Raw genomic sequence first — 57,671 nt, 5'->3', positions numbered from 1 at the left:
GAACTCGACCTTCATCATTGAGTACAACATCCATCTCAAAAATTCTTCTTTCAGAACAACTCACTTGATACCATAAACTTGTAACACTACCCGAAGGACTTTCGACTAAAACTTTATAAAGTCCACTATTACCTTGAGGAGATTCTAAATTGATATAAACAGGATCGCCGTCTGATGTTTGTCCCAGTGACATAATGTTTTCTCGGGCTGATACTGTAGAATCAATTCCAAATAAATTGATCAACATTATTGAAGACAGGGCTAAACTCCATGTCAATAGCGGCTTTTATACCTTGGATATTTGTTGATTTTTATTCATGACTATTTATCCTGAATTGATGTGTTTTAAATCCGAAACTAAATCTATAATAAACTGGCGATTGGAGGAAATCAATTCGTATAAACACTGAAAATTAAGCCTATTTTTATAAAGATTTTGTGAAAAACTTGTGAATTTATAAGTAGATCTACGGAGAGTTTTTTTGTGAAGACAAGAATAACTTTACAGTGATGGGTCTGGGAAGAATTATAGCTAATAAAGAATGGGTTAAAATTGATTTTTTCATCCCAGAAACAACATTAATAAACCTGCCCCGTTCGTTTGGGTTAATTACAGAAGCGAATTGATATTGGTTATTAGTGAGAAACATCAATCTTTGCCGAACCTACCCCGACGAAAAAATTAATTTAATCTAAGATCGGGTTCTGGGATATTGAAGGGAACAGAAGAATGCGCTATTCTAGGAAACTTAGCATCTCATCGAGGAGTCCCTATGCGTCAATCATCCTCTCCTAGCACCGCTTGTGATACCCAAACCTCAAGTATTCTCTCTCTCAACATCGCACCAGCCCAAGTGTTGCGGGGAACTCACGCGATCCAACAAGCAGGAGAGGCGATCGCCAAATTGGGAAAACGTCCTCTACTGGTCGGGGGCGATCGCAGTCTCAGCCTTGCCCAAACGACCCTAGAACCCGTCTTAAAACAGCATCACCTTGAATTTGCCTCCGCCACGTATAGCCCCGACTGTAGCGAAGCCAGTTTAGCGAAATTGCGGGAAAAAGCAACCCATCATCAAGCCGACTGTATTATCGGAATTGGCGGCGGAAAGGCCCTCGATACTGCCAAACTTCTCGCCCATCAGTGTCAACTTCCGATCGCTACTATCCCGACATCTGGGGCAACTTGTGCAGCTTGGACAGCCCTTTCTAACGTCTACTCCGACGAAGGGGCATTTTTGTATGACGTACCCCTAGCCAAATGCCCCGATCTACTCATTCTCGACTACAGTTTAATTCAAACCGCCCCCCAACGTACCCTAGTCGCTGGAATTGGAGATGCTTTAGCCAAATGGTACGAAGCCTCGGTTAGTAGCGGACATTCCGAACAAACCCTATTAATCGCCGCAGTTCAACAGGCTAGAGTTCTGCGAGATATCTTACTACAAAAATCCGTCACCGCCCTCCAAGAACCCGGAGGGGAAACTTGGCGGGAAGTTGTAGACGCCACCGTATTACTCGCTGGAGTCATTGGCGGAATTGGGGGGGCGCAATGTCGAACCGTTGCTGCTCATGCCGTTCACAACGGGTTAACTCATGTAGCCGCCAGTCATGGTACACTGCACGGAGAGAAAGTCGCTCTTGGTATATTGGTACAACTTCGCCTGGAAGAAATGTTGCAAGGCAACCAACTCGCAGCAGCAGCCAGACAGCAATTGTTGAAATTCTACAGCGACATTGGTTTACCGCAAACTTTAAACCATTTGGGCTTAGAAAATATCACGTTAACTGAATTAAAACAGGCGGCTGAATTGGCTTGTCATCAAGGTTCTGATATTCATAGATTACCTTTTCATGTCGTTCCTGAACAGTTAATGGCGGCGATGGTTTCGACAACCGTTCCCATTGGGGAAGCCAAAATTAAAGCCTAAATCATAAAAATCAAGGGTTGGGAATGATTAGAAAACAGGCGACAATAAAAAATTAGAAGTTATTTTTTGACCAGTCTTCTTGCTAATACTAAAACCCAAAACCTCATTCACACCTAGTTACTAATTATTAACCGATGACTTTGGATTGGATCAACCCCGCAGATCGGGTTTTGCAACTACCGCCTTATGTGTTTGCGCGTTTGGATGAGTTGAAAGTTCGCGCTAGGGAACAAGGACTAGATTTAATTGATTTGGGGATGGGAAATCCGGGTGGCCCTGCCCCAGAACCTGTGATCGAAGCGGCTAAACACGCCCTACATATTGCTGATAATCACGGTTATCCACCTTTTGAGGGAACAGCGAATTTTCGTAAAGCAATTACGCAATGGTATTTGCGGCGTTATGATGTGAAACTCGATCCTAATAGTGAGGCTTTACCGTTATTGGGTTCTAAAGAAGGATTAACCCATTTAGCCCTCGCTTATGTGAATCCGGGTGATGTTGTATTAGCACCAAATCCGGCTTATCCAGCACATTTTAGAGGCCCGTTAATTGCGGGGGGAAAGATTCATAGTATACTCTTAAAACCGGAGAATGACTGGTTAATTGATTTAGGAACAATTCCTGATTCTGTTGCAGAACAAGCAAAAGTTCTCTTTTTTAATTATCCCAGTAATCCGACGGGAGCAACGGCACCGAGAGAATTTTTTGAAGAAATTGTTGCTTTTGCTCACAAATATCAGATTCTTTTAGTTCACGATTTATGTTATGCTGAACTCGCCTTTGATGGCTATCAACCGACCAGTTTGCTGGAAATTCCGGGCGGGAAAGAAATTGGCGTCGAGTTTCATACCCTGTCAAAAACTTATAATATGGCCGGATGGAGAGTTGGGTTTGTTGTTGGAAATTCAACAATTATTCAAGGGTTGAGAACGTTAAAAACAAACCTGGATTATGGGTTATTTGCGGCATTACAAACGGCGGCGGAAACCGCTTTAAATTTGCCAGATTCTTATATTACCGAAGTTCAAAACCGTTATCAAAAACGGCGAGACTTCCTGATTGATGGATTAGCCGAACTGGGTTGGACGGTTCCAAAACCTTTGGCTACAATGTATCTTTGGGTTGCTTGTCCGCCGGGAATGAGTTCGACGGATTTTGCCTTAACCGTTTTACAACAAACGGGGGTGGTATTAACACCTGGAAATGCTTTCGGAAGCGGTGGAGAGGGTTATGTAAGAGTCAGTTTGATAGCAGATTGCGATCGCTTAGGTGAAGCGTTGCGTCGGTTAAAAGAGGCAAATATTCGGTATCAACCCGATCTGCTTCCAACTGTCTGATTGAAGAAAGGTCACTGTAGAAACCGGATTGGGGATGAGAATATCTTTTCAAGATTGAGTCAAGAAAACATTAAATTTTACTAAAAAAAGGTTGAATACAGGAGTCAAAATTCTTTAGTAATCGTTTATAAAAGTTAACTTCTACCCGGTCTGAAAGTTACGATTTTTGTAGCTTCTACCAAAAACAGAAATGGTATGGTAGTCTCCTATCATACAATCTTTTATAAGGTGCGAAAAGAACGTGTCACTGACTAAACGATGTATAGCAGAGTTCATCGGAACATTCTGGCTCGTCTTTGGAGGATGTGGAAGTGCAATTTTACTGAAAAAACTGATAGATTCAGCCAGAGTTAAGAGGGAAAGTGTGGTTATCTGCTTTATCCCTCTTTTTGCAATTTTCAAAACTAATTCAAAAATTAAAAGATAAAAATTATTAAAATTTAGACAATTTCTATTTTTATAGTGTATTTTGTGTAGGTACACCGTTGTTAAAACCCAAGAGTTATTCTCAGGCTTTAATGCTAAAAAAATAGAGAATACACTCACCATTCAAGTTTAGTCATCGTCTGTAGAAGATGAAAATATTCATCACAATTTGAGATTGAATTTAAAAAATTAGGAGATAGATCAATGGTTGGTTTTTTGATTTCTGTGGTAGTTTTAGCGGTCAGCTTATTAATCATCTCTAAGCTCCCTTTGGGTGTTGAAGTTGATCATCCGACAATTGCTTTAATTGCCGGCGCAGTTATTGGTGCTTTCAATTCAATCTATAGTATTTTTCCAAATTGGTTTAGAACGTTTAATGCAATCGTCAGTATCGGTTTAATTCCTTTAATTGGCAGTATTATTGTTTTTGGTTTAGCGGCTTGGTTAATCGAAGGATTTAGACTGCGGTGGGGAATTGGTAGTGCTATTTTAGGTGCAATTGCTCTAAGTTTAGTCAACTCAATTTTATTTTATATTCTTCGTCAGATAGGAATTGTTGCTTAAGAAGATCTCGAAGATTATCTTCCCAAAAATTAGAGAGCAAATTTTAAGATCAAGTAATTAAAATAATTGCTTGGTCTAGATCATTTTAAAAATATTTATAGTCGTCAAGAGAGTCAGGAGCGGAACTTGGCTAATAACAAGCTGATCAACCCCAGAGATGGACAGGCCCTCGTCATAAAGATTTACACTTTGTTTATACCCTGTTCCACAGTCTCCAGGTTGCAGGTAAAATCTCAAGGTGAGTAGAACAACAAATTTTTGTATAGTAGATACGAGCCAGTTACAAAAGACTGACGATCTGAGGTATTCTCAAGAGTTTAGCAAAATTACCACACTGAGGAACAAACAATATGGAAGGTTGCACAGTTACAGACTTAAAGGTTGATAGCAAGCACAACTGTTTTGTCCTTGATGCAGCGACCATGCAACGCATCCAAGAAGAAACGGGTGTCTCTACCACACTCGAACCCGGAACCTACATCATTAGGATTCGTAACGGTTCATTTAATTATCGCTCAGACGTGGCTCATTCTGGCGAACCTCTGGTGATGCTGTGGATGTACGGTGGCCGATTTATTAATAAAAAAACCAACGTTGAAATAGAAGCAAGCTGGTCAACCTTGAATGGAGATGACGATACACTCACACTCGAAGTTCTACAAACCTGTAATCTTTGTGCTTTCTTTTTCGATACCTACCTCGAAGACAACAACGGAGAAGTAACCATTTCAGTCGTCAAAATTTAACCCTATTTAACCCCCAACTCACAGAGATGATAGCCTCGAAAACGATTACTCAATGTATTAACGAAATTACGCCCGAGTAGAGACTAGAAGCATCAAAAGATTGAGAATCTTGATCGAAATCCACAGTGATTAATATTTTGACGGCTCTAATCTTTAATTCCTTCTAGACTTGAAAATAACTCGTTGTAGTTCTTCCTCTGAAGCTAACTCAGCAGTCAAAGTTTTCGCTCAGAATCGGCTTAAGTCTCAAAGATTTTATTTTGCATTGACAGTTGTTAATCATATAACTCCAAAAAACAATGTCTCGCTCTCGAAAAGCATTACTTCAAATACCAGTGGTGCTACTCGCCTTAGCATCCACTCCTGGACTATTTACTGTTTCTCTGGCATCATTTCTCAATCAAGCCGCTTTTGCCCAATCGTCGGAGGCGGAACCCTCAGAATCAGAAACAGATCGAACCCTAACTCTACCGGAAACATTCGATAATGCCAACCCAACCTTTACCGTTCCAAAATCCTTAGCCGAGGATACCAACATCACGGTGAACGGTTCGAGTAGCATGAGCGAAATTAACAAAGCACTTCAGCAACGCTTTGAAGAAAAATTTCCCAACGCCGAAGTTGAACTCGCCGCCACCGGAACCAATGAAGCCATCGAAGCTTTACAAGCCGGAACACTAGATTTAGCCGCAGTTGGACGTCCGTTAACCGAGGAAGAAAAAGCGGCTGGGTTAGTTGCAGTTGCTGTTGGTCGGGAGAAACTCGCGATTATTGTTAGCCCGAATAATTCCTTTGAAGGCAATCTAACCTTTGAGCAATTTGCCGGAATATTTCGGGGTGAAATTACTAACTGGTTAGAGATTGGGGGTTCGGATGAAGAAATCCGCTTTATTGACCGACCCGATGATAGTGATACCCGCCGCGCACTGAGTACCTATGATGTCTTTGAAAGCGCTCCCTTTGAAAGTGGAGAAAATACAATTCAAGTCTCAGAAGACGGGACTGATACAGTAGTTGCAGAACTGGGTAATAATGGCATTGGTTATGCGATCGCTGATCAAGTATTAAACCGGGATGATCTCAAAATTATCTCGATGCACAACACGCTACCTGATGATCCGCGTTATCCCTATTCTCAGTATCGTAGCTACGTTTACAACGAAAATAACAAAACTCCCAAAGTTCTCGCCTTTCTAGCTTTTGCCACTTCTGAACCCGGTCAAGAAATTATTGATGAAACCGTTACAGAAGAACCCGTTGAGGCGACATTGGCGGCTGTAGTTCCCCTTCCTGTCGTTCCCGCAGAAATAGCCCAAGTTCCTCCAGCCGCAGAAGAAGTTGAAGAAGTTGAAGAAGAAACCGGAGCGTTTCCCTGGTGGATACTATTGCTCCTCGGAATTCCGCTTTTAGGGGGGTTAATTTGGTGGTTACTTCGGGGAGGTCAAGGAGAACCGATTAGCGATGCCGCAGTTCCTCCGACGGGAACGGGAACGGGAACGGGTACCCCAAGACCAACCACTCCCGCGACGGGAATAGGAACAGATACTACAACACCCATAACTCCGGCGACAGGAACAGCAACAGGAACAGGTATCCCAACACCCACAACTCCGGCGACAGGAATGGGAATAAGTACCCCAACACCCACAACTCCGGCGACAGGAATGGGAATAGATACCCCAACACCCACAACTCCGGCGACGGGAACCCCAGGAGGAACCCCAGTCACTCCCACAACTAATCTGACAACCGCTACACCCGTAACCCCTAGCGGCACTTCCGTCGCGGCTGGAAATGGAGGGGCAACACCTTCGGGTTTAGGACTGGGAATACTTGCAGGTGGACTGGGATTAGGGGCTGCATGGTGGGCAGGGCGACAGCCAAATAGTCGTATAACACTAGCCGCCCCCGGTAACGATCAAAATGCCTATGCCTATTGGGTTGTACCCGAGGGAGACCAGGATTTTGCCAAAGAAAATGGAGGACAACGCCTGCAACTGCGAGTGTATGATGTCACTGATATTGATGATCCTGATCAGCAAGCGCCTCATAAGGTTCAGATCTATGATTGTGACGAGTCTACTCAAGAACGATCTGTCCCCAACTTAGAAAGCAACCGGGACTACATCACAGAGATGGGTTATCTCACCAATGATGATCAATGGTTGAGATTGGCTCGTTCTAACCGAGTTCGTACACCCGGAGTTGAGACAACAACCGATACAGTCATACCAGAAGTTACACCAGAAGTTACACCCGATGCTGGGTTAGTCGGTGGAGTGTTGGGTGCAGGCGGTGCTGCGGCTCTGATTCCTTTTTTAACGTCTTTTGGGAGTCATATTACTCTCAAACCCAGAGACAATCACACCATAGATGCGGAATGGGAAGTTCCTGACACTGCTAAAGCTGCTGCAATTGAAAATGGGGGACGATATCCTCAACTGCGAATTTGTGATGTGACTGATATTGATGATCTTGATCGTCAACCACCTCACAGTATTCAGAAATATGATTGGGATGAATCAACTCAACAGCAACAATTTCCGAACTTAGAAAGCGAGCGCACCTATTTAGTCGAAATTGGTTATGCAACCAATGATGATCAATGGTTGAGGTTGGCTCGTTCTAACCGAGTTCGGACACCTGGGGTAGAAACAACACCCGATACAGTCACCCCGGAAGTTACACCCGATGTCGGGTTAGTGGGGGGAATGTTGGGTGCAGGCGGTGCTGCGGCTCTGATTCCTTTTTTAACGACGTTTGGAAGTCATATTACTCTCAAACTTAGAGACAATCACACCGCAGATGCGGAATTCGTTGTTCCTGACACGGCTAAAGCTGCTGCAATTGAAAATGGGGGACGATATCCTCAACTGCGAATTTGTGATGTGACTGATATTGATGATCTTGATCGTCAACCACCTCACAGTGTTCAAAAATATGATTGGGATGAATCAACTCAACAGCAACAATTCCCTAACTTAGAAAGCGATCGCATTTATTTAGTAGAAATTGGTTATGTCACCAGTGATGATCAATGGTTGAGGTTGGCTCGTTCTAACCGAGTTCGTACACCAGGAGTTGAGACGACAACAGATACAGTTACACCTAAAGTCACCCCGGAAGTTACACCCGATGTCGGGTTAGTCGGTGAAGTGTTGGGTGCAGGCGGTGCTGCGGCTCTGATTCCTTTTTTAACGACGTTTGGAAGTCATATAACGCTATGGCTGATTAACGATCACACCGCAGATTCTGAATGGGAAGTTCCCGACTCGGCTAAAGCTGCTGCAATTGAAAATGGGGGACGATATCCCCAACTGCGAATTTGTGATGTGACTGATATTGATGATCTCGATGCTCAACCGCCTCACAGTATTCAAAAATATGATTGGGATGAATCGAGTCAACAGCAACAATTCCCCAACTTAGAAAGCCATCGGATCTATTTAGTAGAAATTGGTTATGCAACCGAAGATGATCAATGGTTGAGATTGGCTCGTTCTAACCGAGTTTGCACACCAGGGGTAGAAACAACAACAGATACCGTCACACCGAAAGTCCAACCTGATGCGGCTATTGTCCCCGGATTAGCTGGTGTTGGAGGTCTAGCAGCCGCTCTAATTCCCTATTTAACGGCTTTTGGAAGTCATATTACACTCAAACATTAGAGACAATCACACCGCAGATGCTGAATGGGAAGTTCCCACAAACGCTAAAAGTGCTGCCATTGAACATGGGGGACAATATCCCCAACTGCGAATTTGTGATGTCACCGATATTGATAATCTTGATCGTCATCCCCCTCACAGTCTGCAAAAATACGATTGGGATGAATTCACTCAACACCAACAATTCCACAACCTAAAAAGTGATCACACCTATTTAGTTGAAATCGGTTATCTGACGGAGGAAAATCAATGGTTGAGGTTGGCTCGTTCTAACCGAGTTCGTATGCCAGGGGTTGAGACAACACCAGATGCAGTCACACCCGAGGCTGGAGTGGTTCTCGGATTGGGTGCAGGCGGTGCGACCCTAATTCCGGTGTTAACAGACTTGGGAAGTCAGATTACACTGACGCTCAGAGATAATCAAACCGCAGATGCTCGTTGGCACATTCCAGATGCTGCTCAAACTGCCGCGCGTGTACGGGGTGGACAGCAAATGCAACTGCGAATTTATGATGTCACTGATGTTGATAATCTCGAGACTCACAGCCCAAACCGTGTCCGCAGGTATGACTGTGAAGAATCAATACAAGAGCGACGAGTGCCGATTATAGACTCTAGCTGTGAGTATCTCGCAGAAATTGGTTACATTAGCGATGAAGGTCAATGGTTCATGCTGGCTCGTTCTAACCGAGTCCGAATCAATACCGGGGCGCAAGGCTTGCATCCTGCGACTGATACCGATACTCCATCCCCGATAGAAGAAGTCGCTACACTGCTGCCTTTATCCTCTTTTCCCAGTCACATGATTTTAATCCCGACGGGTGAGGGAACAGTTGATGTTCGTTGGGATATTTCCGATGAAGCTAAAGATGTCGCCAAACAACGGGGCGGACGACAATTGCAATTACGAGTTTATGATGTCACGAACATCAATGGGGATGAGCCAGGTACTACGATTGTTGAGCAATGTGACTTTGATGAATCTACGTTTGATTGCCAACTTGAACTCGCAGGGGAGCGCGACTATTTAACAGAAGTCGGTTATGTGACCGATGATAGTGAATGGTTAAGCTTGGGTCGTTCTAACTCGGTTCGAGTTCCTGCTGATTCGACTCGAGATGAAGATGCCACCCCGAGAAATTTAGGCTTAATGGGGGCGGGTCTGATGGGTGCTGGAGGGGTTGCCGGGAGCATTCCTCGTCGGGGTTCACAGACAACCAGTTCGGTGACTTTGATTCCCTGTGATAATGAAGCGGCTAATGTGTATTGGGAAGTTCCTGATGCGGCAGCCGAAGATGCTCAACAACGGGGCGGACGTCAGTTTCAACTATATATTTACGATGTGACTGATATTCCGGCTGACTCGGTCGCAACCAACAGCGTTCAACAATTTGATTTTAATGTTTCCCTTCCCCATCCTGAACTCCTACATTTGGAAGGTAATCATGACTATTTTGCTGAAATTGGCTATCTAACCGATGATGGAGAATGGTTAATGTTGGCTCGTTCTTATCAAGTTCGTATTCCCACGGCAACAACCATCACTCCTCTTGAATTCACCGGAAAGCCTAATCTTGACATCTCAATTCCTGATCCGGGAGTCGTTCCGACGCTGGATGTTAACCGTTGTCGAGTTGCACTGATTCCCTGTGATAATCAAGCGGCTAATGTGTATTGGGAAGTTCCTGATGCGGCAGCCGAAGATGCTCAACAACGGGGTGGACGTCAGTTTCAACTGCATTTGTACGATGTTACGGGTGTTCCGGCTGACTCGATGGCAACCAACAGCGTTCAACAATTTGATTTTAATGTTTCCCTTCCCCATCCTGAACTTCTACATTTAGAAGGTAATCATGACTATTTTGCTGAAATTGGCTACCTGACGGCGGAAGTCGAATGGCTCGTTTTGGCTCGTTCTTATCGAGTTCGTATCCCGGCGCTGACAACCCCAGATTTATCGGATGTAGAGTTAATGCCTGGGGTGATGGTTCTGCCGAGTTTGTCTTCTATTCCTTGTCGGATTGTTCTGACTCCGGGTGTTGAAGGAACCCTGGATGTGGAGTGGGAAGTCCCAGATGAGGCGAAAGAGGTAGCCAAACAACACGGCGCCGATCAGTTTCTACTCCGGGCTTATGATGTGACGAATACTTCTGTTGAGGTTCCGGCGAGCGCTTTGATCGAAGAATGTCCTATCGCTGAATCTATTTCGAGTTGGCAATTTGAATTTGAAAGCCAACGGGAATATTTGGTAGAAATTGGTTATCTGACGGAGGAGGGACTGTGGTTGTTGTTGGCTCGTTCTAATCGTCTGTATGTTCCGGTTGAGGAGACAACAGATGAGGAGGAAGTCGGGTCAACGGCTGTGGCTTTTACCGGAGTCGATGCAGCCGAACAACCGCTTTCGGCTTTGAGTTCTACCCTGAGTTATATTACGCTGAGTCTTGGTGAAAATGAATTGGTCGATGCCCGTTGGGAAGTGCCGGAGGGGGCGAAAGCCGAAGCAAAACAACAGGGCGGACAAAAGTTCCAACTGCACGTTTATGAGGTGACTGGGATTGACTTTGATACTCAGTCTGCTCACGGTGTTCAACGGTACAATTGCAATGAGTTGATCAAACAATGGCAAGTTCCAAATCTCAATATTAATTGTGAGTATATTATTGAGATTGGGTATGTGACGGATACGGATGACTGGTTGTTGTTGGCTCGTTCTAACCGGATACGAGTTCCGGCTACTTCGGGTATGATCAGCGATGTGACTGGGGTTTCTCCGCAGGTGGCGATAGCGGCTTGTATTACCTTAACGCTCAGTGATAGCCAGAGTATTGATGCTCATTGGGAGTTGCCCAGGGCGGCGCGTGTAGCGGCACAAGCCCAAGGTGGACAGAAGTTTCAATTGCGGATTTATGAGGTGACTGGGGTTGATTTGGAGACACCATTGCTTCAAAATCTACGACGATACAATTGTCATGAGTTGATTCAACAGTTGCAAATTCCTAATCTAGAGGCTGATTGTGATTATCTCGCCGAAATTGGTTATGTGACTGACGATGAGCAGTGGTTGATGTTGGCTCGTTCTAATTCGGTACGGATTTCGGGGTCGGCTTTGATTGATCAAACGACTCTCGGAACGACGGGAGCGACGATTAGCACGGTTTCGGAATCGGTGCGTCAGGGATCTATTCCGACGGTGATGACGACGCCGCAAGCGGTGAGGACGGGTAATTGTGCGATTCAACATCTGACGGTTCATAGTCGCCACAATTGTCACTTGCTTGATGATCAACGCATGAAACAGCTTCAAGATACGGCGGTTTCTCACCCGCTAGAACCGGGTATTTATGTTGTGCGAATTAAGAGCGGTGCGTTTGGTTATGGTTCTGAGCTTTTTCCGACGGGTGAACCGATGGTGGTTTTCTGGATTTATGGCGGAACAGTGATTAATAAGAAAACTCGGGTTCCTGTTGGTGCAACTTGGTCAACGTTGAATGGCTATCACGATTCGTTAACGTTGGAAGTTCGCGAAACGTCTACTTTATGTGCCTTTTTCTTTGATAGTTATCTGGAGGATAATCAAGGTGAAGTGACGATTTCTGTGGTTCGATTGTACGATGCTGACTAGATTTTAGTCGGAATGAATTGATGATTCTCCCGTTTGGATCGATTGGTCTAAACGGGAGATTATTTGTGAGGGGGAAGTCCAAAAAATTATAGCGGTTCGCGCTAGGGAACAGGGAACAGTGTGAAAGGGTTTTAGGATTTATAAATGTTCTAATGTATTCGCGTAGTGCTATAAAAGATTTTTGCAAGAGGATGTAATCGGATTATACATACTTAAAAGACTTTAAGTCATAGGATTAATTAATCAAAATTAATTAAAATACTAAAGCAAGGTATAAATTAATCAAGTCAAACAATCAATCAATCTAACTTGATATAAAAAATCACCTCAAAATAATTATAAGTCATAGAAAAACGTGATAGAATAATAAATTGAAACTATTTTGTGGAATCAGGCTATGATCACCAATGATGGATAAAAAAGCACTAAACCTCTATCATTTAGATCGATTATAGGATCAAGAGAGCTTCTGCTTTGTAGAAGTTTGGACAGCGTTAAATCACAATAAGCTTAAACAGAGTTATTCACATCTATTCTAAGTTAACAAATCCGAGGCAGAAATCTAATGCGGTTTTTAGTCGTAGAAAATGATGAAGCACAAGCTCGTCAAATTAAAAAAGCACTAAGCGAACAAGGTTATATTGTTGATGTCGTTATAGATGGCGAACAAGGATGGGCTTATGTAGAAGCTTTCACTTATGATTTATTATTAGTTAATGCTCACCTAACTAAACTCAATGGAGTTGATCTCTGTCAGCGCATTCGTGAGCAAGGCTATAGCGTCCCTATTCTACTTTTAACAGTTCAAAATAGTAGAATTGATCGTGTTGCTTGTTTAGAAGCAGGTATCGATGATCACCTGATAAAACCCTTTAGCCTGCGTGAACTTTTTGCTCGGATTCGAGCTTTACTCCGTTCTCCTCGCAAAGCAAATGCTCCCTTGCTGAAATGGAACTCTCTCCATCTTGATCCGATCTCACGGGAAGTCACCTACCAACAACACCCTCTGTCTCTTTCTCCCAAAGAATACAGCTTGCTGGAACTGTTTCTTCGCAACCCAAAGCGAGTCTTAACTCAAACGGCTATTCTCGAACACTTGTGGTCTTTTGAAACTCAGCCGAATGAAGATACAGTGCGAGCGCATATCAAACGGTTGCGACGCAAGTTAAAAACGGTGAATGCCGATCAAATCATTGAAACCGTCTATGGGGTGGGCTACCGTCTCAAACCCCTTCCCCAGAGTCAATCTCAAGCTCCTCTCCCTGTGAGTTCCTCAGCCTTATCAGTTCATTCGGTTCAGCACTCACCGGAGGCGATTGGCTCCAACAGCACGCTGAATTCTTCCTCTGCCATGGATCTAGCGGCTTCCTGGGAACGATTTAAGACGCTAATTTTCAATCGCATCCAGACTTTAGAGGAAACAATCACCACTGATCCGATTCCAAATTTAACACCAGAACTTTGTCAAAATGCAGCAATGCAAGCTCATAAACTGGCAGGTTCGTTAGGAATATTTGGGTTTAAATCGGGATATCGACTTGCTCAACAAATTGAACAATGGTTTATTGAAGCTCATCAAGATCCTAAAAATAAGACTTCTGTTGACACGCTAAAAACATTCATTACTCAACTTCATCAAGAACTACAACAACCTCTGAACTGGTTAGAAGAACAAACCCCCCAATCTGAAGATAAAACCTTCATTTCAAAGCGGCAAATTTCTACTCCTCAAAACACTCAATATCGAGTCTTAGTTGTTGATGATGACCTCGAACTTACCGAACAGTTACAACGAGCGGCTATTAACTGGAATATTCAACTCGATGTTACAACCCAACTCGAAAAAGCTCGTCTAATTTTACAAGAAACGCCTCCAGATTTAGTGTTGCTAGACTTAGTATTTCCCGATCACCAAGACGGAGGTTTTGTGTTACTTGAAGAATTGCAGGATCAATTTTCGGAGTTACCTGTATTAGTATGGACAGTACGGGATGATATGAGTGATCGGGCGGCAGTTGCTCGGTTGGGGGGAAATGCTTTTTTATCAAAATCGGTATCTTGTGATCAAGTTCTGACTGCGATTAAAGATATTCTCCAATCAACTCCTACGGCTTCGACTCAAATTTTAGCGGTAGATGATGATCCAGTTACGCTCAACCGTTTGCTAGAATTGCTCCCTTCTTATGGTTTAGATGTTATCCCCTTAGATGATCCCCGTTTATTCTGGGAAACACTCGAAAAAACCGCACCAGAACTGCTGATTTTAGACTTAGAAATGCCTTTTTTCAACGGGGTAGAACTGTGTCAAACCGTTCGGACAGATCGCAGTTGGAATGCTTTACCGATTTTATTTCTTTCGGCTCGAAAAGAACCTCAAACGATTCAAGATATCTATCAAGCTGGAGCCGATGATTATATTTCTAAACCCTTTGCAGAAGCTGAACTGATTACTCGTATTTTTAATCGCCTGGATCGGATTCATTTATTGCGAAGTTTAGCGGAAACTGATCCGATTACTGGCTTGTCAAACCGTCGGCGTTCTACCCATGATTTGAATCGATATTTGCATTTATCACAACGCCATTGTCAACCGTTTTGCTTGGCGTTAATTGCACTTGATTGTTTCCAATCTATTAATAATCAGTATGGCTATACGGTCGGAGATCAGGTGATCAGACAGTTTAGCCAGATTTTACAGCATCAGTTTCGAGATGAGGATATTGTCGCTCATTGGGGAGGTGAGGAGTTTTTAGTGGGTTTATACGCGAGTAACCGAGTCGATGGTCAAAAACGGATGATTGAACTCCTCAAGTCGGTTGAAAAAACGGTTTTTCCCATCATCAACTATGTAGAGATTCAAATGACTGTGAGTGTAGGAATTAGCACTTATCCGGAGGATGGAACGGATTTATTGAGTCTATATACAGCTTCTAATGCAGCACTCTATCAAGCAAAAGCATCTGGGGGAAATTGCTGTTTGACGACTTCTAGGGTTTCGAGATCAATGTAGATTTAAAATATTGGATGTTTATCCGCTCAACTCTGAGAATGTGACAAACCTGTGAAAAGTTTTCGTTTTTTGATTTCTTGATTTAAGTTGATAATAGAGACTTAAAAAAGCAGTGTTATTGGCAAAAACAACAGAATATGATAAATGAATTGAGTAAAATAAAACGACGAATCCTGTTAATTGATGATGAGGAAGATATTCGGGAACTCCTGCAAATGAGTCTAGAAATGAGTAGTCGTTGGGAAGTTTTGACTGCTGGATCTGGTCTAGAAGGTCTAGAAATGGCTCGTACTTATCAGCCCGATGCGATTATTTTAGATGTGATTATGCCCGATATGGATGGCCCGATGACCTTCGAGCAGTTGCAACAAGATCCTGAAACTCGGAATATTCCGGTTATTCTCCTGACGGCAAAAGCAAAAGCTGATGAACAACCCCGTTATACGAATTTAGGGGTTAAAGCCGTTCTCTCTAAATTAATCAATCCTCTGAGTTTTGCCGAACAACTGTCTAATATTTTAGAATGGCCATCAGGAGGTTAATAGACATTAGTATTGATCTTTTTAATGGATGTATCAATAACAAGTCAATTGCTCGGCGGCGATTAACAAGGTTGCAGCTTGACTATCTACAGGGCGAGAAAATAAATAGCCTTGAAGATAAGGACATCCCAACTGCTGGAGTTGAACCCAATCTTGTTCGGTTTCTACCCCTTCTGCAATCACTTCTACATTTAAACTCTGAGCTAACATCAAAATTGCTTGGATCATATTCCATTTTCCAGTTCTCACAAAAGAGTTATCAATCTTCAATACATCAATAGGCCAGTCTTGGAGACGAGAAAGACTAGAGTATCCTGTTCCAAAATCGTCGATATGGAGGTAAACTCCTTGCTGTTTTAAATTCTGTAAATTGGCGATGGCGATGGGGGAGTTTTCTAAAAAGGCTGTTTCTGTAATCTCAAGTTGTAGACTTTTGGGGTTGAGATGAGTTTGTTGAACAATTTGTTGGACTCGTAAACTTAATTGAGGATCAGACAGTTGTAGGGTTGACAAGTTAACACTCATTTTTAGGGATGAATCTAAAGGAAATTGTTCTTGCCAAATCTCTAGCTGCTGACAGGCTTGGCGCAAAACCCAATCTCCAATGAGTTGAATCAGTCCTGTTTCTTCGGCTAGGGGAATAAATTCTATCGGAGTCACCCAACCGCGTCGAGGATGTTGCCAGCGAATTAAGGCTTCAAATCCGACAATTTTTGCATTTTGGGTACAAACAATCGGTTGATAAAAGAGGACAAATTCATCTTGTTTTAAGGCTTGGTGGAGTTCTTTTTCGAGACGAAACTTTTCAATCACCTCCAAAGGAGCTAAGGATGGGAGAGACGGTTGATTTTCCAGGATTTGACTCAGACGGATTAAGCGCTCAGTATTGTTGAGGGCAATCTCTAATAAACGCTGACTTTTTGAGGATAATGTGCCGATTTGTTCAAGTTTTAATAGTTTTAATGCGGCTTGAATTGAGGTAATAGGTGTGCGAAGTTCGTGACTCACTAATTGATTGATTTCTGCTAATGATTGTACTGGAGTTTCTTCTGAGTTATAGTCAGCTAGAGAATCGCTGAAAGAGGTAATTTTCATAAAACTGATGATGACTTTCTAGATTTTTAAGGATTTTTTTGTTCAATTCGAGACTCAAGACTGATCAAATCTTGGATAGGAGACTCGATCAGCTTTTTTTGAATATTTTTCAGCACCCATTTTTTCATCATAGCTTGAAAGTATGCGGCTACAAATCAGTAGTTTTCCGGAAAAGTAAATATTTTTTTATACCTCTAATAAAAATTTTATCCTCTGACTCTTTGTTAATTTATATTAAGACCTTGAGTGTTCTTTTATTGATTTTATATAAAAAAAAAGATAAATTAAATTATAAGATAAATTTATGAAAGGGAGATTATTTGAAATATCAACTTAGGGTAAAGTAGAAAGTAGCTCCTTTTCCTTGAGTAGACTTAGCCCAAATTTTTCCTTGATGGCGATGAATAATACGCTGAACGGTTGCTAAACCAATTCCTGTTCCTGGAAACTCTCCTGATGAATGTAATCTCTGGAAAGGGGTAAAAAGTTTATCTGCTTGATACATATCAAAACCCACACCATTATCTCTAACAAAATAAATTGGGGTTGGCAGGATGGGGGAAAGATCTATCTCTGAGTTTAACTGGTTTTGTTCGATTTCTAAATGGCTATCTATATTCTGTTCACTGGTGGATAAGACTCCAAATTCAATTGTAGCAACTTCTTCTTGAGCGGTATATTTCCAAGCATTTGAGATTAAATTTTCTAAGGCAATTTTTAAAAGTTGTTTATTTCCTTGAACGGTAATATTAGGGGCGATCTTAAATTCTACTTTTCGCTGTGTATCTTGCTGTTTTAACTCTTTAAAAATGGTTTTTACAATCTCACTTAAGTTGACTTCGGTAATACACATTTCAATTTGCTGAACCCGAGAAAGTTCTAATAGATTGATAATCAGTTTATCCATCCGACTTACTGCTTGTCTAATTCGTTTTAAATAAGATTTTCCTTGAGTATTGAGTTGTTCACTAAATTCTTTTTCTAGAAAAAAACTAAAGCCATCAATACTTAATAAAGGAGAACGTAAATCATGAGAAACAGTATAACTAAATGTTTCTAACTCATCGTTTAATATTTCTAATTGTTTTGTCCGCTTTTGGAGTTCTGCATTGGTTGTTTCTAGTTGAATTTTTTGTTGCTTAAGTTGTTCTTGAGTCCGTTTTCGTTCGATAGCATAACACAATGAATAAATTAGCACTTCTCCCATAGCTAGCTCTTTTTTTAGATAATCTTGAGCGCCCAGTCGTACCGCTTGAATTGCCATTTCTTCGTCATTAAGTCCAGTTAAAACAACAATGGGTAAGTGGTTAGCTTTGAGTGAAATTTCTGTAAATGTATTTAGTCCTTGACTATCTAAAAGAAATAAATCAAGCAAAACTAGATCAAACTGATCAGACTCCAAACAAGAAAAAGCATCTTTTAAGCGTTCAACCTGAGTCACTTTAAATTGAGTTTTACGACGCTTTTTAAGGCTTTCTTGAATGAGAAAAGCATCACCGGGATTATCTTCAACTAATAAAACTTTAATCAATTCCTGAGACATCAAAATTCTCCGATGAAGTCAATACTGAGTTGATTTTAGGTAGGTTAGGGAGAGTAAAATAAAAAGTTGAGCCTTGTTGAGTTTGAGAATTAATCCAGATACATCCCTGATGCAACTCAACAATTTTTTTGGCGATCGCCAGTCCCATACCAATACCAGGGTAATCTTGTCGAGAGTGCAAACGCCTAAAAATCTCAAAAATAGCCTGATGATATTTCTGATCAATACCGATACCATTATCTCTGACTGAAAACAGCCAAAAATCAGCTTGAGATTGAACCGCAATTTCAATTTTAGGAGGATGATCTCGGCAATACTGAATGGCATTTTCAATTAAAATAGAAAATAACTGAGTGAGTTGGGGATGATTTGCCATCACAATTGGTAAAGGAGTTGTGCTGATTTGAGTTTCTGTTTTAATGATTAGTGATTGTAATTCCATTATCGCTTGTTTGAGAGAAACTTGAGCGTCAATTGGTTGGGGAGGTTGATATCGGGTTTTTAGGCGAGAATAGACAAGCAATCCATCAATCATCTGTTGCATTCGTCGGGCGCCATCAACTGCAAAGTGAATCATCTGATTTCCCGTCGAGTCGAGTTTTCCGGAATAACGTTGGGCGATTAACTCATTAAAGTTAACCACCATCCGCAAGGGTTCTCGTAGATCGTGAGAAATCCGATTAATTAATTGTTCGAGTTCACTCTGTTTTGTGACTAATGGGGTAGAAGTGTGATCATGCCTACTCACGGTTAGGGGATTGTGTAGGGTTAATAACGCATAATTTCCTTCGCCTGCGATCGTAGAAAGAGGAGTGAGTGTGACGGGTTCGAGTGAAGACACTTTTTGAGAGTGAGTGGGAGAATTTTTCCCAACATTCAATGAGACTGAAAAATGAACTTCCTCTTGATTTTGAAAAATTTGATACCCGTAAGATGCAAACTGTGTGGGGTTGAGTTGGTTAAAATGAACAAATAATGAAGTGCCAACAATCTCCGATGAAGCAACTTTTGTATACTGTTCTAGGTAGCGATTCCAAAATAGAACGATCCAGTCTGAGCGTAGTATACATAAACCAATGGCAATGGCATCCAAGACTTTATACTGCAAGGCAACATTTTCAATTTCATCATACATTAGAATTACACAGATGACTCAATATTAACTTAATGAACAAGTGGAGAGGATTGTATCTCTTTTTGGAAGTCAACCGAAAGGTCAGGTAATTTATTTTACATTAGATGACAAGTTTGATCGTCATCAGGGTCACTTCGATCTATATTAGATTTACACAACCGACTCAAGTCATAAATTGTAGGAATTATAACGTGAATAATCGATCTACGCCATCTACTCTTGAAATTCTTCTCATCGAAGACAATCCGGGTGATATTTTCCTGACTCAAGAAACACTTAAAAATTTAAAAATTCCGAACCAGATACACATTGTTCGAGATGGGGAAGAAGCACTAGCATTTCTGCATCAACAAGGTGAATATCAAACTGCACCACGCCCTGATCTAATTTTACTCGATTTGAATCTTCCTAAAAAAAATGGTCGAGAGGTCTTAGAAAATATCAAAGCCAGTTTAAGTCTCAATCAAATTCCCGTGATTGTACTGACGACTTCCCGAACTGATGAGGAGATTCTCAAAAATCAAAATCTCTCTGCTAACTGTTATATTCCTAAACCTGATGATTTGAGTCAATTTGATAAAATTATTCATGCTATCGAAAGCTTGAGGTGAGCAACCTCTATCATCTTTTAAGTTAAATACTCTGGTTAAATCTAATCTAAAATGAAGTTTTTTAGCGATTTTTTTACTGAAATTTTTCCATACTTTATAGCCCATAATTCTTTAATAGAATTACCTTTTGATCTCAAACTAACTCCCGTTTCAGACCTATTGATTGCAATTGCCTTTTACTCATTGCCTCTCGTTGTCTTTTATTGGATGCGCCGACGAAAAGACGTACCCTTTAAGCGAGCTTTACTGCTATTAAGTATTCTCGCAATTTGTCTCGCCACGACTCACATTATGGCTGTATTTATGTGGTTGTATCCACTCAATAAAGGGTTGAGAGTAGTCAAAATCACAACAGCAGTTATCTCTTGTTGGGTAGCATTAAAAATCATCTTTCATATTCCTAAAATTTTAACGATTCCGAGTCCCCACCAGTTAGAAGAAGCCAACCTCGCCTTACAACGAGAAATCATAGAACGTCAACAAGCAGAAGCTGCTTTACGGAACTCGGAAGAACTCTTGCGAGCTATTTTTGAACAGGCGGCTATTGGTATTGCTCGGGTTGGATTTCAAGGTGAATGGTTACAAGTTAATCAAACGCTTTGTGATCTATTTGGATACACTCGGGATGAACTTCTACAACTAAAATGTCAGGATCTCACGGGTTCAGATCACTTACATTATAACACAAGTTTTATCGAACATCTTTTATCAAAAGATATTTCTACTTGTTCTCTAGAAAAATGCTTATTTCGCAAAGAAGGAACTCTCATCTGGGTTAATTTATCCGTTTCATTGGTGTGCGATCATGATAAAAAACCTATTTATTTTATTGCTGTCGTTGAAGATATTACTCAACGAAAACAAAGCGAAGGCGAAATTAAAAAACTCAATCAAAAACTTGAACAGCGAGTTCAGGAACGCACGGCTCAATTACAACAAATTAATAATAATCTAGCAGCAGAAATTAACAAATGTACTCTGATTGAACAGCAATTAAATATCACTCAAGAACGACTTCAGTTTTTACTGAGTTCTAGCCCCGGTGCGATTTATACTAGCATACCGACGGGAGATTATGGCGCGACTTACATGAGTCAGACGATTCACTCCATTACAGGTTATCAAGCTTGGGAGTTTGTAGAAAAGTCTCAATTTTGGGCGGAGCGGGTACATCCTGATGATATAGAGAAAGCTTTTAATCAGTTATCACAGATTTTAGAAACCGAAACAGAGATCCTTGAATATCGATTTTTACACAAAGATAATACTTATCGCTGGATACGGGATGAACTGAAGTTAATTCATAATTATATTAATCAATCTACAGAAATTATTGGCTATATGATTGATATTACCGAACGCAAACAAGCTGAAGTTGCGCTGCGAGAAAGTGAGGAACGTTTTCGGTTAATGGCGAATAGTGCGCCTGTATTGATTTGGATGGCTAATGCTGAAGGTGAGTGTACTTTTTTTAATCAAGTGTGGCTAGATTTTACTGGAAGAACTCAAGAACAAGAATTAAATCAAGGTTGGTTGGCAAATGTACATCCAGATGATGTTAAATCTGTGCTGAAAAATTGCCCATTAAAATTTCATAAACGAAAGTCTTTTATCATGGAATTTCGCCTGAGACGTTGGGATGGAGAATATCGCTGGATTTTAGACAAAGGGGTTCCTCGCATCACTACGGATGGTAATTTTTCAGGGTATATTGGCTCTTGTATTGATATTACTGAACGGAAACAAGCCGAAGAATTATTATTTACTCTCAACCGAGAGTTACTACAGTCAAACCGGGAGCTAGAACAGTTTGCTTATATCGCCTCTCACGACTTACAAGAACCTTTACGAATCGTGAGTTTATTTTCACAGTTGTTAGCTCAAAAATATCAAGATAATCTCGACGAAGACACTCAAACTTATATTCATTATATCGTTGATGCAGCCACACGAATGCAACAATTGATCAAAGATTTATTAGCTTACTCCCAAGTGGGAACCAGCATGAGTAAAGCGAATTTTAAACAGGTAGACTGTAATCAAGTTTTACAACAAGCATTGCAAAATATCCAAGTCACAATCACTGAACGGGATGCTATTATTAACTCGAATCGATTACCCACTGTAATTGCTGATCCACAACAGTTAGTAATTTTATGGCAAAATCTGATCGGAAATGCGATTAAATATTGTCATCCTGAAATTTCACCCTATATTGAAATCGGAGTTAAACCTAATCTCGTTGATGAAAGTCCAACTCAAGAATGGTGTTTTAGTATAAGGGATAATGGAATTGGAATTAACTCAGAATATTTTGAGCAAATATTCAAAATCTTTCAACGTTTACATCACGATCAAGAATATCCCGGAACCGGAATTGGTTTAGCTATTTGTCAAAAAATTGTTGAACGTCATGGTGGACGAATTTGGGTTGAATCTGAAGTTGATCAAGGTTCGATCTTTTATTTTACCCTACCAATGTAAGTCTTGATTGTAACTGTAAACCAGTAATCATTGATAAGTTTTTGCAATCAACTATGTTTGTAAAGCGTGTAAAATTGCAAATAAACCTTGATTTTTTAATAACTTTTCGTGACTTCCGACTTCTATAATTTTACCCTGTTCTAACACAACAATTCGATCCGCTTTGCGAACCGTTGAAAGACGATGGGCGACAATAAAAGTGGTTCGATTTTGAACTAACCGATCTAAGGCTTCTTGAATTAAAGACTCGGAAACGGTATCTAAAGAAGAAGTCGCCTCATCTAAGATTAACACACGCGGATCACGAATTAAAGCCCGGGCAATGGCGATTCGTTGTCGTTGTCCTCCAGAGAGTTTAACGCCATTTTCACCGATTTGAGTTTGAAGTCCATGAGGGAGATTTTGAATAAATTCATCTGCATTTGATTCTTGAACAACTTGTTTTAACCGTTGTTCACTCACCGTATTTTTCCCATATAAAATATTTTCTCTGACTGTTCCTTCAAATAAGATTGTTTCTTGGGAAACCACCGATAAAAACTGGCGGTAAGTTCTTAAATCTAGGTCATTCATATCCTGTCTATCCAGTTTAATCTTACCCGAAGTTGGACGCAAAAATCCAATAATCAAGTTTAACAAAGTTGATTTTCCCGCCCCCGATGGCCCCACAATTGCGATTGTTTCTCCGGGTTTAACCTGTAGAGAAAAATCAATAATTGCAATTTGTTGTTGACTTTCGGGATAAACATAACAAACAGACTCAAAACTAAACTCACCTTTGAGGTGTTGAACGGGTGTTTTTCCGTGATTATGTTCAACATCAGGACATTCTAAAACTTCCCCAATACTTGACAACGCCTCAAACCCTTTTCCAATTTGAGGAAGTACCCCTAAAATCTGCACTACTGAACCTGTAATTGAATCAAAATATCCTGTTAATAAAACGACATCTCCGACACTAATTCCCCATTTTCCAGTATAGGCTAACCAAGCAGATGTTAATAAGCAAATCAGGTTAAAAGATCGCAAACTTACCCAAGATGCAGAATTAGCTAAAGCGTTGATTAAATCGAGTTTTATACTGGCTTCTTTGAGTGTTTGTAAACGTTGTTCTGTGCGATGAATTTCCGCTTCTTCGACCCCGTGGGCGCGAGTAATAGGAATGAGTTTCAGCATCTCAATTAAATAGGCTGAAGTGCTTTCCATCTGTTGACGAAAGACTGAGTTTCGAGAACGAATTGGAACCCGAAAATATCGAATTAACGTTACTGCTACGGGAATTGTTCCTAAGAAAAACATTAAAAATTCAGGGGCGCGAAAGGCGGTAATAATAATTGCAATTACAATCGTTAGAATGGATGAAGGAAGATACTGAAAAAGTTGATTTGTTAACAAGGCGACGGCTTCCACATCTCGCAGTAATTTGTTTTGAATCGCTCCTGAATTGCGGTGTTGATGAAAGCCAATCGACAGGTATTGAAGTTGACGAGTAATTGCTGATCTGAGGTTATATTCCATTGAATGAGTAGCGGTACTCAAGAAGCGAATATGAAGATAATGGGTAGGAGTATTTTGAATAATCGAAAAGGCTAAAAAAGCTCCATTGAACCATAATTCTGATAAACTGTGAGTGTTTGGACTGGAAATAATATCAATAATATTGGCAATAATTAAGGGACGAATCCATTCCGGGCTGTGCTTAATGATGTAAAAGAACATCGATAGCCCAATATATTTTTTGTCTTTTTGATAGAGATTGAGTAACGTTCTGAAAGGACGATCACTTCGATAGTTTGAAAAAAACTGATCCGGTAAAGCGTGAGAAGATGTTGTAGAATGACTCATCAGAATTTAAGTTAAGTCTGAACAGCGATTATTGATTATTGTGACATTTTTTAAAAATTATTTCGCCTGACAGTCCCGCAACCATAACCGAATCGCTTGGGCGAACGCACTTTCGCTGGTTTCACCGGGGAGAGAATAAAACCCATATCGAGGATAAGAACTCGACTTAGAAAACATCTTTTCTAATTCCCAACCCGACCCACTTTTTCGCAAGAATAACCAATGATATCGTTGAAATCGAATGAGTTTATTGGTATAATATTGTCGTTCCCAAGTTTTGAGATAAACAAGGTAAGTTTCATCTGGAGAATCTAGATTTACATTAAAGGGTAAAGGTTCAAGTTCGTCTAATTGTCCAGCAATTAAAACAGAGGTATCTCGTTCAAATTCCCGACTGTTACTCCGACGTTCAATCACACGATTGGTATAACTGGGTAAATCTGGTAACATTTGATCAACTAAAGTTTGTAACTCTACCGGACACGTTTGTTGATTGACAGCATTTGGACGAATAATCGTTCTAGCAACCGTTAAAGTATTGACTGGAACAGGGCTAACAAGATTAATCAGAACAGGAAAAATAATAACACTCAGAAAAAATAGATTTGGAATTGTCCTAATTTTAAGATCCTTAAAAAAATCTTGTGTTTTTCTCAAAATTCCAATCCTCTAGCTAACAAAATGATAAAATTTCAAGTCAATTGATGACATCAGCTTATCTGTTTATCATACTCGGTGAGTTAGTTGTCACCTGAAACCTGAAATCTGAAACCACCTCACCAGTTAGTCGGAGGCGGGTATAACCAAAAAAATTGCGGAAATCCCCCCATCAGTAGGTTCAAGAGAGTACCCGAGAAGCGTTACAGTATTAGGTGAAGTCGGTTATCCGCTCTCGGTTAACCTGAAGTTAAAATTGAAAACTCTATGAAGAACGAAAAACAACAATCTCGAATTAAATCAATTTTGAAATCCTTAGTTGCTTTTGGGATAGTTTTTACACTCATCTTCTCACAAGCTGATTTTGCACTCGCCGCCCGCAGTGGTGGACGTATTGGTGGAGGTTCCTTTAGAACACCTCGAACCTATTCTCCTGGCCCAAGTAGAGCGCCCGGTGGCGGTTATGGTAGAGGCTTTGGTGGTGGATTTGGCTTTCCCTTCTTGATTCCCTTCTTTGGGTTTGGGGGCGGCTTTGGTGGATTATTTGGCATCTTCATCTTCATTGCGATCGCCAATTTCCTCGTTAGAAGCTTCCAGTCCGCTACAGCAGGAGACGAAGAAACAGGCGGTTACGGACGCTTAGGCGTGTCTGTCGGGCGTGTTCAGGTGGGTTTATTGGCTGAGGGTCGTAGTTTACAAGACGACTTAGATCGCATCGCTGAAGCGGCGGATACAGGGTCGGCTGAAGGTCGCGCCCAAGTGTTACAAGAAGCCACTTTAGCCCTGTTGCGTCATCCCGAATATTGGGCCTATGGTGCCGCTGAAACAACCCAAACCGGAATGGAATCTGCCGAGGCTCAATTTAATCAGTGGGCGATCGCAGAACGCAGTAAGTTCACTGAAGAAACCCTCTCTAATTATAATAACCAACTTTCCGGTACAAGCGCTCCGGCAATCAAATCGGGTGAGACAGGTAACGGTGAAATTGTTCCCCAAGAAGGTCAAGCACCCGGAGAATATATTGTCGTTACGTTGGTTGTGGGAACGGTTGGCAAGTTAGAATTACCGAAAGTTAATAGCGCTCAAGAATTACGTCAAGCCGTGAGTCGTTTGGGTTCTGTTGGTGCCGAACAACTGTTAGCAATAGAAGTATTATGGACTCCGCAAGCCAAAGGAGACACAATCTCGACTGATGATATGTTGGCAAATTATCCCAATTTAGCACTTGTTTAATTACTGGTTTAATTAACGGTAAATTGGGTAAAGCTTAATTTAAGCGACTTCTGAAAAAATCATCATTAATTGTAAGCTGGGTTAGTGCAGAATTAACCCGGCTTTGATTATGTTTTAACTTCTGGTACTGAAAATATGCTGTTTGCAAATGTTGGGGAATTTGCGGTTAACTTTTATTTATTATTATTGGGGCGCAAAATCTGCACCCCGACAAGATTTTATTCAGCTTTCGGTTGTTCTGTTTTCTCAGCGTTCATCCGCCAACCCGGTTTGACAACTTGACGTTCACGAGCGATCACTAAACTATCATCAGGAACATCTTCTGTTACCGTTGAACCCGCCGCAACCGTAACATCTTCCCCCAAAGTAAGGGGCGCTACCAAAACACTATTTGAACCCGTTTTTGTGCGATCGCCAATATTGGTTTTATGCTTGTTTACCCCATCATAATTAGCGGTAATTGTTCCCGCACCAATATTAACTTTATTGCCAACTGTTGCATCTCCCAAGTAAGATAAATGAGAGACATTTGTGCGATCGCCGAGTTGAGTTTTCTTGAGTTCCACAAAATTACCAATGCGGCAATTTTCCCCAACTTCTGCATGACCTCGCAAATGAGCATAAGGGCCGATCCGAGTTCCATCTGCCACAATACTATCAGAAACAACCGAAAACAAAACCGTCACATTTTTGCCAATTTGACTATTTTCAATTAAACTCCCCGGCCCAATTCTACTCCCCGTTTTAACCGTCGTATTTCCCCGCAGATGAGTTTGAGGTTCAATCACAACATCCGGCTCTAACTGTACAGTATCATCAATCGTAATACTCGCCGGATCGAGTAAAGTTACCCCCTCCGCCATCCATTCATCTTTCACCCATTCTTGCAACACCTGATAAGCCGTTGTCAGATGTTTGCGGTTATTAATTCCGATAATTTCTCGAAAATCTTCTACATCGACAGCCATCACTGGGTTCAGGAAAAAAACAGCATCCGTCAGATAATATTCCTGTTGATCATTCTCCGCTTTCAGTTGGGGAAGAATCTTTTCTAGTTGCGGCCAATTAAAACAATAAATCCCCGCATTAATGCGAGAATTCTGGCGTTGAGCATTGGTACAGTCTCGTTCCTCAACAATTTGACTAACGATATTTTTACTGTCACAAAATACTCGTCCATAACCTTTCGGGTTGGGTAAATGAGCAGTTAAAATTGTCGCAGCATTACCCTGTTGTTGGTGAATTTTAACCAATTCTTCCAACGTATGAGGACGCAATAACGGAACATCCCCATTTAACACCAATAAATCACCCGAAAACCCTTTTAAATGCGGAAGTAATTGTTGAACAGCATGACCCGTTCCCAATTGTTCCGTTTGTTCGATAAACTCAAGAGGAGAATCTGTTGCCTGATCTTCACTATTTTGACTTTTGAGTAAAGACTCTTGGACTAAATCACCACGATAACCCACAATAACCAGTCGTCGGTTCGGTTGAACTCGCACACAACTATCGATAACTCGTTGGACAAGTGTGCGATCGCCCAGTTGGTGGAGAACTTTGGGGAGATCAGATTTCATGCGGGTTCCCCGTCCGGCCGCTAAAATTGCTACTGCTACCATTAAAAAAAATTTCGGTTTCAGTTGTTTAAGTGATTGACTTGATTGTTCAAGCCTGTAATTATGATTTCATAAGATCAGCGCATTGATCAGAGATTAAAATCCCGGTTTGAAATTTGTAATGCGCTTTTTCCATTGAGAGGTCGGTTCTAAAGTCGAAGACTGTTGTTCTTGGTAGCGACGTTGTATAATACTTTCAGCGTTATCGTTTAAGCTCGGATCTCGATAGGGAACAGCAGCGCGAGTTTGTAAGTGTTCGAGTTCGGATGTTGATAAAGGCGGTAACGCAGCAGACGAAAAACCCGCAATGGTTCCCGGTGTGCGTCGTCCGACGGGAGAAGTTGAACCAATGGTTAATCCTGCGGCAATTAATGCGCTTCTAACCGTTGCTGAACAGGAATAAGTCGCTAAATTTCCATCCGGTTTCAGACATTGGGCGACAAGGCTTAAAAACTCCACCGTCCACAGTTGCGGACAAACGGTCGGCGAAAACGGATCGAGAAAAATAGCGTCGGCTTTGAACCCAGAAGATCGAACCTGTTGCAGTGTGTTCCGAGCATCTCCGAGTAACAGTTTAGCTTGCAGGCAATCGCTTTTCAAAGAATGAGTTGTTGAAAATTGCGCTAATAGTTCTACAATTTCCGCCGGATAACTCTCTAGAACCTGATGAGCGATCGCACTTTTCGGCACCGTTTCATCGAGTTCTAAAGCAATTAATTCGATTTTACAATCCGGGTTAGTTTCCCAAATTGCTGTTAATGCCGCAGCACTATTATAACCCAAACCGTAGCAAATATCAAGAATAAATAATCGGGAATGTTCGGCGTGTTGACGAAGGTTTAACGGTTCAACAAACTTTAATTCTGCTTCTTGTTTCGCCCCAAACTGACTGTGAAAAGACTCACCAAATTCTGTCGAGTAGAACGTGTAAGAACCATCTCCGGTGTGTTGCGGTGTGAATTGTTCTTGTTTCTCCATTCAGGCATCCAGCTAAGGATTAAAATCCTCATCTAAAAACAAAAGTCCTCATTTAAGTTGTAAAAAGTTAATCTTAGCCCCCAGAATTGGCAGGGCTGTTTCATTCTAAGTCATCCGTTCACCGCATCTGAATTGGTGCGGAATGCACTGCCGCTTGCGGATGACTCGCTTCCCGAGTTAAAAATTGCCGGGGTTGATGGGGTTCCGGGGGTGATGGGGAGAGGATTTTTTTCCGATGAAAAATAACTTTTTATTAATAAAAATCCTCCCTACCTCCCTACCTCCCTACCTCCCCACCCCCCCACAAATCAAGTTTTAGGGCCTTAACGCGCACGGCCATGCCCAGAACGGGGGGTTTGGGGGCGATTTTAACCAATTAATACAGGTTCTTTTTGTTCTTCCAAATCTTGGAACATCGGCGTGCTGAGATACCGTTCGCCGAAACTCGGTTGAATCATCACAATCAGTTTACCTTCATTTTCAGAACGTTGAGCCACTTTAATCGCTGCACCCAAAGCCGCACCCGTCGAAATACCTGATAAAATCCCTTCTTCACGGGCTAGACGGCGACCATAATTCATCGCTTCGTCATCGGTAATTTGAACGACTTCATCAATTAAATCAACGTTTAAAACTTCAGGAATAAAACCAGCGCCAATTCCTTGAATTTTGTGAGGGCCAGGATTTCCACCCGATAAAATCGGGCTATTTGTCGGTTCAACCGCGATCACTTTAAACTGAGGTTTATATTGCTTAATCACATCAGCAATCCCTGTAATCGTACCACCCGTTCCGACACCTGCGATTAAAAAATCAATCCGTCCGTCTGTATCTTCCCAAATTTCTTTTGCAGTGGTTTGGCGGTGAATTTCGGGGTTTGCAGGGTTGCTAAACTGTTGGAGCATATAGGCATTGTCAATCGTTTCCGTCAACTCCTGCGCCTTTTGAATGGCACCTTTCATCCCTTGTGAACCGGGAGTCAACTCCAACTGTGCGCCATAAGCCCGCAACATCGAACGACGCTCTAGACTCATGGTATCTGGCATGGTTAAAATGAGGCGATATCCTTTCGCAGCCGCCGCCATAGCCAGAGCAATTCCGGTATTTCCAGAAGTCGGTTCAACTAATATCGTGTGACCGGGAATAATCAAACCTTCTCGTTCTGCGGCGTTAATCATATTCACGCCAATCCGATCTTTAACAGAAGCGGCGGGATTCATCCCTTCTAATTTTACCAGGATTTGAGCCACACAGCCTTGAGATTGGGGAATAGAATTAAGTTGAACGAGGGGAGTTCGACCCACCAATTCGGTGATATTATGAGCGACACGCATCGTTATAACTCCAGGTGCTAAAAGTTAACAGTCTGCACAATAAAAATCAATATTGTATGCAGAAAACAGTGAACGGTGATAAACTCTATTTTTACCATTATTACTCAACCGCCCACTGTTCACAAATAACTGTTAGAGAATTGTATTGCTACGTCTTAAACGGCAACCGTAGCGTGAGTATAACATTTTTTCGGACAAATCCGTGAGCAAGCCTGACAGCCTACGCAATTTTCAGGATTGTCAATATTCATTACTTTGCGTTCGACTTCATCTTCATCTTCATCGACAACTTCGCCATCTTCATTAAGAGCAATCAAGCCCAAAACGTTGAAACCGCAGACTTTGAAGCATCGACCACAACCCAAACAATTTTCTTGATCGAGGGACTCCACAAATTTGGGTTCCCAAGTTTTACCACTTTTAGTTACGCTCGTTAATGTTGCAACCATGATCTGTGTTCTCCTAAACAAAGGTCGTCAGTCAGATATCCTTAAAGGAAGTGTTCTCAGCAAACCAATTGCCAATTTGTTCTAGGCGCTTGCACCCGCCAAAACCCGATCTTCAATCGGAAAATGGGGACGCAGTATTTCAATCCAGCGATTAAGACGTTCATCCGTCTTTTCGCTTTCGTTAATTTCATCGAGAGGTAATCCGACAAATAAACCATCCCGAATGGCTGTTGAATGCTCAAAGGTATAGTCATCCGTCGGAACCGCCCCAACAACCGTTGCACCCAGTTTGGTAAAGATGTCATACATCACGCCCAAAGCACCGACAAAGTGCATTCCGTGGCTGACATAATCTCCGGGGCCAAATAGAGCGATGGTTTTACCGGAAAAGTCCGGTTTTTCCACTTCCATTTCAAACAATGGATCTCGCCAATCATTCTGCACTTCGCCTGCTCCCCAAGTAGAACAGCCGAGGAGCAAATAATCATACTCCAGCAAATCACTAAATTCGTCGAAATCGTCTTCCATGCTGAAAAGATCGCAAAGATCTTTACCCAACTTTTCCTGCAATGCGGTTGCGATTTCTTCAGTTACACCGGATGTAGAACCGTAGAAAATACCAATCTTAGCCATAATACAATTCTCCTAACAGTATTGGTTTTTGGACTAAATTGCCCCGACCCAACAGACTTAGAAATTCATCGGGCAAACAATCAATCTCGATTGACAGAAAGTTAATCCACTCGGAAATCCTTTGGAGTTCCCTGGTTAGAGGGAGAACAGACATGAACTTTACCAATTGCAAACGCTTTCAACGCCCCGGCATAACGCATCACTTTCTCGAAAACGATTAAGTTAGAGTTTAAATCCGGACATTGAATCGCCAATGTATTGATGTCTGCATCAGTGTTAACATTCCACTCACATTGAGCGAATAATGTTGCCACTAAACTATTTTCCTCGGATAGAACGGTGCTGTTTTCTCGTAAATTTGATTGACGCACAGAAGCAGCATAAATCTGTTGACGACAGGCGTTTTCCAATTGCTGATGGGCTAACCCTTCAGATTTGGAATGGTCGGAAGTTGGTCGAGAATTCAGATCAACGCTAAAGTAACTCATGGGGTCTCAGTTTTAGGAATATTAAGGACAGTTCATAAGGGAAGCTTTAGAACTCATCGAGAATAGAAAAAGAGAGTGATAAGCAAATAAACGAAGAAATGAATTGATGCACCCACTAAACCGTTAATTCACTCTCTCTCGCCAAAGTCTTGACCCCCTTATGGGTTCCACATTCCTAAACCCAAGTTCTTTAGCCGATGTTCACGAAAACAGCAGTGCCATTGCTGGCGAAAAGCTGATTATTAGGAACGTGCAGCACTTCTGGAGGTTAATCACAGAATTGTTGAAAAGGCGACATCGGTTGTCATAATGTTAGAGACTTTTGGCATTACTCCAACTCGTTGAAAACTCAATCAGAAATTAAAATCTACATGAGTTTCCCGCCTTCTTTTGATGACAGCCCCGCATAACATCCTTAGAATAATTCAGTTATGGGATTTTTCCCTGATACCCAAAGAATGATCTTCTCTAAGCAGGGATTCTGAAGTCTTCTAAACCCGGAGGTTTTTCATCAACCTTCAGCAACACTTGTACAACGTTTAAATTACACAAATGGAGCCTGTCAAACGCTCAAATATTTAGGCAGAAGTCAATCAGAAGTTAGAAGTTCAAAATTGCCTCTTGATCTTCTATTACAGTTTTTTTGCTTCTGCTGTGAGTGGTAAATCAAAGGGTTCTTCTAATTTCGGAAATGTTAATTCCCAACCATTAGCCAGGACAAAAATCTTGCCTTCTTCACCCATTTTTTCTTCAACTACGTCTTCTTCTAAATCTTTTTTAGGAACGTAAGCTGATAGTTGTCCTGCTGCATTTTTGCGTAACATTACTTTCACAGTAAAACCTCCTTTTTTAGGGTGTTATCGTAGGTGACAGTCTTCCTAAACTGATCTGAAATTCAGATCAGTTTAGTCATTTCAACCGACAACCTACAAACTGAAATCGAAGATTGTGAAATCAAAATCGTAGAGCCGACCCAATCTTCAATCAAAACTTTAATCGACAGGATCTAATTCTTTTGCCCGACATCCAACTATAACATTTTTATCAAGAAAATGTACAGCATAGATGTAATAAGCTTGCAAATAAGTGCCGATACTAATCACATAACCTTCATCGCCTTTTTTGACTAGATTTTCTCCGATTTCTTTACCCGGAAAAGTGCCATCATTGCGAATCATTTTACGAACTCTAACCTTTTGTTCAAGATTGTATTTCGGCTGATCATTAATTTCGACAGCATCAACTCTAGCTAATCCCATGAGCTATTCTCCTTTGAGGTACTAAATTTAACAATTCTTCCACAGTCAAACTGCGCTTAAACTGTACAGAAAGATTTCGCACCGCTTCTAAAACCGTCGCGATTTCTTCTGTCGTTAATGTAATGCCATTTTGCTGGAGTACAGTCGAAACCAAATGTCGTCCCGAATGTTTACCCACAACTAAACGACGTTCCCAGCCCACCTCCTCGGGGGCAAACGGTTCATAAGTGTTCGGATTCTTTAAAATCCCGTGAGCATGAATCCCCGCTTCGTGAGCAAAGGCATTTTCACCCACAATCGCCTTCCAAGGCGGAACCGGACAGCCCGACGCTTGAGCAACAAAGCCAGATAGTTCCCGCAAACGCCGAGTATTAATACCCAGATCCAAGCTATACATTTGCTTAAGAACCATCACGACTTCTTCGAGAGCCGCATTTCCAGCCCGTTCTCCCAAGCCATTAACCGTCGTATTCACCGAAGTCGCACCCGCCTGCAAACCTGCCAAGGCATTCGCCGTCGCTAGCCCAAAATCATTGTGAGTGTGCATCTCCACCGGAATAGACAATTGACTCACTAAATGGGCAACTTTTTGGCTAGTTTTCATCGGGTCAAGAATACCCACCGTATCGCAAAAGCGAAAACGACTTGCTCCCCAGCTTTCAATCGACAACGCTACATCGGTGAGAAACGATTCATCAGCGCGAGAGGAATCTTCTCCCCCAACCGCGACATACAACCCTTGGTCAACTGCAAATTCCACAGCCTCTCGAAGTCGTTGTAAAACCGCCTGATAATTTCCCTGAAATTTAGCTGCAATCTGAATCTCAGAAACCGGGATAGAAATGTGAACCCGTTTAAGACCACAAGCGATAGAGGCTTCGATGTCAGAACGTACCGCTCGGTTCCAGCCAATGAGTGAAGTCCGCAAGTCAAGATTGGCAATCGCGGAAATAGCTCGGGCTTCTTCACTGCCCATTGCTGGGATACCAACCTCTAATTCATGAATCCCAATGGCATCCATGAAAGACGCCAAAGCGACTTTTTCATCGACAGTGAACGCAACTCCGGCGGCTTGTTCACCATCTCGTAAGGTTGTATCATTGATTTGAATTTCATTCATGGCTAGACTTCCCCACAATTGAGAAACAGATTTGGTAAAATGCACACGCATACACGGTGACAATCGGCAGCTATTTCAATCAGTACCCTGGCTTTTAGGAGTAGATTTCAGGTTTAATTTGACTATCTCTCCAAAATAAGGGACTATTGACACAGGGATAGAGGAGTTCGGGATTGAGGATAGACAGTCAGCGCGAATCTGTTAGTTTTAGGCATAGCGTTTAGTTAAGGCCTCGTTGTCTGTTTATTTCCGAGTTACCTTGTCCCTTTCTTGATGAACGTTCCTTGCGGTTTTCTACTGTTGCGGATTTGTTCATGAGAAATCAAACTGGGGCTTGTTTTTGAGCCAATCAAAGATCGTTTGCAGTTGAGTGATAGAAATAAATCCATATTGCCAAAGCAACATCGGTAGGGGATCAGTTGAATGCTTTCTGCGTTGGATGGCGACTTTTAACTCATCGTGAGAAATTGCCAGTTCATCTTGCAAAAATCGACAGAATTCCGTGAAATTAGAATTGTATTCCATGACAGCACTTCAGGTGAGGTTTGATGTGGTGATTTTGGGAATCAAGAAAAATCGAATAATCCTACAGAATTAAGTCTTGAGGTAACTTGTTCTGGTGAATTTTCTTTTCTTCCCTGCTGAATCACGCTGACTCAGTTATGACCAAAACCAGGCTATCTGAAGGCTTGAGATTATCAAGATGAAACTTGCTCTTGGGGATGGTGTGGTGAAGGTCAATCAGATCGAGATAGATGTTCCAGCAACTAAATGAATTGAGAATTAAATTTTTTCTTTTCCCCACCATTCTGTTTAAGAATAGATGTAGAGAAGTTAATTCTACTGTACCTTCTAACTTCAGAGATTAGTTTTGATTGAGAAGATCAAAACCCAGAAGTTGAACAAGAGCAATATATTCAATCCTTCGCCCAAGGATACGATGAGATTTCGTGAGCAACCACTGCGTAGGTGATTGATTCCTTGACTCGGGAATATAAAGATAGCCTGTCTAATACTTGTGACTTGTCCTCTAAGCGTGAAACCCTTGAGGAATGAGGGTAGAAGAATTGATCCGAAGAATTGAATTCAGACTGTTGAGAATGGATGGGGCTACAAGTGTAGCGGGTTGCTCTAAACTCATGACTCTCTAGACGTTGACAAGCTGAGTTGAGAGCGAGACAAGATAGAGTTTCCTAGAGACTGAAGCAGTATTCGATCATTGAAAAAGAGGGAAATCAGACTAGGGACTCTAGGTTCAAATTGAAGTCTCAAACAGCGAATAATTATTTATAATGAATAATTAAGCATTGTTAATTCAACTGATCCTCTTTTTCAAGTTTCGGTCTTAACGTTCCAATTCTCCATGAAACTCGTAATTTTGAACTCCTTGGGGAGAAATATCCGTTTCCCAACAGCGTTCTAACCAATCTACTAATTGTGGCCGAGACGCCATAAACTGTTGGATGACACTTCGTAGTAGAATAGCGTGATTACTGTGCTGAATTTCAACCCATAGCAGTCCATCTTCCGGACACCAACAGGGAATCATCAACTCTTGTAAGCGACGATAAACAATCCAGCGATCACCCTGTAAAACAGTAACCGGACTAATGACAGCACCAGAAGAAGAAAGTTTAAACATGGTGTGAGGCTCATTCAGAAAAGGTCAGGATGCAAAAGCTTATCTTGGAGACAAGATGAATTAATTGCGAATTCCAACTTCGTAGTTGCGAATTTGTTGGACTTGTTGTTCCAATTGCTCAATGCGATCAACTAAGGTCCGAATCAGCTTGGCTTCCACATCCGGAAGTTTGCCATGTTCAAGGGGACAACCGCGACCTGAACGAGAAATAACACGACCAGGGATACCGACTACAGTGCAATCATCCGGGACATCATTGAGAACGATTGAACCCGCTCCCACACGGACATGATTGCCAATGGTGATATTGCCTAATACTTTTGCTCCAGCACCCACCACAACATTATTACCTAAAGTCGGATGGCGTTTACCGCTTTCTTTTCCAGTACCTCCCAGGGTTGCATTTTGATAGATTAAACAATAATCACCGATGATTGCTGTCTCACCGACTACAACTCCCATGCCATGATCAATAAAGACTCCTTTACCAATCGTTGCACCCGGATGAATTTCAATTCCAGTGAAAAACCGTCCGAGGTGAGACATAAACCGAGGGAGGAAAGGTAGATGACGATGATACATCCAGTGAGAGATCCGGTGTATCGCCAAAGCGTGTAAACCCGGATAGCAGCAAAGCACCTCTAACCAATTGCGAGCCGCCGGATCTCGCTCAAAAACAATCTGGAAATCATTCCAAAGTGCTTTTAATCCCTCAACTAGAGTTACAGAAGTACAAGATTGTGAACCTTTAACTTCTGAGACTGGCGGGGTAGGGGGACAAAAACCCACAGGAGGACTTGATGAAGTCTTCTCTGGCTGGTTCGTCTCCCGTCTTCGACGTTCTCTGAGAGTGATGGGCTGTAGCATCAGATTCCGTGAGTCAATTAGAACAGGTCTCGTTTCTACTGCTTATACCAAGTGGCTCACTCTCTCCCAGTATGCACTAAGCCAGTTAGATTTATTTGATTAGTTAAAGGTGTACTCAGATTATTGAAAAGCAGAATACATGGGGCTTTTAACTCTCTAAAAAATTCTTTTTGGGGTGGGGGACTGATATTTTTGCAGAGGGGTTTGGGTATTTATGGGTAGGGGAACCAGTATTTTCAGCCTCACCCTTAAGTATATACTAAATCAGTGTTTGCAGGGAATTTTGAGGGTAAGTTTTGACCCGATCAAAGGTGAACTCAAATATTTTTGATATACTTGCAGATGAAGCCGTTGATAGGTCTAGCTTTCCAGTGTTTTAAGAGGTAAAATTTTGAGGGCATAGACACATATATCAAACCCCCTAATTCAAAAAATGTTAACTTAGATACAGAATTGAATTCCGTGACAGCACTGGGGGAGCTTGAGAGGCTGACTCCAGTTTTTTTTAGGGGAATGAGTACAAAATAAACAGGGGTATATTTAAAGGAAATAATAGCATCAAGTCCTGATGAATCAAAGCATAGAGGGTGAGTACAAAAATACCCTGCACTAGGGTGAAAAAGACTAGAACCCAACCTAAAAAAGACTAGAACCCCACCCGAGAAGAAAAATTTAACCCTGACTCTCTCTAGGTTTGAGAAGATGAGTACATCTTTAACTAATCCAATAAACCTGAACCGGATGCCTAACTTCAAGCGCATTTGCAGGGGGATGGTATAAAGTTGCTAACGCTGAAAAACGAGTACAACCTAATTCGGAGTTAGGAAATGGAATTGCCCACAGCGCGGGATGAGTTCGGAAACCTCAAGTGAGGAGCATTAGGAAAAATGAATTACCCACTTCACAAGCAAATTGCAACTGAAGAGTTATTTATTCTTTCCTCGTTTCTTGTTCCGTTACTTCTTTCCCATTTAGGAAAGAACGACTTATCCTCATCATGCAAAATGATGAATTCCAAAGAAACAGATACAGAATACGGACGCAGAATCCGAAAAAAACTTAGATGAGTGACTCGCAGTGGCTTCTCTACCCAGTTCGAGATTCACCTCTCTAAATAATATTTTCGATTCCTCTGTTCCTTTTTATCTCAAAAACCTTCTCACTTATTTACGGAATTCAATGTTACATCCTAAAGGCACTCTGACACTCGAAACTCAGACCGATAACCCTTCTCCGGTTTCCAACAAAAAATCTGGAAACTGTGGCTGTGATTCTTCTACTCAGAAAGTCACAGACGAGAAACTGTTAGAACGTATTGAGAAGCACCCCTGTTACAGTGAACAAGCGCATCATCACTACGCCCGGATGCACGTCGCCGTTGCGCCCGCTTGTAACATCCAGTGCAACTACTGTAATCGCAAATATGACTGTGCAAACGAAAGCCGCCCCGGAGTTGTTAGTGAACTCCTCTCCCCAGAAGAAGCGGCGCACAAAGTCTTAGTGGTTGCGGGCAAAATACCTCAAATGACGGTATTGGGAATTGCCGGCCCTGGTGATCCCTTAGCTAACCCCGAAAAAACCTTCCGTACCTTTGAACTCATTGCAGACAAAGCACCTGATATTAAATTGTGCTTGTCCACCAACGGATTGATGCTTCCCGATTATATTGATCGCATCAAAGCCTTAAATATCGATCACGTCACCATCACCATCAACATGGTAGACCCCGAGATCGGTGAAAAGATTTATCCTTGGGTTCACTATCGTCGTCGTCGCTATCGCGGCATTGAAGGAGTCAGAATCCTCCACGAACGTCAGATGGAAGGATTAGATGCCCTCAGAGAAGCAGATATTCTCTGTAAAGTCAACTCCGTGATGATTCCGGGAGTCAATGACGAACACTTACAAGAAGTCCATGAAGTGGTTCGCTCAAAAGGCGCATTCCTCCACAACATTATGCCCTTGATTTCCGCCCCTGAACATGGAACTCACTACGGCTTAACCGGACAACGCGGACCCACACCTAAAGAACTCAAATCACTGCAAGATAACTGTTCAGATGGTTTGAAACTGATGCGTCACTGTCGTCAATGTCGCGCAGATGCAGTCGGACTCTTGGGAGAAGATCGCAGCCAAGAATTTACAAAAGATAAATTCATGGAAATGCCCCAGGAATATGATTTTGAACAACGTCAGGAAGTTCACGCCGGAATTGAGACATTCCGTGAACAACTCGCCACCGCTAAAGCGCAACACCCCGCCAAGCCGCAACCGACTAAAGATCAACCTAAGATTTTGGTTGCAGTTGCCACAAAAGGCAGTGGGTTAGTGAACCAACACTTCGGCCATGCCAAAGAGTTCCAAATCTACGAAGTTGATGGTTCAGAAGTCTCTTTCGTTGGACACCGCAAAATTGATCATTTTTGTCAAGGTGGATACGGCGAAGAGGCAACGCTAGACAATATCATTAAAACTATCACTGACTGTAAAGGTGTATTAGTTTCCAAAATTGGTGATTGTCCGAAAAAAGAGTTGCAGACCGCTGGAATTGAAGTCTTTGAAGGTTACGACACTATCGATAAAGTTGCTCTAGATTTCTACGAGCAGTACATCCAAAAAGCAGAAACAGAAAATAACTGATCACTGAAGGGACTGGAGAAGTGAACTCGAAAAAAATACCCAACTTTCTTGTTGACTCTCTCTATCGCGATCTTCAATCATTTCACTAAATCACGCCGCAACGTCTCGTTATCAGGAAGTTGAACTTACTCAATCAACTTCAACCCCATTCACTCCAGATGTGGTCACTGTCACAACAAACACCATTGAGACAGATATGACCCCGACTCACCGATAACGAACGGCAACTGATAACGAGATGAAAAATTACGGCTAACTGTCACCACGGAGAGGGCAATGAAAGACTGTATTTATCTTGACAATAACGCCACAACTCAAGTCGATCCAGCGGTCATCGAGGCCATGTTACCTTACCTGACGACCTACTTCGGAAATCCCTCTAGTATGCACAGCTTCGGAGGACAAGTCGGACAAGCGGTTAAACAAGGCAGACTTCAAATTGCATCCCTTTTGGGTGCAGAGGCTTCTGAAATTGTCTTTACCAGTTGTGGAACCGAAGGAGATAATGCAGCGATTCGCGCCGCACTTTCCGCTCAACCCAACAAACGGCACATCATCACTACTGTCGTTGAGCATCCCGCAGTCTTGAACTTGTGCAAGCGCTTAGAGAAAGAAGGTTATACCGTCACTTATCTTTCCGTTGACGATCAAGGTTTACTCGACTTACACGAACTCGAAGCTGCCCTGACTGGCAACACCGCTCTAGTGAGCGTCATGTATGCCAACAACGAAACTGGCGTGATTTTCCCCATCGAGGAAATTGGACAGATCGTTAAAGAAAAAGGCGCCCTATTCCATGTCGATGCAGTCCAAGCCGTGGGCAAAGTTCCCCTGGATATGAAGACTAGCACGATCGATATGCTGACCTTATCCGGTCACAAAATCCATGCACCGAAAGGGATTGGCGCTCTCTATGTTCGTCGAGGGGTCAGATTCCGTCCGTTTATGATTGGCGGACATCAAGAACGGGGTCGTCGTGGTGGTACCGAAAATGTTGCGGGGATTGTGGCTTTAGGCAAGGCGGCTGAACTGGCTCAACAGCACTTACTAGAAGTCGAGACAGAAAAGCGCCTCCGCGATCGCTTAGAACAAGGTATCCTCAGCGCGATTCCGAATACGGTTGTGAACGGTCATTCGACCAAACGCCTACCCAACACCACTAATATTGGCTTCAAGTATATCGAGGGAGAAGCGATACTCTTATCACTGAACCAGTTTGGCATCTGTGCCTCCTCCGGTTCGGCCTGCACTTCGGGTTCTCTAGAACCATCTCACGTTTTGCGAGCCTTAGGACTTCCTTATAGTGTCCTCCACGGATCAATTCGCTTTTCACTCTCTCGCTACACCACTGATGCTGAAATTGATCGGGTGTTAGAGGTTATGCCACAAGTCGTTGAACGTCTGCGAGCGATGTCTCCTTTTAATAGTGATGATGCTGAATGGTTGCAAGAGCAAGAAAAGGCTGTACTCGCTCATTAAAGAACTTGTTACAGGGAACAGAGGACAGGGAACCTGGAATATTCAGAAACTGGAAAAACAGCTTTTCTGCATCACTGATCACTGTCAACACGGGTTACTGATCACTACATAACTGATAACTGTAAAAGAGGTTGCCATGTGGGACTACACCGACAAAGTAATGGAATATTTCCAAAATCCTCACAATCAGGGAACCATTACTGATCTTGAAGAAGGCGAAAAGGTTGTTACCGGAGAAGTGGGTAGTATTGCCTGCGGGGATGCTCTCCGTCTTCATCTCAAAATTGATGAAGCAACACAAACGATTAAGGATGCCCGGTTTCAAACGTTTGGTTGCGCAAGTGCGATTGCTTCTTCTGAGGCTTTAACTGAATTACTCATCGGTAAGAAGGTTGAAGACGCGATGCAGTTGACCAATCGCCAAATCGCGGACTACTTGGGTGGCTTGCCGGAAGAAAAAATGCACTGTTCTGTGATGGGACAGGAAGCGTTAGAAGCGGCTATTCATACCTACAAAGGGATTCCGATTGAAGTTCACGAAGAAGATGACGGTCGCCTCGTTTGTTCTTGTTTTGGAATTAGTGAGCCTCGGATTCGACGGATTATTCTAGAAAATGATCTCGAAACGGCTGAACAAGTGACCAACTACGTTAAAGCTGGCGGTGGCTGTGGGTCTTGTCTGACGGATATCGATGATATTTTGATTGAAGTTTCCGAAGCGAGAATTACCGGAATTTCATCGGTGCCTGCTCCTCAAACGGCTTCAGCGACAGCCACAGCGACTTTGGCTCCACCGAAGGTTCTCACCAATCTGCAAAAGATTACGCTGATTCAGCAGGTGTTGACTGAGCAAATCAAACCGGTTTTAGCCAAAGATGGCGGCAATGTTGAACTGTTTGATGTTGAAGGTGATCGCGTTAAGGTAATTTTGCAAGGTGCTTGTAGTAGTTGTGCCAGCAGTACAGAAACCCTCAAAATTGCGATCGAAGGCACATTACGCGCCACAGTGTCACCCGATCTGATTGTTGAAGCAGTTTGATCTTCTAATTGAGAAGTTAAGTTGAATAAATTTAACTTTAACTTAAGACTTTCTCCAATTGATTTGATTTTCTAATTGAAGGATTAAGTTGAAGAAATTTAACTTTAACTTAAGACTTTCTCAAAACCTCTCATTCCTAAATTATCCAAAATGTATCTACTTCCTAAAAATGAAAGGCGAGAGCGTTCGCCGCCCGAAGCGTCGCTTTCTCAGCCAGGGGTTTGATGTTGATTATGAGTCCCGGTTAAGCTTAAGGATTTCGTAAGGAATGCAGTTTCTTGAAGTTCATAGAAATTCATAAATTCCCCACCCAATCCTTACGTCCTAGCCAGACTCCCCCTTTCAACCCCTCGATCGGTTTTCAACCGATTACTCAACTCAAGACTGCGTGTGAAAACCCACACATCTCTAAAAAGATTTTGTCTCATTTCTAACAGAAACCGAATTTTTATTGGAATAATATTCCTAATAGATGAACGAGAACTCTCGGATCGGTTCTGAAAGAATTGTGTTCTGAAGTCTACCTGTCAAAACAAAATAAACCCGGCTGAAACTTTGAATCAATGGACATGACTGATGTCAAGTCAGGTTAATGTTTCACTGATTACAGAATTTCCCAGTTTATTTGTTTTCCATCCTGTCAAACTTAAGTCGAGTTAAAGCGAGAAACACCATGCGACAAATTGCATTTTACGGTAAAGGCGGTATCGGTAAATCCACCACTTCTCAAAACACCCTGGCTGGAATGGCACAAAACGGCAATCGCATCATGATTGTTGGTTGTGACCCGAAAGCTGACTCCACTCGTTTGATCCTCAACACCAAAGCTCAGGTTACAGTTCTAGCGTTGGCTGCAGAACGGGGTTCTGTTGAAGATATAGAACTCGAAGATGTACTGCTCGAAGGATTTGAAGGCATCAAGTGCGTAGAATCTGGTGGTCCTGAGCCTGGAGTTGGATGTGCAGGTCGTGGAATTATCACCTCCATCAACTTCCTCGAAGAAGAAGGCGCTTACGAAGATCTAGACTTCGTATCCTATGACGTACTAGGTGACGTTGTTTGCGGTGGTTTCGCCATGCCTATCCGTGAAGGAAAAGCACAAGAAATCTACATCGTAACTTCCGGGGAAATGATGGCGATGTATGCGGCGAACAACATTGCCCGAGGCGTTCTGAAATATGCTCATACAGGCGGAGTTCGCTTAGGTGGCTTAATCTGTAACAGCCGTAACGTTAACCGTGAAGTTAACTTGATTGAAGAATTGGCAGAACGGTTAAACACTCAAATGATTCACTTCGTTCCTCGCTCCAAGCAGGTACAAGAAGCTGAATTACGCCGGATGACTTGTATCCAATATTCTCCCGACCACGAACAATCGGCAGAATATCGCACATTAGCTAAGAAGATCGAAGAAAACACCAAGCTGACCATCCCGACACCGATTGACAACGACACCCTCGAAGAACTGTTAATCAACTACGGTCTGTTGGGTTCTGAAGAAGAGTACGCGAAAGTACGAGAAGCTGACGAAAAAGAGCAAGAGCTTCTCAAAGCAACTAACGTCAAGAAAGCTTAAGTTTTCACTTCGAGCCAGAATCAGGGTTAATCGTTAACAAGATTTCAGATTTAATCCCGGCCTTGTTAACGGTTAACACTCTTCGCCCGCACACGGCGCCGGGCAATCGCTAATCACCAACAACAGAGGAACACCATGTCAACTGTAGATGAAAACAAACAGTTAATTCAGGACGTTCTAGAAGCTTACCCCGAAAAAGCCAAGAAAAAACGGGAAAAGCATCTAAACGTCCATGAAGAAGGCAAGACAGACTGCGGAGTAAAATCCAACGTCAAATCACTTCCCGGTGTAATGACCGCTCGTGGTTGTGCTTATGCAGGTTCTAAAGGGGTGGTTTGGGGTCCGATCAAGGACATGGTTCACATCTCTCATGGTCCTGTCGGTTGCGGTTATTATTCCTGGTCAGGTCGTCGCAACTACTACATCGGTACTACCGGAGTTGATACCTTCGGGACGATGAACTTCACCTCCGATTTCCAAGAACGCGACATCGTGTTCGGTGGTGACAAAAAACTCGGCAAAATCATCGAAGAAATCGAAGAACTGTTCCCCCTTAACGGCGGTGTCAGTATTCAGTCAGAATGTCCGGTTGGTTTAATCGGAGACGACATTGAAAGTGTTGCACGTGAAGCAACCAAAAAAACAGGTAAAACTGTTGCTCCCGTTCGTTGCGAAGGCTTCCGGGGTGTTTCCCAGTCCTTAGGACACCACATCGCTAACGACATCATTCGTGACTGGGTATTCCCCCAAGCAGACGAAGAAAACAAAGACTCAGACTTTGAATCCACAGACTATGATGTAGCCATCATCGGAGACTACAACATCGGTGGAGATGCCTGGGCAAGCCGTATCCTGCTCGAAGAAATGGGATTACGGATTGTGGCTCAGTGGTCCGGAGATGGTACTCTCCATGAGATGAAGATGACTCCTAAAGTCAAATTGAACCTCATCCACTGCTATCGGTCGATGAACTACATCAGCCGTCACATGGAAGAGAAGTATGGTATTCCCTGGTTTGAATACAACTTCTTCGGTCCGACCAAAATTGCTGAATCTTTACGGGCGATCGCCGCACAGTTCGATGACAAAATCAAAGAAGGTGCAGAGCGCGTTATCGCTAAATACCAAAAGCAAGCCGACGATGTAATTGCTAAATATCGTCCGAAGCTCGAAGGTGAAAAAGTGATGCTGATGGTTGGTGGTCTGCGTCCTCGCCACGTTGTTCCCGCTTTCCAAGATTTAGGAATGGAAATCGTCGGTACTGGCTATGAATTTGGCCACAACGACGACTACAAGCGGACAGCCGAATACGTCAAAGATTCAACAGTTATCTATGATGACGTAACGGGATATGAGTTCGAGAAGTTTGCTGAAGGCCTCAAGCCTGATTTGGTTGCGGCTGGAGTCAAAGAGAAGTATGTATTCCAGAAAATGGGCTTACCCTTCCGTCAAATGCACTCTTGGGATTACTCTGGTCCCTACCACGGTTATGACGGGTTTGCAATCTTTGCCCGTGACATGGACTTAGCACTGAAAAGTCCGACCTGGGGCTTAATTGGCGCTCCCTGGAAGAAATAAGAGTAAGGAATATCGGCACAGGGAACAGGGAACAGAGAAGCATAACAAATTTCACGCGCTTCCTGTCACCTGTCACCCTTACTATTTACCCCCGACCTTGACAAATCGAGTAATCCCCAGCAGATACGGAGAGTAACATCATGTCTCAGAACGTCGAGAATATTAAAGATCACGTTGAGTTATTTCATCAGCCTGAGTACCAAGAGCTATTTGATCGCAAGCGTGAAGCTGAAGGAATGCCTGCTTCTGAGGAAGTTGAAAAAGTTGCAGAATGGACTAAATCCTGGGAATACCGCGAGAAGAACTTTAATCGTGAGTCCTTAACCATCAACCCTGCAAAAGCTTGCCAACCTTTAGGTGCAATTTTAGCCGCTGTTGGTTTTGAAGGTACATTGCCTTTTGTTCATGGTTCTCAAGGATGTGTGGCTTACTTCCGGACCCACTTCACTCGTCACTTCAAAGAACCGTTCAGCGCCGTTTCTAGCTCCATGACTGAAGATGCAGCGGTCTTCGGCGGCCTGAAGAACATGATCGACGGTTTGCAAAACTCCTACGCGCTTTACAAGCCAAAAATGATTGCGGTTTGTACAACTTGTATGGCAGAAGTAATCGGAGATGACTTGGGTTCCTTCATCGGAAACGCTAAGAACGATGAAGTTATCCCGGCTGACCTACCCGTTCCTTTCGCTCATACTCCGAGCTTTGTGGGTTCTCACGTGACTGGTTATGACAATATGCTCAAGAGCATTCTGTCAAACCTCACCGAAGGCAAGAAAGCCGAAAAGACTAACGGCAAAATCAACATCATCCCTGGCTTTGAAACCTACATGGGCAACCTGCGGGAACTGAAGCATATCCTCAAAGCGATGGATATTGATGCCACAATCTTAGCCGACAACGAACTCTATTTGGATTCTCCTAATACTGGTGAATTCAAGATGTACCAAGGCGGTACAACTTTAGAGGATGGCGCAGATTCGATCAACGCCGAACATACTTTTGCGTTGCAAGCCTATCCCACTGTTCAAACTCGTAAGATGATCGAGAAGAAGTGGAAGCAAGGCACAACTGTTGCTCGTCCTTGGGGTGTTCGCGGAACAGATGAGTTCTTGATGAAGTTATCTGAAGTCACTGGAAAAGCGATTCCTGAAGAACTCGAAATCGAGCGGGGTCGTGCAGTTGACGCCATGACTGATACTCAAGCTTGGGTACACGGCAAGCGTGCAGCGATCTACGGTGATCCGGATTTAGTGATAGGAATGTTGCAGTTCATGCTGGAAATGGGTATTGAACCGGTTCACATTCTGGTCACAAACAGCAACAATAAATTTGAAGCAGAAGCGAAAGAACTTCTAGCTTCTAGCCCTCATGGTCAGCAAGCGACTGTTTGGGGTGGTAAAGACCTCTGGCATTTACGCTCCTTGCTGTTTACTGAACCCGTTGATTTCTTCATTGGAAATTCCTACGGTAAGTACCTGTGGCGTGATACCAAGACTCCGTTAGTTCGGATTGGTTACCCGATCTTTGATCGTCATCACCTACACCGCTACTCTACTATCGGTTATTCCGGTGCAATCAACTTGCTCAACTGGATTGTGAATACTCTGTTTGAAGAGTTAGATCGCAACACCAATACCCCCTCGAAGACAGACATCTCCTTCGACCTCGTTCGTTAAGCGAGCGTTAGAGGCCCGCCAATGCGGGTCTCTCAATCACAAATCGGGAGGTTGCTATGGCAATCACTCATTACCAAAATTCCGATTCCACGCACTGCACTGGCATTCAACTCCAATTTGATCTTTTGGCTCCTTTGCATCGTTGGGTAGATCACATTGAAGTCAAAAGTGCAAGATTTGCTCACATCATCTGCCGACTGATTCCTAGTGATTGTCCCTTTGATCGTGATATTACTCTTGCAGGGCGCAAACTGTTTCATATTCCGCCGTTGTGTGAATTGAATCCTCTCTATAACGAGTTTGTTGGTTTGCGTTTTCGGGCTTTGAGCTACCTTGCTGATCAGTGTGGCGAAGACATCTCCCCATACATTTGTTGATCAACAATCAACACTCGGGGCTGATCGCAACGGATTCGCGCACGCCGGACTCTATACCGTCTCTACACCTGACCACCGACTCCACATCTGAGCTATGAAACTCACCCGAGGCAAAATCACCGAACTGGTTAACGAGCCAGGTTGTGAACATAATTCTAAGGAAGGACAAAGCAACAAAAAGGCGTGCAAACAACAAGCACAACCTGGAGCGGCTCAAGGGGGTTGCGCTTTTGACGGAGCTTCTATTGCACTCGTACCGATTACTGATGCGGCTCACCTAGTTCATGGCCCTATTGCTTGTTCAGGAAATTCCTGGGGAAGTCGAGGCAGTCTTTCTTCGGGTCCCGTGACCTACAAAACTGGGTTTACTACTGACTTATCGGAAAACGATATCATTTTTGGCGGTGAAAAGCGACTCTATAAAGCGATCGCTCAAATCGTTAAAAACCATCAACCCGCCGCAGTGTTTGTGTATTCAACCTGTGTGACGGCTTTGATTGGAGATGATCTCGATGCCGTCTGTCAGGCGGCCGCTAAAAAATACGGTACTCCTATTATTCCTGTTCATGCCGCAGGTTTTGTCGGAAGCAAAAATCTGGGGAACCGACTCGCGGGCGAAGCGTTACTCGATCATGTGGTGGGTACTGCTGAACCTGAGTATACCACACCTTTTGATATTAATCTCATCGGTGAGTACAATATCGCTGGGGAAATGTGGAATGTTCTCCCGTTGTTTGAAAAAGTGGGCATTCGCGTGTTGGCTAAAATCACCGGAGATGCTCGCTACCAAGAAGTCTGTCAAGCCCACCGTGCCAAGCTGAATGTAATGATCTGCTCGAAAGCGTTGATCAACATGGCGCGGAAGATGGAGGAACAATACGACATTCCTTTCATCGAAGAATCGTTCTACGGCATTGATGACATGAACCGCTGTCTGAGAAATATTGCCGAGAAATTTGGCGATGCAGAGTTGAAACAACGGGTAGAAAAACTAATTGCTTCGGAAAATGCAGCCCTCGATCAAAAGCTTGCGCCTTATCGCGCTCGACTCGGAGGTAAACGGGTTGTGTTGTATACCGGAGGAGTTAAGAGTTGGTCGATTATTTCTGCCGCGAAGGATTTGGGAATTGATGTGGTTGCCACCAGCACCAAGAAAAGTACCGAGGAAGATAAAGCTCGGATCAAGAAGTTGCTGGGTAAAGATGGGATCACGATTGAAAAGGGAAGCCCGCAAGAATTGCTAAAAGTGATTGAGCAAACAGGCGCGGATCTGTTAATTGCCGGGGGTCGTAACCAATATACGGCTTTAAAGGCTCGCATTCCCTTCCTCGATATCAACCAAGAACGTCATCACGCCTATGCGGGTTATGAAGGCATGATCGAGATGGCTAAAGAACTTGAAGAAGCTCTTTATTCTCCCATTTGGCAACAGGTGCGTTGTTCCGCTCCTTGGGAAGTGGGAATTGGTGAACCAATAGCAGGGAACAGGGAACAGGGAACAGGGAACAGTGACCAAGAGATAGCCAACAGTGAAAAAGAACTGATTGGCACGGTAGTGCCAGTGGCAGAGCCAATCGCGGAAATTGGGGGTGTTTAAGATGACAACGATTACTCAACCTAAAAAAGCGGCGGCGGTTAATCCTTTAAAGTTAAGTTCTCCTTTGGGTGCATCTTTGGCTTTTCTAGGGCTGAAGGGGATGATTCCGCTCTTTCATGGTTCTCAAGGTTGTACTGCTTTTGCCAAAGTGATTTTGGTTCGTCACTTCCGAGAAGCGATTCCTTTGTCTACAACGGCAATGACTGAAGTGAGTTCGATCTTGGGTGGAGAGGATAATGTTTCCACGGCAATTTTAACCCTGGCTGAAAAAGCCAAACCGGATGTACTGGGTTTGTTAACAACGGGGTTAACGGAAACACGAGGGGATGATATGCAGCGCATCCTCAAAACGTTCCGCAATCAGCATCCTGAACTCGACTGGCTCCCGATTATTTCGGTTTCGACTCCCGACTACAAAGGGGCGATGGAAGATGGTTATGCCGCAACTGTTGAGCAGATTGTAACTACCGATTACGGGACGTTAGCTGAATCTGAGGACAGTATACCGAGTTTGTCTAGCGATCGCAAGGCAAGAGTTACCATTTTAGCCGGTTCTCTCCTGGGACCTGGTGATGTCGAAGAAGTGAAGGCGATTGTCGAAGCCTTTGGGTTAACGGCGGTGATGGTACCGGATTTGTCGGGATCGATGGATGGGCATCTCGATGATGGGTTCAACAGTGTAACGACTGGAGGAACAACCTTAGATGATTTACGACGTTTAGGGGAATCTTCTTTCACGATTGCGATCGGCGAAAGTATGCGGAAGTCGGCGGTGGCGTTGAAGCAAAAGTTCGGCACGAATTATGAGGTGTTTCCTCGCTTAAATGGTTTACAGGCGATGGATCGGCTGGTGTTGCGATTGTCAAAGATTGTTCACTCCCGTCAAGATGCTCATTTTGTACAACCCTATGAGGTGCCGGAGACGTTCAATCGTCAGCGACGTCAGTTGCAGGATGCCATGTTGGATACGCATTTCTATTTTGGTCGCAAGCGGATTTCGCTGGCTCTAGAACCGGATTTGTTGTATCAAACCAGTTGGTTGTTGCATGAAATGGGTGCTGAAATTCATGCGGCGGTGACCACAACGAAGTCTCCCCTATTGGAAAATTTACCCATTGAAACCGTAACGATTGGCGATTTAGAAGATTTTGAGAATTTGGCGGTTGGGTCAGACTTGTTGATTGCAAATTCTCACGGGAGAGCAATCGCTCAACGACAAAATATTCCTCTCTATCGCATGGGTTATCCAATTTTTGACCGTTTTGGAAATGGTCACAGATGCCTAACGGGTTATCGAGGAACTGTTCAGTTTCTCATGGATTTAGGTAATCTTTTTATCGAGGTAGAAGAATCCCAAATTAATCATTAAAAGTTGAACGATACAGCTTTTAATTCGATAAAATTTGAATCCTAAATCTCCAACTGTATTGACTGAATTAAGTCTATATTCTCTCCAATGTTTCTGACAAGAATTACGAATCATTCACCTCCTACACTGAATCGGAAGACCTAGAACTATGATTCACCAGATCGCCATTTCTCACTCTAATGTTTCTCTGCACAACTCCTCTTTTCTCAGAGAGATCATTAAACAAGTTCGTGTTCAAGATACGACGGTCGCTTATCAAGATTTATCCGATGAATTGTTGCTCAAATCTTTAATTGGTGATTCGACTTTAGAGGGAGATAACGATATCCCAAGCCTACAAAAGATTTCGGCTTTTTATCGGGCTATTGCGTCTCGTCTTGAGCAAGAAACGGGTCAAATGGCGGAGGTTTTTCTCAATCTGGGTCAAGATGATATTGGCTGGATTTTGGTTTTTTGTGGTCGCTTGTTGGTGATTTCTCAGTTCTTACGAGATGCGGATAGTTTCGGTTTTGAATCTGTAGAACACTTAGCAGATTTTGGTGAAAGAATGATTCAAAATTCTTTAGAACGGGCAAGAGAATATTTTGACTTTCCTGTGCAGGGAATTTCTGTCCCCTTAAAAAGAGCAAGCTAAAGGAGGTTATGCGATGAAAGTTGCTTTCACAACCAGTGACAAAGTTCACATCAATGCTCATTTTGGTTCGGCGCGAATGATTGATGTTTATGATGTCACAAAACAGGGTTATAATTTTGTAAATACTCTGGAATTTGATGATAATCTAAAAGAAGATGGGAATGAGGATAAACTGGTTCCCAAAATCGAAGCCTTATCGGATTGTACTCTAGTCTACGTCTTGGCAATTGGAGGGAGTGCAGCAGCGCGTTTAATTCGGAAAAAAATAACGCCTCTTAAAGCCCAATCTGAAGAAGAAGAAGTTTTGGCAATTCTCGATAAATTAGTCAAAACTCTCAATGGGAATCCTCCGCCCTGGCTTCGGAAAGTGATCCAGCAAGAAGAAGAAAAATTATCTTATGCTGGATTTGAAGACGAAGACGAGTAAATCCCTTCATCTCAGTCTTCAATTTCCCAAAAGTTTGTAATGATGTGTTGATGCCACGTCTTTACAAAACCGACATTCTAATTGGATGTCTCTGATTCTCGCCTAATATAGTAACAACGAACAAACAACCATGAGTTCAACACAAACTGCTAGCCTAGAAACAGGCACTAATATTGTTGAATCTAATCTATTTCTCCAGGCTTTAGTTCAACAAATTCGCGCTCAAGATCACTACGGTGTTTATCGCAGTTGGTCTGATGAATTGGTTCTTTCTCCTTTCATTGTCACCAAAAACAAAAAACGTGCAATTTCTGTTGAAGGAGAAGTTGACCCGGCGACTCGACTCCGAATTTTATGTTTCTATCGAGCAATTGCGACTTGTGTAGAAACAGAAACCGGAAGCTTATGCCAAGTTGTGATTGATTTAAGTCACGAAGGATTTGGTTGGGCGCTGGTTTGGACGGGTCGCCTGATTGTGGTTAACCGCACGCTACGGGACGCTCAACGCTATGGTTTTGACTCCTTGGAAAAATTAGCCACTCAAGGAGAAAAAATGGTCAAATCAGGGATAGATAACATTCAACGTTATTCTGATGCGGCAAAAGCCTAAACAACAGCATCAAAACGACGAACACTTTCCTGTTTTAACCCTCGACGTAACTGACTCATTAGGAGTGGATTGAATGACTCAAACCACAGAAGTTCCAACTCCCGAAGCTGTTGAGGAATTGAAAACCAAAATCAAACGCCTCAATAGCAAAGCAGGTCAAAGCAAAATGGACTTGCATGATCTGGCAGAAGGTTTACCCACCGATTTTGAAAAATTGCCAGAAGAAGCAGCTAAAACTTACGAAATTTTTCGGGAGTTATCAGAACTCAGAAAACAACTCAAAACCTGGGAGGCTCAACTTAAATGACGACTACAAGTAAAAGCTTTGCTGAATTCAAGAAGCTCAGAGATGCCGAAGAATTTTTTATCTTCTTTGAGTTGCCTTACGATCAGACCTTTGTTAATGTCAATCGTCTTCACATTTTAAAACAGTTCTCGCTGTTAATTACAGAAATTGACAAAGCATTTCCGGATCTCAGCGAAGCGGAAAAACTAGACAAATACAAGCTCGCTTTAGAGGAAGCTTATCAAGTCTTTGTGACTTCTAGCCCGCTAGAAACCAAACTCTTTAAAGTCTTCAAAGACGCACCCAAAAACGTGGTATTAACCAAAGATATCGGTACTGAGTCATAAATTATCATGGGCGGATTAGAACTGACACCAACAGAACTTGAACGTTATCGGCGACAAATGCAACTTCCGGATTTCGGAGGATCTGGACAAGCCAAACTGAAAGCCTCAACTGCTCTGGTTTCAGGCGTGGGTGGATTGGGGGGAACAGTCGCACTTTACCTCGCGGTTGCTGGGATTGGTAAATTAATCCTAGTCCGAGGAGGAGACTTGCGCCTCGATGACATGAACCGTCAAATCTTGATGACCCATGATTGGGTGGGTCAACCGAGGGTGCTAAAGGCGAAGGAAACCCTATCTCAAATCAATCCTGATGTCGAAATTGAGGCGATTCCGGAATTTATTACCTCCGATAACGTCGATGGGTTGGTTAAACGCTCTGATCTCGCCCTAAGTTGCGCTCACAACTTTGACGAACGGGATTTACTCAACGCTGCTTGTGTATTGTGGGATAAACCGATGATTGAAGCGGCGATGAGTGGAATGGAGGCTTACCTCAGTACGATTATCCCTCGTCAAACCCCTTGTCTGTCGTGCATCTTTCCGGAAAAACCCAATTGGGATCGTTGGGGATTTGGGGTCTTGGGGGCGGTTTCTGGAACCCTGGCTTGTTTGACGGCTCTAGAAGCGGTGAAGCTGATTACCGGGTTAGGAGAAACGCTCAAGGGACAACTTCTCACCATGGATTTAGGGAGCGCTAAATTTAACAAGCTTCGCGCTTACCATGATCCCAATTGTCAGATTTGTGGTCAAGGCAAATCAAATCACGTCACAAAGGCTAGCGAGCTTTTGTATCCTTCTTTAGAGAGGCTAGCTAGCTAACCTCCACGAACGACCCTTCATTATTGTTCAGGAGATTGGGATGACTGTTAAATTTACAGAAAAAGCGGCTTTTCGGCTTCGGAGTTTCGTTCGAGATAGCGCGAGTAGCGCTGAAACTCAAAAAGGTATTCGTCTGGGTGTGATTGATGGCGGTTGCAATGGTTACGAATATTCAATGGATATTACCAGCGCCGTCAAACCAGATGATCTCGTGTTCGAGCAGGACAAAGTTCATATTTATGTCGATCCTAAAAGTGCGCCACTTTTGGATGGGATTGTTATCGACTTTGTTGAAAGCTTGACGCAAGGGGGATTTATTTTTCAAAACCCCAATGCGACTGGAACCTGTAGCTGTGGTAAATCCTTTGCTGCGGGTGAATGTACCCCTTCTGCTACTCCATGTAGCTAACAAAAGTTTCTAATCACCGTTCTTAAATGGAGGAGAACACACATGACTGCTACTTACAAAGTTCGTCTCATGAAAGTTGCTAAAAGAAAAAATAAAGAGACGGGCAAGAAAGAAGAGATCGCAGAAGTGGATGTCACCATTGATGTTCCAGAAGATACTTATATCTTAGATGCGGCAGAAGAACAAGACATTGAGTTACCCTCCTCTTGTCGTTCTGGTGCTTGTTCTAGCTGTGTAGGTCGCATGGTAGAAGGTGAAATTGATCAAGAAGATCAAAGTTTCCTTGATGATGAACAAATTGAGAATGGATGGGTGCTTCTTTGCGTTGCTTATCCTCGCTCTAATTGCACAATCAAGACTCATCAAGAAGCTTATCTCTAACATTAGCGACTAAAAGACGAACAAGCAGTTGTAAGTTATAGTGATTACCCACGACTATAACTTCCAACGGTTATCTAGTCTCTGAATCTAGTTCAGATTACGTTCAAAATGAAGTTCAAATTGAGTAAATTTCGCTCTCACTTCACCCTAGAATGTCGATTCAGCTTCAACTTCTCTGAAATCACATGAAGGCTAATTGAATCAGGGGATCAGTCAGCCGAGTGAAGGGGATCGGATCTTGTAATGAGAAGGTTAGGGCTAATGGAAATTCGATGGAAAAAGTTCTTCATCAAGGCTGGCTTTTGGGTCACAACTGAACTTTGGCTGAATATCTTAGGCCTTGATAACTTGGCTGACTATAGTGAGTTTCTCGTTGATCAAGAGTTAGAGGAAGAACTCGCACTCAAGAATCATCGTACCATCAAAATCTCTAATTCTCCGCCACAATATTGTAAAGAAATTCAGGAGTTTTGTCCAGTCAGTACGGTGAAAACTCCTGATGACGCTTCCAAACAAGAGGATTATCAGCATCTATTTAATACATTTGAAAACAAATGTAAGAAGCTGAAAACTCCTTGCACTAAAGTTTGGTGTTTACCCTATGTAAGACCAAGTTGGCTTACTTATCAACGCCTATGATGATTAGTCGAGACTATCTCGTTCAAGAGTTTGTTCATCTTGTCGAGAGTTACTATCCTGAAGCCGGAAAGGTTTTAGATTTCTGTTATGTGAAAGTCCTTGAATGCTATCTCGAACGTTCAGGCCGACAATTCTACTATCTGGGGATTTACTATCCTCAAGAAAGAAGACGAGAATTTCAAGCCCAACAACACGCTTTCAAGGACATTTCTGAAAATATGGGATTGATTGAAGTGGTTTCTATTAATGCAACCCGCCTGATTCGTGATCCCATGTCTAAACTTAAAAAGGACAATCCTAAATTTTGGCTAGAGTTGTATTGGATCGCAACTCAACATCATTTTATCGCTAACTAACCTTAAAATCTGAAGGGAGGTTATCTGTTGTGATTGTTCTTTATTTGTGTTTATCAATCTCTTTGGTTGCCGCGATCTTGATGAAGTTTATTGTTCCTGACGAAATTCATCAAATTTTGGTTGTTTTATCAGGATGTATGATTCTAGCTTGGGTGTTTTTATTAACTCCATTCTCGATGAAACTTCTGATTTCTCTAGCTCTATTTGCAATTTGTCAGCGAATTTACGAGATCACGCTTAAACTTTAACTTCTCTTTTGGTATTTTCCATACCGTAGACTCCGTGTTTAATAAATTTAGACACGGAGTTCTATTCTATTAATTGTATGTTTTGACTTTATCTGAATCTCTGTAAAACAGAGTACCTCAATCAACCCAGTAACTTCAGTAGTCTAATTAACAGTTTTCTCTATCAAAAGGTTAATTTTTCCAAAAAAACATCCCAAAACCGATCCCCCTAATTAGGGTTGTGATTGACCTTGCTTTTGTTCCACCAACTCGATACTTTCACGAGTAGCCTTTTCCCCTTCTGTATCTCCGGCAGCTTTCAGCAACACTAACGCTTCCTGGAAACTTTCTAGTGCTTGAGAATACTCACCTAACCCCTCATAAGCCTCTCCAATCTTATTGAGAGTTGCTCCAGTTTTCGCTTGATTTTCGAGCTGCTTATACAACGATAATGCTTGTTGATAGGTTTGTAAAGCCTGTTGATATTCACCTTGCTGATAGTAGACATAACCCAACTGATCTAAAGCTTCAGAGAGTCTACTACGATCTTCAGCTTTTTGCGCTAATTCGACTGCTTTTTGATAGGCTGTTAGCGCTTTAGTTTGTTGTTCCTGGGCTTCATAAATTGTACCCATTAAACCATAAACCCGAGCCGCATTATCTTGATCTTTTATTCTTTCCAACAAACCCACCGCTTGCTCAAAATACACTAACGCTTGAGAATTATCACCCAATTTCTGATAAATATACCCCATATTACTCAGCAACCGCCCTACACCTGCTTGATCTCCAATTTGACGGCGTAACGCCAATGCTTGTTGATAAATTCCAATCGCTTTTTCAGTATCTCCACGACTAAAATAGAGCGCGCCTAAATTATTCAACGTGCGACTTTCATCTCGTAAATCTCCCACTTGTTCACGGTAAATTCTCGCTTGTTCATAATATTCAAGGGCTTGTTCAAACTGACCTTGACGAGTGTACACCGAAGCAATATTATGTAAAGACTCACCAATATTTTCAGAATCTTGAACCGATTGAGCAATTGTCAATGCTTCCTGGTGTAACTTCAAAGCCTCAGCATTTTTATCGGTATTACTATAGACAAATCCCAACAAATTTAAACTACGACTCACCCCACTTTTTGCTTCTTGACTATTAGCTTCCTGCTGACGATAAATCGTTAAAGCTTTTTGGATCGCTTTTTCAGCTTCGGTATTTTCCCCCATATTCGCGTAAACATCACCCAAATAATTCAGCGTCGCCGCGACTTCTAATGAATTTTTCTGCTGTTCTTGACGAAGTTCTAAAACCTGTTGAAAAGTGTCTAAAGCCTCAGTAAATAACCCTTGTCGAAATTGTTCAATTCCCGTTTCATATAATTGTTCGGGATCAGCTTGAGAATCAGATTGAGAGTCATTGCGATCGCCAGGTTCTTCTCTGGGGTTAGAATCATCTCCAGGTTGAGAAGGATTTGGAAGCAGAGGATTATTGCGATCGCCAGGTTCTTCTCTGGGGTTAGAATCATCTCCAGGTTGAGAAGGATTTGGAAGCAGAGGATTATTGCGATCGCCAGGTTTCTCTGTCGGGGTAGAATTGTCTTCAGGTTGGGGCTGACTCTCAAACAGAATATCATTGCGATCGCCCGATTCTTCTTCTGTAGTCTGAGGACTTTCTATCATCGGTTCTTCAGTAGGAGAGTTCTCCTGAGTTGGCGAATATTCCTGAACGAGAGAAGGGGAAGTTTGGGCGAGAACGACAGAACTTAAACCCTTAGAAAAATCCCAAGGAAGCAGCAAACTCAATCCCAAACTTAGACTCGAAACCGGAATTAAAAACCTCAAAACCTTAGAGATAAAAACCCGAGAAAAATGGTTAGTCGATTGAGAATGAGAATGTTTAATCAACATAGACTTAAAAAGATTAAAAAGCGAGTGTATATTTAAAGTTTAAAATCGAAACTCAAAATCGAACCCAAAAATCATTATCATAATTGATAGCAAGGGCGAGTCGAGAAAAACCGTTCACACTGGATGTCAGAATGAACCTTTTCTCCAAACCAGCCAGATATCATGCAACATTCCACAAAAGCGGGCTTTCTCATGTTCACTCAAACCATAGATACTATTTTAAACCGTGCTGATGCCCAAGAGGATATTTCAGCAGCAGAAGCAGTTGTCTTACTCCAACAAACCGATCCGGCAATCATCACAATTATCCGGGATATCAGCGACAAACTACGCCATCAACAAGCCGGAGATACCGTCACCTACGTGATTAACCGCAATATCAATTTTACAAATATTTGTGAACAGCATTGTAATTTTTGTGCATTTCGACGAGACGAAGGAGAAGACGGTGCATTTT

General features: G+C 42.5%; 52 protein-coding genes (2 of these 52 cut by a window edge). 33 read left to right on the top strand and 19 right to left on the bottom strand.

The genetic code is table 11. The annotated features are described in order from the left end of the window. Positions 1-193, bottom strand: partial view of a hypothetical protein gene (locus M595_RS06735; protein WP_023065362.1) — the 5' portion only. It extends 104 nt beyond the left edge of the window; 193 of the gene's 297 nt are visible here — the first part of the coding sequence; the start codon lies at positions 191-193; its stop codon lies beyond the left edge, outside the window. A 580-nt stretch (positions 194-773) separates the two neighbouring features. Between M595_RS06735 and M595_RS06730 the strand changes: the two genes are divergently transcribed. The 9 genes from M595_RS06730 (at position 774) to M595_RS06690 (ending at position 15,846) form a co-directional block, all read left to right on the top strand. Beyond that, positions 774-1,928 carry an iron-containing alcohol dehydrogenase family protein gene (locus M595_RS06730; RefSeq protein ID WP_023065323.1) on the top strand — a complete coding sequence of 385 codons (1,155 nt, stop codon included), beginning with the start codon at positions 774-776 and terminating at the stop codon, positions 1,926-1,928. Between the two features lie 134 nt (positions 1,929-2,062). Then, positions 2,063-3,268, top strand: coding sequence for an aspartate aminotransferase (locus M595_RS06725; protein ID WP_023065292.1), 1,206 nt, complete (start codon positions 2,063-2,065; stop codon positions 3,266-3,268). Positions 3,269-3,509: 241 nt separating this feature from the next. Then, entirely contained in the window at positions 3,510-3,695 is a 186-nt protein-coding gene (locus M595_RS32670; RefSeq protein WP_071809885.1) for an aquaporin, read from the top strand. 203 nt (positions 3,696-3,898) lie between these two features. After that, the gene (locus M595_RS06715) at positions 3,899-4,258 is read left to right on the top strand and encodes a phage holin family protein (RefSeq protein ID WP_040483689.1); all 360 of its coding nucleotides are present in this window, start codon (positions 3,899-3,901) and stop codon (positions 4,256-4,258) included. A 350-nt stretch (positions 4,259-4,608) separates the two neighbouring features. Continuing rightward, positions 4,609-5,004, top strand: coding sequence for a hypothetical protein (locus M595_RS06710; RefSeq protein WP_023065314.1), 396 nt, complete (start codon positions 4,609-4,611; stop codon positions 5,002-5,004). 299 nt (positions 5,005-5,303) lie between these two features. Beyond that, the gene (locus M595_RS06705) at positions 5,304-8,672 is read left to right on the top strand and encodes a DUF4912 domain-containing protein (RefSeq protein WP_052001709.1); all 3,369 of its coding nucleotides are present in this window, start codon (positions 5,304-5,306) and stop codon (positions 8,670-8,672) included. Further along, complete coding sequence (locus tag M595_RS30060; protein ID WP_023065326.1) at positions 8,644-12,294, top strand: DUF4912 domain-containing protein; 3,651 nt, start codon at positions 8,644-8,646, stop codon at positions 12,292-12,294. The genes M595_RS06705 and M595_RS30060 overlap by 29 nt, the downstream gene beginning before the upstream one ends. Positions 12,295-12,859: 565 nt before the next feature. Beyond that, the gene (locus tag M595_RS06695) at positions 12,860-15,304 is read left to right on the top strand and encodes a response regulator (protein WP_023065277.1); all 2,445 of its coding nucleotides are present in this window, start codon (positions 12,860-12,862) and stop codon (positions 15,302-15,304) included. A gap of 149 nt (positions 15,305-15,453) precedes the next feature. After that, entirely contained in the window at positions 15,454-15,846 is a 393-nt protein-coding gene (locus M595_RS06690) for a response regulator (protein WP_375339237.1), read from the top strand. Between the two features lie 33 nt (positions 15,847-15,879). Here M595_RS06690 and M595_RS06685 read toward each other — a convergent pair whose 3' ends face one another. From M595_RS06685 to M595_RS06675, 3 genes are all read right to left on the bottom strand, one after another. Next, positions 15,880-16,941: a putative bifunctional diguanylate cyclase/phosphodiesterase gene (locus M595_RS06685; protein WP_023065324.1), complete on the bottom strand. Its 1,062-nt coding sequence runs from the start codon at positions 16,939-16,941 to the stop codon at positions 15,880-15,882. Positions 16,942-17,269: 328 nt separating this feature from the next. Then, on the bottom strand, positions 17,270-18,484 hold the full coding sequence (locus M595_RS06680) for a hybrid sensor histidine kinase/response regulator (RefSeq protein ID WP_023065296.1): 1,215 nt from the start codon (positions 18,482-18,484) through the stop codon (positions 17,270-17,272). After that, the gene (locus tag M595_RS06675; protein ID WP_023065275.1) at positions 18,465-19,619 is read right to left on the bottom strand and encodes a sensor histidine kinase; all 1,155 of its coding nucleotides are present in this window, start codon (positions 19,617-19,619) and stop codon (positions 18,465-18,467) included. The genes M595_RS06680 and M595_RS06675 overlap by 20 nt, the downstream gene beginning before the upstream one ends. A 191-nt stretch (positions 19,620-19,810) precedes the next feature. Here M595_RS06675 and M595_RS06670 point away from each other — a divergent pair, with 191 nt between their 5' ends. Both M595_RS06670 and M595_RS06665 read left to right on the top strand, forming a co-directional pair. Continuing rightward, positions 19,811-20,230: a response regulator gene (locus M595_RS06670; RefSeq protein ID WP_023065328.1), complete on the top strand. Its 420-nt coding sequence runs from the start codon at positions 19,811-19,813 to the stop codon at positions 20,228-20,230. A gap of 51 nt (positions 20,231-20,281) precedes the next feature. Beyond that, on the top strand, positions 20,282-22,714 hold the full coding sequence (locus M595_RS06665) for a PAS domain S-box protein (RefSeq protein WP_023065278.1): 2,433 nt from the start codon (positions 20,282-20,284) through the stop codon (positions 22,712-22,714). A 51-nt stretch (positions 22,715-22,765) separates the two neighbouring features. On the opposite strand, the gene M595_RS06660 is transcribed toward M595_RS06665, so the two are convergent. Both M595_RS06660 and M595_RS06655 read right to left on the bottom strand, forming a co-directional pair. Continuing rightward, positions 22,766-24,559, bottom strand: a complete 1,794-nt coding sequence (locus tag M595_RS06660; RefSeq protein ID WP_023065337.1) for an ABC transporter ATP-binding protein — start codon at positions 24,557-24,559, stop codon at positions 22,766-22,768. Between the two features lie 57 nt (positions 24,560-24,616). Beyond that, positions 24,617-25,216: a hypothetical protein gene (locus tag M595_RS06655; protein WP_023065336.1), complete on the bottom strand. Its 600-nt coding sequence runs from the start codon at positions 25,214-25,216 to the stop codon at positions 24,617-24,619. Between the two features lie 267 nt (positions 25,217-25,483). On the opposite strand from M595_RS06655, the gene M595_RS06650 reads away from it, so the two are divergent. After that, positions 25,484-26,449, top strand: a complete 966-nt coding sequence (locus M595_RS06650; RefSeq protein WP_023065357.1) for a DUF1517 domain-containing protein — start codon at positions 25,484-25,486, stop codon at positions 26,447-26,449. 218 nt (positions 26,450-26,667) lie between these two features. Here M595_RS06650 and glmU read toward each other — a convergent pair whose 3' ends face one another. The 12 genes from glmU to cysE form a co-directional block, all read right to left on the bottom strand. Next, the gene (glmU, locus tag M595_RS06645; protein WP_023065347.1) at positions 26,668-28,071 is read right to left on the bottom strand and encodes a bifunctional UDP-N-acetylglucosamine diphosphorylase/glucosamine-1-phosphate N-acetyltransferase GlmU; all 1,404 of its coding nucleotides are present in this window, start codon (positions 28,069-28,071) and stop codon (positions 26,668-26,670) included. 93 nt (positions 28,072-28,164) lie between these two features. Next, a complete protein-coding gene (locus M595_RS06640; RefSeq protein WP_023065345.1) occupies positions 28,165-29,046 on the bottom strand; it encodes a tRNA (5-methylaminomethyl-2-thiouridine)(34)-methyltransferase MnmD in 882 nt (293 codons plus the stop codon). A 368-nt stretch (positions 29,047-29,414) separates the two neighbouring features. Next, the gene (gene cysK, locus M595_RS06635) at positions 29,415-30,380 is read right to left on the bottom strand and encodes a cysteine synthase A (RefSeq protein ID WP_023065371.1); all 966 of its coding nucleotides are present in this window, start codon (positions 30,378-30,380) and stop codon (positions 29,415-29,417) included. A 155-nt stretch (positions 30,381-30,535) separates the two neighbouring features. Continuing rightward, positions 30,536-30,829: a ferredoxin III, nif-specific gene (gene fdxB, locus M595_RS06630; RefSeq protein ID WP_023065318.1), complete on the bottom strand. Its 294-nt coding sequence runs from the start codon at positions 30,827-30,829 to the stop codon at positions 30,536-30,538. Positions 30,830-30,910: 81 nt separating this feature from the next. After that, complete coding sequence (locus M595_RS06625; protein WP_023065364.1) at positions 30,911-31,462, bottom strand: flavodoxin; 552 nt, start codon at positions 31,460-31,462, stop codon at positions 30,911-30,913. Positions 31,463-31,563: 101 nt separating this feature from the next. Next, positions 31,564-31,950 carry a hypothetical protein gene (locus M595_RS06620; protein WP_023065295.1) on the bottom strand — a complete coding sequence of 129 codons (387 nt, stop codon included), beginning with the start codon at positions 31,948-31,950 and terminating at the stop codon, positions 31,564-31,566. A 632-nt stretch (positions 31,951-32,582) separates the two neighbouring features. Beyond that, a complete protein-coding gene (gene nifT / locus M595_RS06615; protein WP_238987033.1) occupies positions 32,583-32,774 on the bottom strand; it encodes a putative nitrogen fixation protein NifT in 192 nt (63 codons plus the stop codon). A 168-nt stretch (positions 32,775-32,942) separates the two neighbouring features. Then, positions 32,943-33,209 (bottom strand): nitrogen fixation protein NifZ, encoded by a 267-nt coding sequence (locus M595_RS06610; RefSeq protein WP_023065356.1) that lies wholly within the window; start codon positions 33,207-33,209, stop codon positions 32,943-32,945. Then, the gene (gene nifV, locus M595_RS06605) at positions 33,196-34,329 is read right to left on the bottom strand and encodes a homocitrate synthase (RefSeq protein WP_023065333.1); all 1,134 of its coding nucleotides are present in this window, start codon (positions 34,327-34,329) and stop codon (positions 33,196-33,198) included. The genes M595_RS06610 and nifV overlap by 14 nt, the downstream gene beginning before the upstream one ends. Positions 34,330-34,641: 312 nt before the next feature. Continuing rightward, on the bottom strand, positions 34,642-34,854 hold the full coding sequence (locus M595_RS06600) for a DUF2949 domain-containing protein (protein ID WP_023065335.1): 213 nt from the start codon (positions 34,852-34,854) through the stop codon (positions 34,642-34,644). A gap of 820 nt (positions 34,855-35,674) precedes the next feature. Beyond that, complete coding sequence (locus tag M595_RS06595) at positions 35,675-35,971, bottom strand: Asr1405/Asl0597 family protein (protein ID WP_023065331.1); 297 nt, start codon at positions 35,969-35,971, stop codon at positions 35,675-35,677. 60 nt (positions 35,972-36,031) lie between these two features. Further along, complete coding sequence (gene cysE, locus M595_RS06590) at positions 36,032-36,652, bottom strand: serine O-acetyltransferase (RefSeq protein WP_232228460.1); 621 nt, start codon at positions 36,650-36,652, stop codon at positions 36,032-36,034. A 1,365-nt stretch (positions 36,653-38,017) separates the two neighbouring features. On the opposite strand from cysE, the gene nifB reads away from it, so the two are divergent. The 20 genes from nifB (at position 38,018) to M595_RS06490 (ending at position 55,325) form a co-directional block, all read left to right on the top strand. Next, complete coding sequence (gene nifB / locus M595_RS06585) at positions 38,018-39,478, top strand: nitrogenase cofactor biosynthesis protein NifB (protein ID WP_023065310.1); 1,461 nt, start codon at positions 38,018-38,020, stop codon at positions 39,476-39,478. A gap of 276 nt (positions 39,479-39,754) precedes the next feature. Continuing rightward, a complete protein-coding gene (nifS, locus tag M595_RS06580) occupies positions 39,755-40,957 on the top strand; it encodes a cysteine desulfurase NifS (RefSeq protein ID WP_023065307.1) in 1,203 nt (400 codons plus the stop codon). Between the two features lie 136 nt (positions 40,958-41,093). Beyond that, the gene (nifU, locus tag M595_RS06575; protein WP_023065373.1) at positions 41,094-41,996 is read left to right on the top strand and encodes a Fe-S cluster assembly protein NifU; all 903 of its coding nucleotides are present in this window, start codon (positions 41,094-41,096) and stop codon (positions 41,994-41,996) included. Between the two features lie 673 nt (positions 41,997-42,669). Beyond that, on the top strand, positions 42,670-43,572 hold the full coding sequence (gene nifH / locus M595_RS06570) for a nitrogenase iron protein (protein WP_023065299.1): 903 nt from the start codon (positions 42,670-42,672) through the stop codon (positions 43,570-43,572). A gap of 135 nt (positions 43,573-43,707) precedes the next feature. Further along, the gene (nifD, locus tag M595_RS06565; protein ID WP_023065312.1) at positions 43,708-45,150 is read left to right on the top strand and encodes a nitrogenase molybdenum-iron protein alpha chain; all 1,443 of its coding nucleotides are present in this window, start codon (positions 43,708-43,710) and stop codon (positions 45,148-45,150) included. Positions 45,151-45,290: 140 nt separating this feature from the next. Beyond that, positions 45,291-46,826 carry a nitrogenase molybdenum-iron protein subunit beta gene (gene nifK / locus M595_RS06560; protein ID WP_023065341.1) on the top strand — a complete coding sequence of 512 codons (1,536 nt, stop codon included), beginning with the start codon at positions 45,291-45,293 and terminating at the stop codon, positions 46,824-46,826. 56 nt (positions 46,827-46,882) lie between these two features. Further along, positions 46,883-47,203, top strand: a complete 321-nt coding sequence (locus M595_RS06555; RefSeq protein ID WP_052001708.1) for a Mo-dependent nitrogenase C-terminal domain-containing protein — start codon at positions 46,883-46,885, stop codon at positions 47,201-47,203. A gap of 94 nt (positions 47,204-47,297) precedes the next feature. Continuing rightward, positions 47,298-48,800, top strand: a complete 1,503-nt coding sequence (nifE, locus tag M595_RS06550; protein WP_023065319.1) for a nitrogenase iron-molybdenum cofactor biosynthesis protein NifE — start codon at positions 47,298-47,300, stop codon at positions 48,798-48,800. Between the two features lies 1 nt (position 48,801). Further along, positions 48,802-50,169, top strand: a complete 1,368-nt coding sequence (gene nifN / locus M595_RS06545; protein ID WP_023065321.1) for a nitrogenase iron-molybdenum cofactor biosynthesis protein NifN — start codon at positions 48,802-48,804, stop codon at positions 50,167-50,169. 148 nt (positions 50,170-50,317) lie between these two features. After that, positions 50,318-50,803, top strand: coding sequence for a DUF269 domain-containing protein (locus M595_RS06540; protein ID WP_023065309.1), 486 nt, complete (start codon positions 50,318-50,320; stop codon positions 50,801-50,803). A gap of 13 nt (positions 50,804-50,816) precedes the next feature. After that, complete coding sequence (nifX, locus tag M595_RS06535) at positions 50,817-51,230, top strand: nitrogen fixation protein NifX (RefSeq protein ID WP_023065286.1); 414 nt, start codon at positions 50,817-50,819, stop codon at positions 51,228-51,230. A 130-nt stretch (positions 51,231-51,360) separates the two neighbouring features. After that, positions 51,361-51,840, top strand: a complete 480-nt coding sequence (locus M595_RS06530) for a NifX-associated nitrogen fixation protein (RefSeq protein ID WP_023065327.1) — start codon at positions 51,361-51,363, stop codon at positions 51,838-51,840. 73 nt (positions 51,841-51,913) lie between these two features. Then, positions 51,914-52,147, top strand: coding sequence for a CCE_0567 family metalloprotein (locus M595_RS06525; protein ID WP_023065325.1), 234 nt, complete (start codon positions 51,914-51,916; stop codon positions 52,145-52,147). After that, positions 52,144-52,473, top strand: coding sequence for a nitrogenase-stabilizing/protective protein NifW (gene nifW, locus M595_RS06520; RefSeq protein WP_023065297.1), 330 nt, complete (start codon positions 52,144-52,146; stop codon positions 52,471-52,473). The genes M595_RS06525 and nifW overlap by 4 nt, the downstream gene beginning before the upstream one ends. 6 nt (positions 52,474-52,479) lie before the next feature. Next, entirely contained in the window at positions 52,480-53,292 is an 813-nt protein-coding gene (locus M595_RS06515) for a HesA/MoeB/ThiF family protein (protein ID WP_040483688.1), read from the top strand. 40 nt (positions 53,293-53,332) lie between these two features. Then, positions 53,333-53,701 carry a HesB/IscA family protein gene (locus M595_RS06510; protein WP_023065303.1) on the top strand — a complete coding sequence of 123 codons (369 nt, stop codon included), beginning with the start codon at positions 53,333-53,335 and terminating at the stop codon, positions 53,699-53,701. A gap of 42 nt (positions 53,702-53,743) precedes the next feature. Beyond that, positions 53,744-54,082 (top strand): 2Fe-2S iron-sulfur cluster-binding protein, encoded by a 339-nt coding sequence (locus tag M595_RS06505; protein WP_023065317.1) that lies wholly within the window; start codon positions 53,744-53,746, stop codon positions 54,080-54,082. Between the two features lie 261 nt (positions 54,083-54,343). Further along, on the top strand, positions 54,344-54,721 hold the full coding sequence (locus tag M595_RS31535) for a hypothetical protein (RefSeq protein WP_023065329.1): 378 nt from the start codon (positions 54,344-54,346) through the stop codon (positions 54,719-54,721). Then, positions 54,718-55,077, top strand: coding sequence for a hypothetical protein (locus tag M595_RS06495; RefSeq protein WP_083492791.1), 360 nt, complete (start codon positions 54,718-54,720; stop codon positions 55,075-55,077). Before M595_RS31535 ends, M595_RS06495 begins: the two co-directional genes overlap by 4 nt. Before the next feature lie 29 nt (positions 55,078-55,106). Next, positions 55,107-55,325: a hypothetical protein gene (locus M595_RS06490; RefSeq protein WP_023065334.1), complete on the top strand. Its 219-nt coding sequence runs from the start codon at positions 55,107-55,109 to the stop codon at positions 55,323-55,325. A 212-nt stretch (positions 55,326-55,537) separates the two neighbouring features. On the opposite strand, the gene M595_RS06485 is transcribed toward M595_RS06490, so the two are convergent. After that, complete coding sequence (locus M595_RS06485) at positions 55,538-57,214, bottom strand: tetratricopeptide repeat protein (protein WP_023065274.1); 1,677 nt, start codon at positions 57,212-57,214, stop codon at positions 55,538-55,540. Between the two features lie 162 nt (positions 57,215-57,376). Here M595_RS06485 and cofH point away from each other — a divergent pair, with 162 nt between their 5' ends. Beyond that, positions 57,377-57,671, top strand: partial view of a 7,8-didemethyl-8-hydroxy-5-deazariboflavin synthase subunit CofH gene (gene cofH / locus M595_RS06480; protein ID WP_375339235.1) — the start only. 884 nt of this gene lie beyond the right edge of the window; only the first 295 of its 1,179 coding nucleotides appear in the window; it begins with the start codon at positions 57,377-57,379; its stop codon lies off the right edge, out of view.

The sequence above is a fragment of the Lyngbya aestuarii BL J genome (assembly GCF_000478195.2).
In the GTDB taxonomy this organism is placed as follows: domain Bacteria; phylum Cyanobacteriota; class Cyanobacteriia; order Cyanobacteriales; family Microcoleaceae; genus Capilliphycus; species Capilliphycus aestuarii.
The sequence above is the reverse complement of the archived record's forward strand: the minus strand, read 5'-3'. Positions and strand labels throughout refer to the sequence as shown.

Bases quoted from the DNA above. Each gene is read 5' to 3' on its own strand.
- M595_RS06730 (WP_023065323.1), top strand. From the start codon at position 774: ATGCGTCAATCATCCTCTCCTAGCACCGCTTGTGATACCCAAACCTCA.
- M595_RS06725 (WP_023065292.1), top strand. From the start codon at position 2,063: ATGACTTTGGATTGGATCAACCCCGCAGATCGGGTTTTGCAACTACCG.
- M595_RS06715 (WP_040483689.1), top strand. From the start codon at position 3,899: ATGGTTGGTTTTTTGATTTCTGTGGTAGTTTTAGCGGTCAGCTTATTA.
- M595_RS06710 (WP_023065314.1), top strand. From the start codon at position 4,609: ATGGAAGGTTGCACAGTTACAGACTTAAAGGTTGATAGCAAGCACAAC.
- M595_RS06705 (WP_052001709.1), top strand. From the start codon at position 5,304: ATGTCTCGCTCTCGAAAAGCATTACTTCAAATACCAGTGGTGCTACTC.
- M595_RS06695 (WP_023065277.1), top strand. From the start codon at position 12,860: ATGCGGTTTTTAGTCGTAGAAAATGATGAAGCACAAGCTCGTCAAATT.
- M595_RS06685 (WP_023065324.1), bottom strand. From the start codon at position 16,941: ATGAAAATTACCTCTTTCAGCGATTCTCTAGCTGACTATAACTCAGAA.
- M595_RS06680 (WP_023065296.1), bottom strand. From the start codon at position 18,484: ATGTCTCAGGAATTGATTAAAGTTTTATTAGTTGAAGATAATCCCGGT.
- M595_RS06675 (WP_023065275.1), bottom strand. From the start codon at position 19,619: ATGTATGATGAAATTGAAAATGTTGCCTTGCAGTATAAAGTCTTGGAT.
- M595_RS06665 (WP_023065278.1), top strand. From the start codon at position 20,282: ATGAAGTTTTTTAGCGATTTTTTTACTGAAATTTTTCCATACTTTATA.
- M595_RS06660 (WP_023065337.1), bottom strand. From the start codon at position 24,559: ATGAGTCATTCTACAACATCTTCTCACGCTTTACCGGATCAGTTTTTT.
- M595_RS06650 (WP_023065357.1), top strand. From the start codon at position 25,484: ATGAAGAACGAAAAACAACAATCTCGAATTAAATCAATTTTGAAATCC.
- glmU (WP_023065347.1), bottom strand. From the start codon at position 28,071: ATGGTAGCAGTAGCAATTTTAGCGGCCGGACGGGGAACCCGCATGAAA.
- M595_RS06640 (WP_023065345.1), bottom strand. From the start codon at position 29,046: ATGGAGAAACAAGAACAATTCACACCGCAACACACCGGAGATGGTTCT.
- cysK (WP_023065371.1), bottom strand. From the start codon at position 30,380: ATGCGTGTCGCTCATAATATCACCGAATTGGTGGGTCGAACTCCCCTC.
- fdxB (WP_023065318.1), bottom strand. From the start codon at position 30,829: ATGGTTGCAACATTAACGAGCGTAACTAAAAGTGGTAAAACTTGGGAA.
- M595_RS06625 (WP_023065364.1), bottom strand. From the start codon at position 31,462: ATGGCTAAGATTGGTATTTTCTACGGTTCTACATCCGGTGTAACTGAA.
- M595_RS06620 (WP_023065295.1), bottom strand. From the start codon at position 31,950: ATGAGTTACTTTAGCGTTGATCTGAATTCTCGACCAACTTCCGACCAT.
- nifT (WP_238987033.1), bottom strand. From the start codon at position 32,774: ATGTTACGCAAAAATGCAGCAGGACAACTATCAGCTTACGTTCCTAAA.
- M595_RS06610 (WP_023065356.1), bottom strand. From the start codon at position 33,209: ATGGGATTAGCTAGAGTTGATGCTGTCGAAATTAATGATCAGCCGAAA.
- nifV (WP_023065333.1), bottom strand. From the start codon at position 34,329: ATGAATGAAATTCAAATCAATGATACAACCTTACGAGATGGTGAACAA.
- M595_RS06600 (WP_023065335.1), bottom strand. From the start codon at position 34,854: ATGGAATACAATTCTAATTTCACGGAATTCTGTCGATTTTTGCAAGAT.
- M595_RS06595 (WP_023065331.1), bottom strand. From the start codon at position 35,971: ATGTTTAAACTTTCTTCTTCTGGTGCTGTCATTAGTCCGGTTACTGTT.
- nifB (WP_023065310.1), top strand. From the start codon at position 38,018: ATGTTACATCCTAAAGGCACTCTGACACTCGAAACTCAGACCGATAAC.
- nifS (WP_023065307.1), top strand. From the start codon at position 39,755: ATGAAAGACTGTATTTATCTTGACAATAACGCCACAACTCAAGTCGAT.
- nifU (WP_023065373.1), top strand. From the start codon at position 41,094: ATGTGGGACTACACCGACAAAGTAATGGAATATTTCCAAAATCCTCAC.
- nifH (WP_023065299.1), top strand. From the start codon at position 42,670: ATGCGACAAATTGCATTTTACGGTAAAGGCGGTATCGGTAAATCCACC.
- nifD (WP_023065312.1), top strand. From the start codon at position 43,708: ATGTCAACTGTAGATGAAAACAAACAGTTAATTCAGGACGTTCTAGAA.
- nifK (WP_023065341.1), top strand. From the start codon at position 45,291: ATGTCTCAGAACGTCGAGAATATTAAAGATCACGTTGAGTTATTTCAT.
- M595_RS06555 (WP_052001708.1), top strand. From the start codon at position 46,883: ATGGCAATCACTCATTACCAAAATTCCGATTCCACGCACTGCACTGGC.
- nifE (WP_023065319.1), top strand. From the start codon at position 47,298: ATGAAACTCACCCGAGGCAAAATCACCGAACTGGTTAACGAGCCAGGT.
- nifN (WP_023065321.1), top strand. From the start codon at position 48,802: ATGACAACGATTACTCAACCTAAAAAAGCGGCGGCGGTTAATCCTTTA.
- M595_RS06540 (WP_023065309.1), top strand. From the start codon at position 50,318: ATGATTCACCAGATCGCCATTTCTCACTCTAATGTTTCTCTGCACAAC.
- nifX (WP_023065286.1), top strand. From the start codon at position 50,817: ATGAAAGTTGCTTTCACAACCAGTGACAAAGTTCACATCAATGCTCAT.
- M595_RS06530 (WP_023065327.1), top strand. From the start codon at position 51,361: ATGAGTTCAACACAAACTGCTAGCCTAGAAACAGGCACTAATATTGTT.
- M595_RS06525 (WP_023065325.1), top strand. From the start codon at position 51,914: ATGACTCAAACCACAGAAGTTCCAACTCCCGAAGCTGTTGAGGAATTG.
- nifW (WP_023065297.1), top strand. From the start codon at position 52,144: ATGACGACTACAAGTAAAAGCTTTGCTGAATTCAAGAAGCTCAGAGAT.
- M595_RS06515 (WP_040483688.1), top strand. From the start codon at position 52,480: ATGGGCGGATTAGAACTGACACCAACAGAACTTGAACGTTATCGGCGA.
- M595_RS06510 (WP_023065303.1), top strand. From the start codon at position 53,333: ATGACTGTTAAATTTACAGAAAAAGCGGCTTTTCGGCTTCGGAGTTTC.
- M595_RS06505 (WP_023065317.1), top strand. From the start codon at position 53,744: ATGACTGCTACTTACAAAGTTCGTCTCATGAAAGTTGCTAAAAGAAAA.
- M595_RS31535 (WP_023065329.1), top strand. From the start codon at position 54,344: ATGGAAATTCGATGGAAAAAGTTCTTCATCAAGGCTGGCTTTTGGGTC.
- M595_RS06495 (WP_083492791.1), top strand. From the start codon at position 54,718: ATGATGATTAGTCGAGACTATCTCGTTCAAGAGTTTGTTCATCTTGTC.
- M595_RS06485 (WP_023065274.1), bottom strand. From the start codon at position 57,214: ATGTTGATTAAACATTCTCATTCTCAATCGACTAACCATTTTTCTCGG.